Source organism: Paenibacillus sp. J22R98 (assembly GCF_059383835.1).
Genome location: NZ_JBXENW010000006.1, coordinates 173,015 through 230,685 on the forward strand (window position 1 = coordinate 173,015; position 57,671 = coordinate 230,685).

Below are 57,671 nucleotides of genomic sequence, written 5' to 3' on the forward strand. Positions count from 1 at the left end.
GTAAGCCACGGTTTATACGTTGAACCCCGTCCTTGACCGCGTCCTTGTTTTTGTAATCTCGTAATCTTCGAAGCAGTAGGGTAGGTAGATCGAGACACGTATTCACCCTCCAAATCGTCCTTATGTTGAGCTTACTCATTGCGTCCATTTTCATGGCTCACAATTGATAATTCCCAAGAATAGATCATTTCAACAGGCGAAGTTGGAATAATAAATTTCGCACAAAGTTGATATAAACCTTATGTCGCCTATCATGCCATAAATATCAATTGTTTTTCGTTATTCGTAAATTAACATATTTTTGAAAAATAAAAGAAAAGAAGTGCCCCATTGGCACTTCTTTTCTTGGAAAATCCACTAATCGTGGACATCATGCAAGTTAAGAATTTTGTTTGTCACTCCTGGAGGTTGCTTTGCTCTGTCTTTGCGCCTTTAAAATAGCCGGGAGATTAAAAATTAGATCTTCCAGTTCGTTTTCGTCTTTTATATGACTATGTAGCTTTGCAAGTAGTGACTTAACATCCAAGGGGTCGAATTTTTTACTTAGAGCATCCAGATTACCAACCATATCTGCCGTTGCTTTAATGTCGTGATTTTTTATTATGCGACGTATTGATGAATCAAGTCTATTCTTAGCATGTCGTATCTCGTCAAACGTCTGTTCCATATCTTCAACTTCACTGCTTGTTAATTCATTAAAGTACACGTCGGCAATTTTATCGGTACCTTTTAATAAGTCTTGGGCGTTGACTTTAAGTTTTGCCTTTAAATACGGAATTGATTCTAATGGGATCGATCCTTTTCCGGTTTTAATCTTCGAAATTTGTTGTTTACTGAAGCCTAATCGAACTCCAGCCTCTGCATCTGTAATACCTAGTCTGTCAATTGTGTCAGATAAATTTTGTCCAATTTTTTTCTGCAGTAAATTTTTAAGAGCTTTATGCTCTTTTGGAATCATCTCCATGATCGTTAATTTTCGATCATATTTATTTTCAATCAGATCTCCATTTATAGAATTCTTATCCATATCAATAAATATTCTGCGATTATCTTCACCATGATTTGCATTAAAAACATGGTCAAAATGATCATCGATTTCTATATAAACATTTACACGTCTCGGCGGGAACTCGTCAGATACAACTACACCTGGTAGAAGCATCCTGTTTTTTTTGTTCATATTCACTCCCCCTCTACCACCATTATTGAGAAAAGATATTAGATTTAATCAGAACAACGATTTACAAACCAGAATTATTTTACATTCCCCAAGTAATCCTCGCTTCCTGTTGTCATAAATATAAGCGATCGCTTATATAATAGAAATGAGGTGATTGCTATAAAGACAGCGCAAGTTATTCCCTTCGTCGCAAAGGGAACTACAACTCAGCTTGGCGTTTTTGCGATATTGAATCTGGTTAATAAGAAAGTGTTTATCGGATCAGGAGACTTATACTTTCGGAAAGCATCCAATTGGAGTCTACTACGTGCTGGAAAGCACTCGAATAAAAAGCTCCAGAATGAATGGAATATGTTTGGTGAAGACAATTTTAGGTTTGTATCGCTTTTTGAATGCAAAGATTCCGATGACGCGAATTTCTTACACAAATCCGAGCTTCATTGGCTAAGCCTCACAAAAGCAACGCAAAGCCAGTATGGCTATAACACCAATAGACATGCAAATAACCAATCAAATTTTGTCTTACGCATCGAAGTAACTGAAGCGTTTGCAAATGATGAGTAAAAAAATGAGGCATCCAAACAGGATGCCTCATTTTTTTTAGTTCTATTGCCGTGAGTTTGTATTTTTCGCATCAAAGTGACACTGAAGGGCAAAGGTTTAAGCAGCGTTCCCGACTTAGGTGTATCGTCAGTTCTTGGTGTATTTTCTTACTGGCGTTAAACAGGTTTAAGATTAATATTAATTAAAAAAGAGATTTGAACACCACACAATCGGACGAGGCTACAAAGCTGACAAAGTGTTTCAGAGATTGATACCGCAATTGCATTGATGAAGTTATTATTTTACGGTCTCCAAAAATTTTAAAAATAACTTCAAAAAGCCACTGTAATTCGTCATATATATAAGTGTATGATTATATACTTATATTGAGGTGATCGTTATAGTCACAAAAACAACCCCCTTAATCCTAAAAGGGAAGAATGGAACAATAAAAGCTGAAGCACTCGGTGTATTTGCGATATTGAATACTGTTAATAACAAGGTTTATGTCGGAGCCGGGAATTTGAACTACCGAATGGTAAACAATTGGAACCTGTTACGATCAGGCACACATCCAAATGTGTACCTGCAAACAGAATGGGATAAGTTTGGTGAAGACAGATTTAAATTCATTCCGTTATTTGAATGTGATAATGGCGATGATGTGAGCTTCTTGTCTTCATGTAAGTGGTATTGGATCAGCCTACTGAAATCGACACACAAACAGTACGGCTACAATACTTTTAAACGAGCACTGAGCCGAAAAAGCCTTAAGATACGCAATAAATTCACTGCAGGAGTTCAAGAATTAGTAAATGGCACTCTCCCGTTACAGGGGAGTGCCATTTTCTTCCCCGATTAACTGCTTTTAATTCACTCATGAAAATAATTATAGAATGAGTAGAAGCGGTTTAAAGTCACCATATCGAGTCTGAGAGGCAACATAAAACTCATCAGTTCCGACAATGACCATTACTAAAAAACCAATGTCCATTTTCGTATCTCGCATCATATTCGCAAGTAACTTTCGATCTGCTAAAGATGGCTTTGGTATCGACTCTGGATGCGTGTGCCATTCTCCAAGGTAGACAACTTCGCCACCTGATTCCTTCCACTTCTCGTCTACGAGTCTTTGTGCCCTTTTTACGTTACGGTGAAAAAAATAGCGACCAGACCGATCTTCGCAATTAGGAATACTAATGCTTTCGATTACCACTCTATCAGTGAAAATTCTACCGAAAAGTATGCCGCCCGACTCATTCTGATGAACCAACCGCTGCCGGTAAAAATCAAATGTGTCGATAACCTCATGCACAAAGATCAGCTCTCTAAGATCTAAAGTATATTTCATTGATGTAGACAGACCTCGCGTCCCGTGAAATCGGTAATAGGAACTTTTCGCACACTATAATCATCAGCATTATCCCACTGGGAGACGATCTTTCGCCCACTTGCCCGCTGTATTGTCAAGTTACCCAACCAGGTGAACAAGACGTTTCCCGTAATACTCCCAGTAAGAATTTCTTGAATGAAAAACATAAGATCATTTATAAACCGTTTAACCTCCAGAATGCCATATGGAAAATATGCACTTTGGCATCCCGCTTCACGAATCGCATATTGACCTGGATTATCAACTACACTCTGTATGAACATATGATCTTCGTTAAAGAGGCATTGTAGGCATCCGGCATAAGCTGAATCCACAAATACAGCATGTGCACCTGCTAGATACGGCTCCGCCCATACGTATAATATTGGTTTGTCGATGATTCCCTTACGTTGCAGATTATTTAGACGTAATTCAGTAGTCAAGTTACCAATGGCAACCACAGTAAAAGCACAGCCATTTAGTATTGATTCATAATCTCGCAGTATCGTAAGTATATCGCTATTATATAAAGTATTCTGGCTGTGCGGAAAATGAGAAGTGAGCCGAGCATTCAAAGCATCAACCTTATTCTCACCGACATTGGATGCTCCACAAACATGCCTAGCGATGTTCTCAAATGTAAGCTTGTCTTTATCGACCAAAAGCAGTTTATGCACTCCTGCATCGCTTAATGAACTCGCAATATGACTTCCAATTGATCCACAACCTATCATACCTACTCGCAAATCGGAGCCAGTTGTTCCATCACCACCGCGCCGTAATAGTCGCTCTTTATCTACTCGCGTAATAACATATTTGTTGATGGTTACATGTTGAAAATAATTTAGCTCCATTTTGGCATTTTTATTATTTTCACGAAAGCCATTAATCGTTTTTTGAATTTTACGTTTACTCGGATGGATAGCACTTTTAATTTGCTGCGGTTTTTGATGTTCCCATGCTCCTAATATGTGACCGTTAGGAGTAGCAATCGAAAATAATATCATCGTCGGTCGTGGCTGCTTGTCCAAAAAAGCAATTAACGGCTTTATTGAATCAGGACTTTCTGCTCGGAGACGTCTCATCAGTGCACCGTTAGTACCGGGAAACGGAGGCATACCTATCCCTTTTAAAGGCAAGTACAACGCTTTTCTATGATGTTGTTGAGCATTGCCATTTGTATGACTCAACCATTTTACCCCATCAATTACTGAATCACATGCAATCATCTCCTCTCGCCATTGGGGATGGCGAAATGAGATAAGATCGATCTCCTTTACTGTATCAGTAAGCTCGATAAGCGACAAAATTTTACTACTTGCGTGTTGCTGCCAATACGAAGCAAACTCATCGAAGTAATCAGTCTCGTTAGCTCTGCTCTTTCCTGCTTTAATTAATTCAAAAGCGCGTTCAATAACGGCATCAATTACATCAAGCGGAATTTCTGGATTTGGATGCGCCTCAACCGAATCGAACGTACACAGCACATGATTAATACCCAAATGAGGAATTGGATAAAGTCTCGAGAAATATGGTTCTGGAACATGTACAGTCGGGAACTCATCGGGGAAATGATATGGCAGAGACAACGTGATTGCTTGACCATCCCGACGTATCCTAAAAGAACGTTCATATTCTTTAATTTCTAATGATGGAACTTCTTCTGCACCGTGGTTGTCGACTAGATGGAGTGCTGCATCATGTAGCACTCCATCATAATAGTTTACCAAACTAAGCCGATCTTCCATGGTTACCTAATATCGCAGGAGCATTGGATTTGTATACCGAACTCGTTTCCTTCACAGTTGAATTGGTCGACTGATATTCTGGGAAACGATCACCAAACACTTCGATCCATTTCTTCGAAGCTTTAGTTTTATCACCCTCTGCTATTGCCTGTTCGCCTTTCTTGACCAAATTGTCGAGCTTTGTAAGAAAGTTATCACGTCTTGAATCGGACCAATCCGAGAGCAATTCCTCACTTGGAAAAACAGGTCGCTTAAGTGAATAGGAATCGGTTAGCGCCTTATGGATAGCTTTTGCTGTAGCGATAAGCGCTGCATCGTCGTCATCTGGATGATCCGATACAAAATGCTCAGCTGCCAATATTGTGAGGATCATTCCACTTGGTAACTTTGGGTCACCGTCCTTTAAATCTTTCCACGCTTTTAAGTAGCGAACAACTCGTTTGAGCTGCTCACCTTTGTCGGTGACCTTCCCATTGAACCACTTCGTCAGTTCCTTGGGATCACTGTCGATCCAACCCTTTGACTTATGAGCTAGCTTTGGATGATCACCGGTCTTTACATAAATGGGAAGATCGACATGATACTGCTTTTTATAAATCACACGTACGCATGTGTTTTTATCCACAGGAGCAGTGTCCGTATGCCCTTCTACAGCTTTGACAATCCAGCGATGAACTGTAGCAGGTGTCTCCCAATCTTTGTCCTCTTTATCTGTTAAATGTTGAAGATAAATACCATCGTCGATGTCATATTCACCGTCAATTGGAGTGACAGTCGTGTTCATCATGTACGAGCCCTGCCCGTAAAACTTTGGCTCAGCAAGATTAAGCTCATCTTTGAAATACTTCTTGATCTTGCTTCGGACGGCGTTACGAGATGCTCGTAAGCTTTTCTTTTTGTCTGGATGGAGATAAATTTTCTCATGGAAAGTAGTGAATAGATCATGACAGTTTGACATTTTTTAAATTGCCTCCTTGGCTTCGGCTTCGTTTTTCAAAAAAAACATTTTCAAATTATCTGATGCAATCCATTCCGCAGCTGATTGCTTTCCGTGTTTCACCATTATTTGAAGCGATTCCGGACATGCCCGATCAAGTGCGATAAAATCTCGCTCATCCGACGAAAGATTTGCGCTATTTATACGCACATATTTGTCTTGAGCAGAAGACTTCAGTAAATAACTGATAAAATTATCGATAGCAGCACTCTGTGAATCGATCATCAATGAAAGCAGTTTATCGCCCCATTTGATAAACGGCATGCGCTTATTAATGTCCCAAGGATACGGGAGCTTAACATGCTCGTGTAGCGTGGGTACCGACAGTAAGCTGTAGCCTTCATAGCGATTATCGTTTTTATAATTCGCTAAAAACTCAGTAATGCCCAGTAACGCAGGATTGTTAGCCCATATTCCACCATCGACGAATTGTTCTATCCCTTCTTGGGTTTCCAATTCAACTATTGGGAAATACGTCGGAGCTGCTGATGTTGCAAGCGCAACTTCTGTAAGTAGTCGATTCTTATCTCGAGAGAGCCTTGGCGTGTGATCGGATTTGAAAACGTAAGGCTTACCCGTCGTTATGTTCGTCGTAGGGATAAGTACCGTTGTCAAACAGTCTTTGACTCGCCTATCTCCCAGCACCTCTTCAAGAGCAGATTTAATATCATTCTGCTTGTATTTTGAACGTAGCAGTACGGATTTCAACCAATGATATTTCAGCTTCCATTTGCTGTGGTACGGAAAAATTAACGGTCCTTTCTCGATGTAAAATTTCACGACATCGGAAGCTGGAATCCCGGCTGCTAATGCTAATGCAATGATGCCGCCCGTTGAAGTTCCACATATCAGGTTGAAGTGCCGATGAATGGGACCGTATTCTTTTTCAAACTGTTCGAGGATAACCGCTGTGTACAGCCCTTTCATCCCCCCGCCATCGATTGCCAAAATCTTGTAACTAGTCTTCAAATGAAGCCCCCCTATATTTTTAAGTATGACCTCGCCCAAATGTAGCCCTCCACAAATAAGTCCAGTAACTTAAATTGTGATCTTTTACGTCAATCTTCTCTTCATCGTTTGACCCGGTCTGATGCATAATTCCTGATGTCGTAACAGCAATATCAAACGTGTCGCCAATTCTGACGAGACGATATTTTTCAATGTTGATTGTTGCTTGGTGTATTGAATAGGAGCTGTGATCAAAGGACATATGATCTTCCCACTGAATCACTGCATTATCACCTGTAATTTTTGTTACTTCTGCTTCATGTTTAACCGTAACATTTGTGCCAAACATGCGATTAAAGCTAGACTCCAGCATCGGTACTAAAACCAAGGTAAACATACACCCCCCTACAATTGATACGAAAAACAACTTCATAAGCCCGCCTCTTAAATCGATATACACATACTCACCTCCTTTCACGGCTTCATCTTGTTTTTCTGATTCATATTTTCAGATGAATCAGACTGTAAAAAAAATTAAATTATTGATTTATAGATAAACAGCTTGCCGCCGGTTGGAGCTGTTTGCTCTTCTCTACCGACTACACCGAGTGTAACAAGCGTTTTTAAGCGGTTATTGCAACTTGTTACAGCTATGTTCAATGCTGCAGCTAAAGTCGGTGTATCAGCTTGTCCCATTTCGATGACTTTTTCAAGGGTTTGAACTAATGTATCGCTGAATTTCCCGATCATCTTCCAGGAACCGTTCTCCAATACAACTAAGCTACACAGCTCTACTTTATAAAGAGCAGCATCTATGTTCTCTTCTACGAACTCGCTCAGCCCTGACAAAATAACATGTCTGCCTTTTAATTCACCTGGCAGTCGAAGAATGAGAATAGATACAATCTCACTTGCGCATGAAAAATCAATACGGTTTACACCTGTAAAATTGAGCAGTAGAACTTTCTTCAATTGTTTCGTAAACGCATCGATTATCGTATCACGTATTAGTTTACCTTGCTCTCTACCCCAAAGCTGCTCACCGAAACTCTGAGCTATTTTAAATTCAAAAAAATCCATACCGCATTCTCCTTCATCTACTTCCGTGAAGCTGCTTACAACTAGACTATACACAACCGTCTATAGGCTTGTCAAGTACGTCCATGCAGGTGGAAGCCAATATTCGTTCCTGAGACTAATGGAACTTTAACTTCCAACTTCTTTGGTTTATTTCTGTCCAAGTTTAGACCGAATAAACCTGAATGTGAATGAACGAATAATACAGCTCCACGCTTGTCCGCTCCACGGTAAAGGCGAGATAGCCCATTTCCACGGGTTGGGTCGTCCTGGAATCGAGATATACCTTTCATAATCACATCACGAATTACTCGTTCTTCCGATACTCCATTCATCTCTTGCATACCTGACTCAATTAAACTCTGGCGAATTCCAATTCCAGAATCACCAATAGCCCAAGATAAAAAATCTTCACCTTTTTTCGTTTTATAAGCTTGAATGCAGGCAACACCTTGTTGTGGGGTCGCGCTATGTTGGCACACATTTTGAACCATTTCCGAAACGAAAGTCGTAAGACTGTGAATTTCAGACTCGGAAAAAGAATTGCTTTCCATCCAACTCTCAAACTCCGCATTAATGGACTTAATATCTGATTCGGCAGAAAAAAACCTCAGAACGCCCATATTATGATTCTTCTTAAAATATTCGCTCATCTTCTTTTTACGTTCAACTTTAATAAACTGATCTGGAAGTGAATTAAATCCACCACGCTCCATGTAGGCACCAGCATCACCATCTGGCAGAATAATATTCGAATGAATACGATGAACATTATACAAATGACGACTTAAACCAATTAATGTAACCATACCAAATGGATCAACAAATGTCGTTCCACTTAAATCAAACACAATTGATCCAGTTCTTATTGCGTATTTTTTTTGCTTCTCTATCTGCTCGCAAATATCAATAAAATGTCGGAGCGTATAAGAATCAGAAAACTTCACTTCAACCATAGTTCTCCCCCAGAAGCATGACTTTAGTACCAATATAGCAAGTCATGTAAGAAAATAAAAGGAAAATTACGGTAGATGAATTTGCTTCGTGGATCGGCTTTTTCTGCCGCATTGCAAAAAATGGGACAACTCTATTGAGTTGTCCCATGGTTGGTTAATGCTGTTAGTCTAAATATTTTGTGTACACACTATCACTTTGTCCAGAAACTTTATTCTTATTGCCACGCATCACACACATGCTGCATTCACCAGCCGCATAGGATGTGTACTTGCCTGCCGGATGACGATAACCCTCACGATGAAGCCACGCATGTTGTAGTGCGCCTACCTTATTAGAAGTTGCAATGGTTGTTTTGGAAATCGTTGTTGGATTCACGGTTACGGTTAACGAACTTGTTTCAGGATCAGAAGCATTAACTCCTTTAGCAATCGAATTCGTTGATGATTTTGCGTACATTATATAGGCTTTGGCAGCTTGCCCAAACCCGTTCGCTCGAATCTGCGTTGTAAAACCATCCATTTGCACAGCTGCCGCTGCACTGCCAGTTGCAAGTTTCTCCTCAAACCAAACAGGGGCTAGGTTAAATTTGGCGTACTTATTTACGCAGGATTGATACCTTGAATGCCCAGTTTCATCTACCTCTTGAAAATGATCTCTCCAAAAGGCTAGAACATTACCGATCATTGTACGAATTGTATTAACTTGAGCTGTTGTGAACCTCGTATCCACGTAAAACGACATTGAAGCCGGTAAGTTCTCACCGGTAGGTGCGTCCGGTACCGAAACAGTTATTTTTTTATACGTCGCAGATACATGTGCTTTAGGCTTACCTTGACAGCGTCTTTTCTTCTTCAACGGAAATCATCTCCTTTCCCACATACTAACTTATGCTTTAGCCAGTATTGGATGAGATTAGATCACAGGCTAATATGGATTTTATTTAGAAAAATTTCAACTTGATCATTCCTTACATAAAATATGGTGTGAGAGGGGGAAACGACAATCTATGCGAAATAAAACACGCCGTCCAGGCGTGCCTAACCATGCAACCAAATTGCTCAAATATGCCAGCAGCTTTGTTGGCATTCAGTTTAGACGTAATCCACCTCCACTTGAGATAGACTGCTCCCAGTATACGCAGATGGTTTTTGCTAAGGTTGGCGTTAAACTACCCCGCACCTCTCAAGAGCAAGCCAAACAGGGCATAGAAGTAAGCAAGGCGGATCTACGTCCTAGCGATTTAATTTTTTATCATGTCCCGGATCGAAATCCCGTAAGAAGCAGCGTCGGTCACGTAGCCATTTATGCTGGCAAACAGAAGATCGTACATTGTCTGCCTACATCAAATGTATTTTTGACGGATATGAATAAACCGTACTGGAAAGAGAAGTATCTCTTTGCAAGGAGAGTTCTAAAATAAACAAATCACCTTGGATACTCGGTTGCATCGTTATTTGTTAATTAATCGACCCCAGGTATCGCTAAAAAATCAAAACAAGCGCTGCCTCCACTAATTCTTGGAGGCAGCGCTTGTGGCAAGAAAAAACGAGGCTCCTGGTGAGCCTCGTTTTTTTCAGTTAAACTACACGAAAATTGGATGAAGGCAGCCGTTCCTTTTGGGACGGCTGCCTTCGTTCTTTTGATACTAACGTTTACCGGTATTTAATCAACGTTAGCTATATGATGAATTCTACAAAGCTAGGTGTTCTAAGCAGGTTCTGCTTCGTATAGCATTGAAACTTCACCTTGCAATTAATGTGGGGATGAAGGTAAATCCAGTTCTTATCTTCGCCACGGACGAGCTGTTGCGCGATTTTCGAAAAAGTTCTGCGTTCGCCAGGAGGAACAAACTCTGTAACCCCTACATGGCGACCGTCCTTCATGAGCGACCAACCGAATTCGGATTTTCGGATCGCGCCGATTTGAACTACATCGAACAGGTAGTTCTTTACCTTAATCCAATGGGGACTACGCAAATCTGGATAATAACGTGAGTTTTTAGACTTCGACACTATTCCCTCAAGTCCCAGCTGCTTGGTGGCGTTGAACAACTGTACCCCATCCTCAAACGAATCGCATACCGTTATCACTTTAGATGGTTCAATCACCTTTTTCACAATATCGAGCCTGTCTGTAAGCTTCAGCTTGGTTAGATCCCTACCGTTCAAATAGAGAATATCGAATGCTGCGAACGATACCGGCTTTGAAGCGGTAAGACGGTCGATGGACTTCGATGTATGGAACCGTTCCATCAGTGTTTCAAAGCAAGGCTTTCCGTCCACGATGGCGACCATTTCACCATCTAAGACAACTTCGTCAGCATCTAGATTGGCGCTGCTCAGTTCAGGATATTGCCTAGTGCAATCATTTTGATGCCTGGTAAAAAGACGAAATCCCTTGGATTTACTGAAAGAAAGAATGCAACGATGACCATCGAGCTTAAGCTGATGAATATAGCTGTCACCTGTAGGAACAGATTCTAACTTATGAAGCAACATTGGTTTAATTGGTTTGTGTATCATGAAGTATCACCATTTTCAGCATACCATCCATGTTGATTCCATGATATAAACAGATGCTGGTAAGATTAATCTGTTTCCAGGGATCCCTGTGTCCTTTGAGTCAAAGCGGGCAAAGTAATTCTTTGGCTATTTCTCGGTATTAGCTTCAATAATGTCCTCGATATCAAACCATTCACCATCAACTAAGAACAACCTTGAATACGGATTGATTTTATCTATAACTCCAATAACACTGCAATCTTCAAACTCATGATATAGGCGTAAATGGACAGTACAACGCAACCCTAATGACTCCACCAACACGTCGATTATTTTATCTCGATCTGCCTGTTCTAAGCTTGGTTTGGGTCGCCTATATCGGTTTCGAAAATTGAGACTGACTTGGTGTGCTTGCTGTTCAATCAATTCCAGTTGAACGTTGTCCATAATCATCACCCTTTATGAAGTGGTACTTTTATTATACCAGAACAAACGTTCCTATATCTACATCTACTTGTTTTTGGAACTAACCAATTTTTATTGAGATAAAACAAAAAGGATGGCAAACAGCCATCCTTTTCTGCTTAATTAATTGAATAAAGTTTTACGAGTGCCTCCCGTTGTGGAGGTTTAATGTTTATTATGGAACGAATACTTTTTGCTTTTTGTTCAGCCTCGTCCAATGAAGTGGATTCACCTAAAGCGAGAAGCGTACCAGCTGCAACGGTTCCTGTTCTGCTTTTGCCACCTCCGCAATGAAAGCCCACCTTTTTGCCGCCTTTATAAGCTTCCAGGACGTAATTAATGGCTTGTTCGAACAGTTCCACCTCTAGATCCTCGGTGTTATCTTCGAGCGGTACTTGAATCCACTTCACACCGGCTTCCGGATAAGCGCACGCTGTTGCTTCGGCTCGTAGGTCGACGATTACTTCAACGCCTTCGTTTTTCACCATAGCTTCAACGTCGGCAGCCCCGCCCATGAAGATCTTGTTTTCGTGTAGAGCGTGATAATTCTTTTCCTGCGACATCGATTTATTTACCTTCTTTCACAAATTGCTCAATGCGATCTTTTATCGACTCACGAACTTCACGGAATTTTGCTGTGATTTCTTCCTCTGTTCCTGTTGCTTTAGCAGGATCGTCGAAGCCCCAATGCCATCTTTCGGCTTTGTCATTACGTACAACAGGGCAATTATCATTTGCATGACCGCAAAGCGTAATAATGTAATCAGCTTCCTTTAAAACTTCAGGATCAATGACATCAGATGTGTGGTTGGAAATATCGATGCCCGCTTCCTTCATTGTTTGTACAGCGCGTGGGTTTAAACCATGAGCTTCAAGCCCTGCGCTTTTCACCTCATATTTATCGCCGCCGAGCGCTTTTAAAAACCCATCGGCAATTTGGCTTCTGCATGAGTTTCCTGTAAATAGAAAGTAAACGAGTGGCTTGTTCATTATGGTCGATCTCCCTTGTTGTGTATTTGTTTTATTTGAACAACTTCATCAAGACGTTCTTTTTTAGGACCGAATATTGCTTTAACTAGCAAGGCAACTGCAATTGTAATTACCATGATTACAGCAATCAAAACCCAAACGTTTATGCTTGTCGAGTTGATTAAGTGCAGCCACAGATAAAGTCCAGAAAGCGTAATAAAGAGCGTCGGAACTGTCAATATAATGCCCGTCTTAAAGTAGTTGCCCCATGTGATTTTCACGTCCTTACGCGATAGCACATGTAGCCATAATAGAGTTGCCAAAGAACCAATCGGCGTAATCTTCGGACCTAGATCGCTACCGATCACATTGGCGTACACAAGTGACTCCCGAATAACGCCTCCCGTTGCCGTCCCTTTAATAGCAAGGGCATCAATCATAACCGTTGGCATGTTGTTCATGATCGAAGACAATATCGCTGCAAGGAAACCCATGCCTAACGTGGAGACAAAGAGTCCTTTATCAGCCATGGCTTGAATGACATCTCCGAGTTCGTCAGTAAGTCCAACATTACGAAGCCCATATACAACGACATACATACCAATGGAGAAGATCACAACCGCCCATGGAGCGCCTTTTACTAGCTTCCATGTATGAATGGCTGGGCTACGTCTTGCTGCAATTATAAACCACACTGCAACTACACCTGCAATGACAGAAACCGGAACATGGATGAACTGGCTTACAAGATAGGCAACGAGAAGAACCGCTAAGATGATCCATGACAGTTTAAACATCTTCATATCCTTAATGGCATCGGCAGGCTTTTTTAGCTGTTTCAAATCATAGTTGCCGGGGATGCTCTTACGGAAGAACAGGAATAAGACCAGAAGGCTTGCCAGTAGAGAGAACAGATTCGGAATAATCATCCGGCTGGCATATTCCACAAACCCGATACCAAAATAATCAGCGGATACAATGTTAACAAGGTTGCTGACCACAAGCGGCAACGACGTCGTATCCGCAATAAATCCACTTGCCATGATAAACGGTAATATCATCCGCTGGTCAAATTTAAGCGCACGTACCATCGCCAGAACAATCGGTGTCAATATAAGTGCTGCACCATCATTAGCAAAGAATGCTGCTACGGCTGCGCCCAGGAGTACAACGTACACAAACATCAGCTTACCGTTGCCTCTTGCAAGTCGTGCCATATGCAAGGCAGCCCATTCAAAGAAACCAATCTCATCTAAAATAAGTGAGATCAAAATGATTGCAACAAAGGCGAGTGTTGCATTCCACACAATGCCGGTTACGGTACCGACATCTGCAAAACTAACGACCCCGAATATTAAAGCAAGAATCGCACCACCGCTTGCTGACCAGCCGATATTAAGCCCCTTTGGTTGCCAAATTACAAACGTTAAAGTGATCAAAAAAATTAGAAAAGCTATTATCGTCATGTCGAACCCCCAAATCACTCGCAGCAATCATTCTTTAATTTATCGATCTTTTCTTTCAAGGACGGGATGTGGCTTAAAATGGTGCTGATATAAGGTTTGTCTTCGATATTAAGCGAGTAATAAATCCATTGCCCTTTTCTTGCTTCGTTAACGAGCCCCGCATCTTTTAGCTTTCGTAGATGCTGGCTGACGTTTGGTTGCGATGTCTCGAGAAACTCGACAAGGTCGCATACGCAGAGTGCCCGCTCCTTCAGCATCGCTAACATCGTAAGACGAGTCTTGTCGCCAAGCAATTTAATCTGATCTGCCAACACTTGAATTTGTTCCATTGAAAATCTCCTTATGCACCAATCACCCGCTGTTCATTCAGCAGCTGAAGCACTTTTTCTTTGATTTCATCCCGTACAACCCGAAACTCGTCAATGTTACCATGTTCGTCAGCCTTTGGAGTCGGATCTGTTATTTCCCATTGAACATTCAGTATTTCAAATGGAACGACCGGACAGCGTTCATTCGCCTTTTCGCATAGCTTTACGACGATGTTTGCACTCGTGAAGAACTTCATATCGATCCGTTTGGGCTGGTAGGAAGAAATATCGATTCCAACCTCTTGCATGACTTCAATTGCCAAGGGATGAATTTCACTTTCTTCCAAACCTGCACTCTCAACGATAATCTGATCGCCCGCAAAGTGCTTAGCGAATGCTTCCGCCATTTGGGTTCGACACCGGCTATAAATCGATAAAAAATAAATGCGCAATGGCTTTCTCATATCATCACCTCATCTTATCGAAATCATGTCATAATCATATAATGATCTCCTTATATAATCAACGGATTATATATTAATCTATTGTAAATAATGAATTTCATAAAAAAGCCCACCAGTATCCAGCGGGCATGAATTAGTAATTAGCAGCATTTATTTTTCACGCGCATTTCTGTTAGCTCCACTTTTTGAGGTGCAGGTGTGACACAGCAAACATCTTGTTGTGCACTCACGTGTTCTTCTGCGGCTTCAAACTCACTATCCTCTTTGGTGTAGAAAACTTCCCACGGATTACCTTCCGGATCCGATACCCAAATCTTATCCTGCACCGCGTAGCAACATGTTGTATTCATTTCATCGAACGAAACCAGTCCAGCTTCTTGCAAACGTTCTTTTGTAGCCAGCACTTCTTCCGTGTTTTGTACTTGGAAGCCGAAATGATTCAAAACACCACGGTTTTCGTACGGGCGAACGTTCAACGAAAAATGCAAGGCAGGATTATCAAGCTCGAATTTGGCGTAGTTTTCTTTGACTTTAGTCGGCTCTGCATTAAACAACTTTTTGTAAAACTCCAGCGATTGCTCCAAATTCCTTACATTAATGGCTACGTGCATTTTCATACGTAAACACTCCTTCATCAATTTTTTTTGATTATATGGTTAAAAAAAATTAGCAACAACCGGATGATTTATCGCTTGGTCTAAAAATACAGCACAGCTGCTCGGAGAGTAACGATCCAATTTCATCCGAATTTAGCTCGTAATAACTCCAGGTGCCTTTGGTTTCTTTTTTAATTAAGTTGGCATCGAGTAAAATCTTTAAATGGTAAGAGAGCTTGGATTGTGGCATATCCACGATTTCGGTTAGATCACAAACACATGTATTTCCACGCTGACAAAGCTCATACATAATTTGTAGACGCTTTTGGTCCGCCAACGCTTTAAATTTCTGTTCATATGCTTCAAATGAAACAGCTGAAGCTGTTGTAATGTTAACTGGTATTTCTATTTTCACCTTGATCACCTACTTTATGAAGTAACGACGCAGCAGCCACAGCATACCTCGTTTACTGCTTCTGAAACGACAGCTTTCTTCCGTGTCCAACTTCCGGTAAGCTGCTGTACAATACCTAGCTTATTGTCTCGTTCAATCCACATCCAAGCCGTGCGTGATTTTTGATCGAGTTCAACTTGATGTTGTGGCAATGACTGCCAGTCAATGGTTTAATCAAAAAAAGTTGATATATTTATTTTTTTGCTAAAATAGCTCTAATTCAATCTCCATATTCGTTCTTCATTTTCAATGAAAAATGTTTTCCCTTCAAGTTGCTGCTACTTTCGAAAGATAGCTAGTTTGACAAAAAACTTTTTCCGTTTGTATGCTTATAAACGCCGGCAATACAAGTGAAAAGGAAAAATGATATGGATAACAATTTGTTAATGCCTGTAGAAGACTATTATAAGATACTGCGGATTTTTGAAGATTACTGTGAAAACACCTGTGCGTTATTTCCTCACTCATGCCTTGGAAAAGAATGTCCGATTTACAAAGTCGAATCAATCCTGACCATGAGTGAAATAGAAGTCTCTACCGATCCGAAGTGTTGGCATGTCATATATCAATACGATATAGAAAAGACCTTCACAATTTTCGTAACAGCAAATGAGGCTGAAGAAATTGCGGATGGTTTGGGACAAGTGTACCAGTTACATTCGTTTCATACTGAAGAAGAGGCGCGTGCATTTGTTTCCTCCTTGAAGAAGGGGGCGAGTTAGGTATGTTCTCAATTACCTATACTCAAGAGTTTAACCGGGTCCGTATTCTAGGTTACAATCCATTGAATCCTGATGATAAATTATACGATTTAATTGAATTTAAAACAGAAATAGAAGCAGAAGGTTTCTGTTTAGTCATCCAAGCTATTGAAGCAGCCATTCGCTCTAGGTATACAGGTAAATTCGCATTGATGTTCCATAATAGCATTGTCGATGTTATTACAGAGATGAAGTTAGATCACATCATGAGAAGACAAGTTATGCTTCGAATTAGGAAAGTGATTGATGTTGGAGTTATACCTGGAATAAGGAGGATAAGTATAAGCTCATTAGCTTAATTTGTCCGAGCGAGATGCGGACAGGACCGCAGTTTGGTCACTTTTTCCCCAAGTAAACGTTGCATTGCGCTCGTACGTAATAACCATCTGCGGTTTTTATCGACCATTCATCAAAACTTATAATCGGTCCTTCATACTCACATGATTTTTCGCCGAAAAAATGAATTTGAATGTTCTTTTGATTAAGCAAGCAAAGCGTTAACTGCGCATCGCTTAAAGCCTTATTAAGTTTCATATTAATACATCTCCTTTAGGAAAAAAGAAAAGCACCTTTAGCCCACACATTGTGAAGGCTAACGGTGCTTCCGTTTATATGAATGAATCATGCGGGTTCACTTCAAGCAAACATAAATTAGTGCTGTTTTGGTTTTCTTGCTTCGGCTCCACCTTAAGGCTTCCGTCCTCTAACAGCTCCATATTATAAACGCCCCAATTATAAACGGGCACCGGCGTTTACCAGATCTGTTTGCCGGTAAGATCATAGGCGATGTTTTGATCCTCGCCAATTATAAAATCGGCAGGCTTTGTGACACCCATTGCGAGGGTCCTTTTTTTCTTTCCGCTCGTATCTATCATAAAGAAGCTTTTCTTTTTGCAACTGTCAGAGCCGAGCGTATAGATGTTGCCAAAGGTATTGGAACTGGTGTATTTGGGTGTAAATCCTTTGACAAGGTATAAGTAAATTCGTTGCCGGCGGCAAAAGTGCTCCTGGCTGGCACAGCAAAGAGCAAAGCCATCAAACCAGTTCGCGTTCGAGTCCTTACCGCGCTCTGGAGAAGGTGAAACAATGCAAAATAGTCGATGAAATCATGAAAATTATTGGTCTCAGTTTAAACACGGCTTGGAAGCATCTGTAAACCAACCACAGCCACTGAATCGTGTGTTTAGTCCGCAGAACTGGATCAAAGCTAAAACTTGCCTTGCAGGAATAAATTTTGCAATAAGAAACTATTTTAACATGTTGCCGATGATTCCCGGTGGTCAAGAAATTAAAAATCGATTAAATCAGGCTCTAGTCCTTCCAGTGGATGATTTCGAAAACCTTTGTGCAGCCGACTAATTTATCGATGATATAATCATACCGTATATGCCGCCTATAGCTACAAAACACGAATCGACATGGATCCGTGTTTTGTTACGATATGTTTGTTTAACTAATTTTACACACAAACAATATAAAACATGTTTCAGGCTACCGACACTCTTTCCTCATGTTCTGATATGTATATGTTTTATTTGAAATCAAATATAGTGGTTTTGTTGATCTACGCATTAACATCTCCAGTGCTGCTTCTGGGCTTTCGACGCTATAAATTTCGCACTCTAATCCACGCGTATACTCATCAGCCAAATCCTCTACTTGCAAGGTGTCCGCCTGGGGGGTTAGCTCTTCTTCCGGACCACCGGTCACTAAAAACCATTTCTTAGCTAATCGAATCCCCCGCTTCCGGGCGATGTTGGATCCATGGTAGTTGGCGATTTTATTTTCAGTCAAGCCGGCAAAAGCGCTGATCTGGGCAGAAAAAACAAATTCTGCTTCAAATTGCAGCTGCAGATTGGTTAATTTGGCTCGCTAGATGAAAACATTTATTAAAACAATTACGATAAAGACAATAAAAAAGATAAGACGTCAGATTGTGACGTCTTATCTTGACTTTATTTTTCTAAGAGGATATCTTCTTTTGATTGCGGCAAAATCTCAAGTTCACCATTATAAACGTCTACTTTCCCTTTAATAACAAGGGTGTCCCCTTTCATTAATTTACTCGATTCAAATCCCACATTTCCAAATATAACGATTTTAATAAGTCCATTATCATCTTTCACCTCTAAAAAGGCATTATTATTTTTTATATTAATTTCACTAATAGAAGCTTTTATCTGAACGCTCTTTCCCTTCCACTCTTCTTTTATATCAATTATTGAAGTGAATTCCCTTTTAGCGGTATCTATCGCGGTTTCCTTTACTACCGACTCAGGTGAACTGATCGACTTGTTATCTTTTTGATTTTCCAAATACAAGTATAGCTCCTTGGCAAAATCGTAGTCTCCCTTTTCTGATGTAGTTAGTCCTGATTCTTCGTTAAACTGCTGATACGCCTCTGATACTACTTTCATAAAGTCTTTTAAAAAATCATTATCTTGATAAATTTCCTTTTTTAATAAATGTGGATTATTAGTTAATGGCTGAATGCCTAAAAGATAGAGAGGCTTTAAATTATCATCAAAATACTTATCAAGTTTTTCCTGAGTATCAATACCGGCAACACTATAAGGCAGTGATTTATTTGTTAAATAATATTGAAAATCCTTGAATGTGTTTGTTTCTATCACAAAGTTACCGACAAAACCCACGTCAGCATACCCTTTTGCCACAACGAGCGGGATTTCATTATGCTCAAAATAATCAGTTTTACTTTCCGGATCGATTTCTTTTTTACTAACTATTATACAATCTTTATCAATATCAATACCATATTCGTGCAGAAGGTAATACTTTTGAATTGAATATCCTGAAGCTGAGGACGGCTTGTTCAATACAATTCTTTTACCTTTAATATCATTTGGGGTTATTATTTGTGAATTTTTATTTGAGATGAAGATTCCTGTATATTCGCTGGAGTTATTCGCCTTAGTTATAATTTTCCCAAAAGGTAAGTAAAAATCATTTATTAAATTAGCTGCAATATATTCAAGTGGTGGAGTTTCAACGGCATCATAATATCCACTTTGCATTTTATCAACAACATCTTTACGAGGCGCGCTTTCAACAGATACACCGTCATATCCTTTTTGTATCAATCGATTTCCAAGCTTAGACCATATTTCATTTTGTAATACTTTCGCAAAATTGTAATCATAAAACAAATTCCCATATCGGAACGGTTTAGTTGGGTTCTCCGGTAAGTCAACGAAAACATATTTATCATCAGTTTTACCAATATATTTGCTTCGAAGATAAAGATCACTTTTATTTAATTCTCCATCTTCAATATATTTTTCATTAATATAACAAACAACCTCTCCCTTCTTTGTCGTAAATTGAATAAGTTTATTCCCATCCAGCTTATCCGTTCTCACTAATTTTTTTAAATTAATTTGAATCTTATACCAATCTGGGTTGGATACATCCCTTACATCAATTATCGCGTTTTGAACAAAATAACCTACCGGATCATAGTTGGTACTTGGATCTTTCCTTATATTTAATGCACTTGGGATAACTAGTCCCATACCTAATTGACTCGAGCTCTGTTTCTTTAATTGCTCATTTCTGTTTTCCTCTGCTACTTTGAGTTTTTGATAACGAGTTTCAAGAATTTTATATTCGTTTTTCTCCACATAATTATCGATTTCGTCTTTTTGTAATACTTCTGCATTTGCATTAACTTCTGCGTTAAATTTGTAATACCACCAACCTGAATTAATGCTAGCTGCCAAGATGAATAGAATCATTACTGCGGTGAGTACCTTTTTCATTAAGAAAACACCCCTGAATTAATTAAATTGGTTGCCGATTCAGATGTATCCCAAAGCAATCTGAAATCATCTAAATGTTTCTGATTGATCTCTTTATCTTTAAATACATAAAGTCGTTCTATGTTGAAATTAAAAGCATTTACAGAATAATTAGCTGAACCAGATAACGTAATTTCCTCGTCTACAATGATTTCTTTTCTATGCATTATTCCTCGACCCTCGGTACTCCATAATTTTATTTCGACATGCTCCATATCATTTAATTCTTTTAGTTTTTTTGCAACTTTTCGGTTTTTATAGCTAGATGAGTTTTTATTTGAATGCTGATTTTCCTTCCTACCAAATAAATTATCATGTAGTGCCTGCTTATCCAGAAGGATACAAATTGAAATATCTTGTTTTTGCCGGAGTAAATCTATCGTTTTCTCCTCGACTAAATTATAGACAGTTAATGTTACACTTGATTGAGCATTTTCAATGGCATTTGCTATCCTTTCACCTATTACATTGTTTTCTGAGATGATTTCGAAAGCAGTTTTGTCTTTTTTATTAATCTCCACAGCCTCTTTATGTAAATCCGACAAGATTCTAATGACGCTGTAGAAGTCATTTGCTTGGCTTGATAACAATTGCTCACTATGCTTTATCTGTTCTATGCCACTTAGATTGATATGCTCAACTCTATCTTCCACTTCGCTTATTTTATCAATGATACATTTTTGAATATCACCTTTATATTCTGATAGTTGTTTCAATGTGTTTTCATAGAAGATTTGTTGTTGCTCCATTGAAAGATTATTTTGATTTTTGATTGTAGAAATTTGTTCTGCAATATTTTTAAAGCTTGTTACGAACCCATCCATAGAACCATTCAACTCATTAAAGTAATATTGCAAGCGTGTATTGATAATTTTGGAAACCTTTGTATCAAGAAGCTCACTAATCCCGGCAAAAATTTGATTCATTGTTTCAAATGGAAGATCGAATTTATACGTAATATTGCTTTGACTCATTACAAAATTCGAATTTTTACTTAAAAGTATATATCTTATTTGGGTAGCTTCCCCCCTCAATTCATCCAATTTCTTTTGCATTTTAAAACAGTCCACTGCCATATTCGATACTTTTCTACAGATACTAATAATGTCAAGTATTGTCAGTTCTTCTACTGTGGTCTCCAAAGCTACCTTTTTCATTTCATTAACATAGCTGTCGATTGAATTGCGATCATATCCAATTCTTGAAATTTCTCTGGTATTGATTGAATGTTTATTACGTAAATCACTAATCATTGAGGATGTTTCAAAGTCATTTTTATCACAAAACTTATTACAATCATCAATTTGTCGATTTAATTCATCTACCGTTATATCACTAAGTCTATGTAACGTTCTCTTATTTTCTTCAAGGTAATTCATTATGTGAGCAAGTACGATACGTCTAGTTTTTATTTCATGTAAAAGTCCATGACTATATCCGAAATTCCCAATAACAATTACATCATCTTCTTCTATTATTACTGCTGCCTCCTCATAAGGGATTGGGGTTTCAATTATTGCAGGTTCCGGAGTGTTGCCCGTATGTTCGTCCAATTCCCCAATAATCTTCTTATTAGGTTTAAACAACCAAAACAAAAAGCTTACAATCAGAATCCCTACCACCACATAAAGCCATGGAGGAATGAAATTTTGCTTAATAGCTAGTTTTTCTTTAAATAAAATCAAGTAATCCCTGTTCTGATAATCAGTCATCCAAATCATCTGATAGTCCTTCATTTTTTGACGAATGTCAGAGCTGTTCTCTATTTGCTGCCTTGTCAGATTACGATTAAAAATATCGGTACGTACATCACCAACTTTTTCTGAAGAAATAAATGTTGGTGCACTCTGCGAATGGTCGGTAACACCAATAAAATAGACCTCATCATCTTCAACTGAAGACAAAAATTCGTTGATATCCGCTCTTGAATATGAGTTAACGTTTGCATTTTGGACAAATACATTAATTCTATCTTTAATTGATGTTTCTTTCCCATATGCGATCCCATAAGAAAATACAAAAAAGATCAATACCATTAACGATATTATTCGATTCAACTTTTGTATGTTTGTTTTGATATTCATTTGAACACCCTTTTTCACAGAATAATTGTGAACCCTAAATTCCGATGTTATGCGTTAAATATAAACAATAATCGATAGAATACGCCTATTGAATACTTTACCACATTAGGTATTATAAATCTTTTGTACTACAAAAAAAGAATAGATCATAATTCCCCCATACTCGACTCCGCGGAAGACTTGTGCTTGAGCGATATGTTTGAAGTTTGCAATGTCTACACCTACCACGATAAGTCTCTCTTCACCAGTTTTATTACGGTATCCGCTGTAACCGTAACTAAAGAAAGTGGACCGGAGATCCGGTCCACTTTCTTGATCGTTATCTGCACCGTTTATGGGACGGTGTAGTGTTTTTTATCTTTGCTTCAATTGTAACCGCGTCTCTTCATCCACCGCATCCAACAGTAAATCTTTAAGCACTAGCTTGTCCGCTCCAGTTATATGATCGACTCTCTTATCTACTCAATCCTACCCTATTCCCCATTTAGTTGCGTATCTTCTAGGCATGCCTTCCTCACGAAGCTTTCTGACTGTAGCTTTTACTTGATTTATCTCACCTTGAGTACATCCCAATACTGCTCAAAGCAAACTGCATCTTCAACGGATATAGCACTTATAGATTCACCCAGTAAAAGGACCTTTCAACCCTGAAATGATCCCTTTGCTCATTTGTTTCCCTCCAATGATTAAGATAATTGTTTGATGGATTGATAGATTGCAGACGGATAATCAGCCGATCGAACCCATTCCATGTCTTCCGACTCAAGGTTAAACCACTCTCCATTGACTCGTTTGGACTGAAAATGCTGATGAAAAAGATGTTCCGTCTTATAAGGATTGTGCGTGCGTATCAGAAAAAGAAGCTCTAGCTGAACGTGGATTTTAACGCCGAAGCCTTTGACAATACGTTTTAACGGATCATCAGCTTTACCGATTTTGATCCCATCCGTGCCATGCGCTTTGACGAAGTAAACGTACCCTACTCCGTTTTCCTCCATCAGTTGCGTAAAATCTTGCATCAGCTGTCGTTTTTGTATCTTTTCGGCAGCGGTCAGTTGTTTTTCAAAGAGCAGCAGCTTATTGATGCTCTCGATCATCAGAGCCGTACTGATGCTTTGTGTGCCGTATTTATCTTTGAGCTGCTGCCGGTATTTTTCGTTTCTTTTATCGGCTTGCTTACGCTCCCAAATGTACAAAGGGACGAAACAAAAAAGGAATATCACTACTGGAATCCAGAATCTTGTGATGATAATGAAAATGATGCTCAAGATAACGAGCAATGTGACAACGCCACCACCGCTACTTCTTCTACGCGAGTATCGCATTGTTTGCACCTCCTTATAGACATCATGGTCAAAATAATTTGAATCAATAACAAAAATACGGAGTGACATTTAGCTCGCTTCGTATTTTACTGATTATTGTTCTCTTACAATCTTGACGGACAAGTTTAACTATGATCCGCTAGGCGGCTTTTCTGCAATTCTCAATTTACGAATAAAAGAGTATAACCGCGCAATCGCAAATCTTATGTAAACAAAAACACGGATCTTTTAAGGACCCGTGTTTTTGTTGATCGTTAACCAATCTTTACTTTTTCACTTTCCAAAAGTTTATTTGGTTCCAAAAAACCATTTACGCTCCAAATCTGGTTTCGGTCGGAGTATACCCCTTTTACATCCATCTCATCTGAATGATCATCTGCCCCGTTTTTTTCCCTATCCATCCGCTTACGATCGCTATTGCTACGTCCAGTGGATCGTCTTTTAAACATTATTGACTCATCGAAAAATAAGGAGTCATCTTCATCTTCATCTTCTTCTTCTTCCTCCTCTTCCCACATCGATACTTCCTTCATCATCTTTTTTGGGTCCAGCCGATCTTCCAGGAGGATAAGAAGGTTCCACAACTCATCTGGGGTAATCCACTTCATTTCGTCTTCTCTGAATTGATTAATTCCCCAATCCATCAGTTGCACGAGATGAATCCGATCATCTTCTATGAGCTGTGTCTGGTCTTTTTTTTGTATTTTTGCTAGGAGTTTGTAAGCTGCTTGATTGAGTGGAAGTTGATTTAGTTCATTAATTTGCAATACGTTGCTTATTTATAATCTTTTGATACTACCTCCTGTATTGATCACACTGTAAACCTGTAGAAAATTCGCGTAAATCCGGAAGCACCGGTCGACAAAGCCCTGGGATGCTTTCCCTGGGCTTTGTCGTTAATAATAGCCTAGGATATGCTTGTTTCTGTTTAACTTAGCTCAATGAATATTTTCAGATGCTCCCATATCTTGACCATGGCGAGCGTATCAAGCCGGCAGTAGTCCAATAGATCCTGGCGGATCTGAGCTGCTTCTTGTGCCGTTAGGCGATGCAGCCCTTCATAGGCGGTCATCGCCATGGCGCCGTTTCGGATATTGAGGTTTTGATAATTAAGATCCGGGTCATCCGGAAACAGCGCGGGAAGCACGTATTTAATCGAACTTTTCCCCTGCATTTCCGGCGTTAAATACGCTTTGTCGCGAAACGGCACAATCAAATCGACGAATCTGTCCATGATCGCCTGCAAATGATCCGCGTACTCCGGCAACTGCGCCATCAGCGTTTTTAACATCATATTTTCAAAATGGCTGTACACAAACACCGTGGCGCCGCGGGGGATGTCTCTTGTAAGCGAATCTGCAAACGCGCGGCGCGGATCCGTACCCTCCTTCGCTAGAAATTCTTTGTGGATCAGCGATGCCCCGGGGTGCTCGAGGATGTGCAGCGAATATTGAAACGTCATTTGCTGATACGGTTTTACCCCGTCATAATGCGGAATTCGCATTTGAAAGGTTTCGAAATCAAGAAAGTATACCGGGTACTTAATTGCGCCAACAAAGTCAGCGATCCGGGTGCGATCGATTGCGCTTCTTTGTTCTTTGTACACGCTCACTTCTTCGGCTTGCGCCGCTGATAGCGCAACGTCATCCATAATATCGCTGACGCTGATGATCCCCTTGTGATATAGCTCAAACGCTTTGTCGCCGATCCTAGAGAGGTTGAACACCGAGTAGTCCGGGATATGCGACCAGCAGTGGTCTTTCGCCGGGCATTCATGTTCGTCTTTGCCGTATTTGTTGCAATAGCGACCAATGTCGCACTTGATACTGTTACGCAGCATCAGTTCTTTCATATGTACCAGTGACTGATCCACTTGGCTTTGCCTCGACTCGACTTCGTCGATGACGTCTTCGATATTAAACAATGCCTCGAGGTCCAGTTCGCCTTGACGCACGTATGTGTTGTTGAGTGTAATCCCAAATACGCCGGTAATATTCAAATGCTGGCGCGAAATGAACGACTGATACGCCATCCGGTCGATCGTACGGGGTTTGAGCGAGGTTGAAGGACTGATCGCGTAAATAAACCAGCCATCGTCGGTTTGGCACAGAACATCAACCACGGCAATCGCACTCTCGTGTTCAAAAGTCGCTTGAAAAATCGCCTCCGTGCTCGCTTGCAACAGCCGCTTGGTTTCTTGAATCATCTTCGTTTTGTCGTTGTCGTAAGCGACAAGCACGCCGTCAGAAAATAAACCTCTTGCCGTTTCGATGACCTCTTCAAACGATTCTGGCGTTCTAATCTCTGTCGCTTTGGAGACCATTTTTTCCGGCTCGTTTTGGTGAAACCAAAACGCTTTGGGGCATTGTTTATACCATAAGTAATCGGACGCGTTCAAGAACATGAAGCTTCACCCCCTTTGTATTTTATAAAAAAGGAAGAGTACACGAATAATATTCGAGCTCTTCCTTTTTCTTACTTATGTTTCTCTCACTCGGTAATCCTCGCTGCGGTGTTGATGTCAAACATCAGCTTATTTTGACTCGAGCACCTTCTTTTAGCGTTTGAACAACATTCACGATATCATCGACTGTGTTTTCATCGAATAATCCGTATACGCCTTCATGATGAAGCGAAACAAACGGCTGGTCGAGGAGTTTTCCCGGTTCCAAAATACCGTTTACCGTCAAGTAATCGATGATCATATTAATGAAATTGATTTGATTGGAGTTCAAGTTTGCTCGTTGCAGCAGTGCAGCAAAAGCATCCTGAGCCGCAGATCGCTCTAGTCCAAGTAGGCTTCGCACGAAGATACCAAACGAGTTTTCACTGTTCGATACAAAGAGCTTATTAAATTGCTCTTTGGTGCCAACTTGCTCCTTTTCGAGCATATCCGCAAATGCATCAACATCCATCGGCGTAATTTCCTTATTCCGCCGGATTCTTTGAACAGCGACGTGATCTTGATGTTTTCGGATATAATCACTGACATGGCTCTTATAATCCGTAAAGTCACCGAATGAAGGGAGTTCACCATCAAAGACGATATCCTTCACCAACTTATCCTCAAAATCAGTGTGCACGATCACCTTCTGCTCTTTATCGAGCAGTCGAATCAGTTCTCGGATCACCTTACGACACTCATTAAGCTCGATTGCAGAAGTTCTTTCAAAAAAGCGAATATCCATGATCCCTTTCAGCATTTCAACATGCTGGGCTACTTGCGGAATCATTCGTTTTTGATAAATATTTTTGGCTATCTCCTGCAGCTGCTTTTTCTTGGAATCCGTTCCGGATATCAGCGTAACCCCTAGCAGAACGCGCTGTAATCGAACATGCAGCAGGTCAACCCGTTTTTTATCCTCAGGCTCCATATCATACACTAGTTTGGCAAACTCGCTTGTTAGCTGGTGCACATCAATATCTTCAAGCCACTCCCAGCTTTCGGCTTTACGGAACTTCAACAACGTCGGAATATGGGGGCGAATAGCGAAATGATGTTCATCCATAATGCTAAGCTGCTGCACCAAGGTCTTAATCACTTCATGCCGGATAGCATCGTAGGCATCTCCTGATGCAAACAGCTCTCTGACTAAATGGACACGCTCCTGAAATAGTTGCCCTGTAATATGAAGTGGAATTGGCTTGGGCTCTTCCTTATGACCAAATTTGAAATACTCCACATTGCCGCAAAAATCAAACAGCAGCGCATGAGTTTTATGCTGACCCGGTCCAAACAAGTTCTCACAAAGGCGTGTGCCGCGTCCAATCATTTGCCAAAATTTAGCTAACGAAAGAACCGGCTTAAATAGAACAAGATTCACAACTTCCGGAACGTCAATCCCAGTGTCGAGCATATCGACGGATACCGCAATGTGCGGGTCTTTATCGCTTTGCTTAAAGTTGGAGATAAGCGTTCTTGCGTAAGTAATTCCGTCGTGAATCTCAGCAGCAAACTTTCCTTTGAGATGAGGTACCATGGAATCAAAAACCTCTACGATCAGTTCCGCATGAGCCTTATTTCGGGCAAAAATAATCGTTTTCCCGAACCTGTCGCCACCTTCTACTTTAATTCCGTGCTCGAGGAGCGTCTCCAATGCTTTTCGAATCGTATCCCGATTATAAAGAAACTGATTGAGTTCTTCGGCTTTCACCTTGTTTTGCTTTTTGAGCGGTAAAATCTTAGCATCGTATTCTTCCTGTTCTTCCGGAGATAACTCGTTACGGTCGACTCCATTATGTAAGAACTTGAAGAACACTGATACTGGTTTAACCGGGACTAAATTTTTGTCTTCTAGTGCTTGTGTATACTCATACGCAAAGGTTGGCACATTCTGCGTTAAGCCAAAGAATTTGTATGTATCATGATCTACGTCACTCTTTGGCGTTGCAGTAAGCCCAAGTAAAAGGGAATCAAAGTATTGAAATAGAAGCCCGAATTTATTGTAAATGGAACGGTGTGCTTCATCGATAATGATCAGATCAAAATGTCCAGGGGAATATTTCGGTCTTTTACCTGGTTCAATAAACCCCATCATCGTATGGTACGTTGAAAAATAAATCCGTGCCGATGGATCATCCTTATCCTCAAGAAGATTGCAGGTTGTTCCACTCGGGAGATGTTTTTTGAATTCTCCCTGTGCTTGCCCTACCAATTCCGTACGATCAGCAAGGAATAACACGTTTTTTGCCCATCCTGTCCGTTTAAGGAAGTCTACAAAAGCAATTGCTGTCCTTGTTTTTCCCGTCCCCGTAGCCATTACCAGAAGTGCACGCCGGTGACCCTCTTCATACCTTTCTGCTACCCTTGTTATTGCTTCGATTTGGTACACACGACCTGCAATCAATGCGTTCGGCTTATATTCGGCTGTGTTTTTGCGCTCCGTCCGCTTTTGAATCGCCCACTCAAGATCTGCTTTGGAGAAGAACGACGATACCTGGCGCTCAGGATAGAACGTATCATCCCACATCCACGTTTGATATCCGTTGGTATAAAACATAATGGGGCGCTGACCATACTTTTTCTGCAGCAGATCCGCGTACTTCACCGCCTGATCTTTCCCCTCTTTTGCGCTGCGGGTCGTCTTTTTTACTTCAATGACCGCCAGTGGAAGTCCACTGTCAGACCACAGCACATAATCGCAAAAGCCAAGCCCCGTACGATTCGGCATACCTTCTACTTCAAATTCACGTACATGTTCGCCATGCGGATTCCAACCTGCATCACGAAGCATCACATCAATAATAAGCTGCCGAGTACGGGCTTCATTTTCCGGCGTCAATTCAAATCGTGGATTACTGCTTCTGGCTGAAAGTTCGTCGATTTTTTTCTTCAGTTTGGCGTTTTCCTCTTCAATCTCTCGAATCCGCGCATCCTTCTCTTCGACCTGTTTCTCTATGCGCCGCAAATCACCCGTCGATTCCGCTAGTTTTTTAGTGGTTACTGGGATAAGATCTCGATTAAACGTTATATTCTTTAATGGCTTATCTAGGTAATAGTCTTGCAGCCAGTTGAGGAACAAAAAGAGATGCTCAAAGATTAGCAATGCATTTTCATTCGTAACCGGCGCATCATCATGAACCGCCATGTTGCCAAGCTTAATTATGAGCTTAATCGGCTGAAACAGACTCAGTTGAAGCGTCTCCTGAAACGACTTTGTATGGACCAGATCGCTTAACGTGAATTTTTCTTTTTCCGGATACTCCAAGTATCCGTCTTGGCTATACATCCACCGAACCGCGCGCTCCAGCGACGCGCGGCTGTAAAACAAAGATGTACGGGGATTGACGAAGACGTTCGTTTCCGCTTCCGATGCGTATTCATATAGCGTTTGCCACTGCGGATCGTTTTTTAGAAAATCAACGTTTAAGGGCATAGTCATCCACCTTCGATTCACGGAATTGTAGTCGTCCGGTAAACGCTTGGTGTAAGAGGGATTGGAAGTTTTCATTGAGTTTTGCGAGTTGATTAAGCATTTGTTGTTTTTGATTCTCTACTTCATTACAGAATGAAGTAAACTTGATCTGTTTTTCTATAGGTGGTAAAGGAACTTGTATCGGCTTTAAAGTCTCCAAGTTAATATTAGCCCGTGCAGTCGCTGGTGCAAGTGATAAAAATATTGGTTTCCAGTATCTAAGTACATATTCAATATATTCGGATGTAATTTTGTTGTAATTTGGAAAAATCCCAATAACACTATCTGGGGCATAGCAATTAATTTCAAGTATTGCGGTTGCGCCAATTGTTGCACCTACTATCGCAATGACTACTGTTCCTTTAGTAAATTCCCTGCTTACTTTGATACCCTTTGCATTGAGAGTCTGTGTCCATTCTTTTAAACGATGATTGCTCCGGTTAATATCGCCTGTTTGAATAAACGGGTATCTCCCATTATAGTACGATGGGTCATTTCTAGGTCGTGGGGTAAATCTACCCCTATTCAATTCGGCAATATCTTCTAACTTAGCCATCTTCCATTCCATCGAATTCTTAATGGGATCCCCAAACATATCCCAAAATACTGACTCAACGAGTTCATCCAACTTGACAATCGTTTCTTTTCGTTTATTTATTAAAGTTTCTGCTTCTGACAAAGCGGAAGCAATCTTCCATTGCATGTTGATGTCTGGAACAGGTATTCTTATTTGTTTTGCATCAGAATCATTAATTGCTTTTTGAGTTGCCCCTTTAGATAACTTATTCTTTTCATTTTGGAATAAACTGGAGTTAATGACATAGGTCAGATATTCAGGAATTATCTTTTTTTTATCCGAACGTAGCACACTAAATCCGGTTGATACAATAACATCTTGGTATTTCTCATTAATAAGTAATACCTTCTTTGTATCTTTCATTTTCGCGAAAATTACATCGCCAACAGCAACATTTTGATTAGCCCGTGAGGGCTTTTCATCAAAGGAATATTCCTCAAACGTAAGTTCGTTTTCCAGTAGGTTTCCCGTTGGCAGATATCTTCTTATTCCTTCATATTTTTTGACGCTATCTGAAGTGAACCTACAAATCTCACCCAAAGCAAAATGCTTAATATTCATCCCAGCATATCCTCCAGTTTTTGCAAGCCTACTGTGATCTCTTCTTCCAAGTTAGCAATTTCTTGAAGGATTTGTTTTGGCGGAGCATAGCTCACTTCTTCGCGAATCTGCTCTTGGTAACGTTTGATGCTTAGATCATATTTATTAGCTCGAATATCATCGACGGATACAAAGAAGGACTGTTCCGTCCTTGAACGCGATTTCTCCGATTCAAGGTTATTAAATCGAGTTATAATATCCGGAATGTTATTTTCCTCATGCTTGCTCAAATCTAGTTCACGGCGGTTGTCATCAAGCGAATATCCGTCAGCCTGCATGTCATAAAACCAAACTTGATCTGTGCCACCAATGCTCGTTTTACGGAAAATCATAATTCCCGTCGATACCCCGGCATAAGGCTTAAATACGCCAGAAGGCATAGAGATAATGGCTTCGAGTTTATGATTATCAATGATCTCTCTACGAATATCAGTATGCGCATTTGAAGATCCAAACAAAACGCCGTCTGGCACAATTACCGCGCAGCGTCCACCGTTTTTCAGCAACCGAAGCATCAGCGCCAAGAACAATAGCTCTGTTTTCTTTGTCCGTACCTTATTCAGTAGATTTTCTGCTACATCACTGTAATCAAGCGAGCCTTTAAACGGCGGATTTGCCAGAACCATCGTATACTGCTCAGATTCTGTATTTCCCTTCGAAAGCGAATCTTTATATTCCATGTTCGGATCCTCGATGCCGTGAAGCATGAGGTTCATGCTAGCAATACGCAGCATGGTTTGATCTGTGTCAAAGCCATGAAACATTTCGTTCTTGAAGTGATCTTGCAGTTGCTCATTGCCGGATTTAACGAATAACTCATCGCGGTAATGTTTAAGCACATACTCCGCCGCGGCAACGAGGAAACCCGCCGTTCCCGTTGCCGGGTCCACAATGGTGTCTCCTGGCGTAGGCTGCATGAGATCAACCATCATTTTGATAATGTGACGAGGCGTTCGGAATTGTCCGTTGGTTCCAGAAGTTGCAATTTTAGATAGTAGATACTCGTACAGATCTCCCATCGTATCCTTTTGACTTTCATCTTTGCCCGCATTTTTCTCATCCATCGTGGTGAGGAGATCATCAATTCCAGCTACCACACGCTGCAACAGCGATGCGGTCGGAATAATGAATACGGCGTTCTCAAGATGCCTTGCAAACTTGGATTCTTCACCACCGAGATTTTTCATATGCATGAACGATTTGTCTTTTACAATCATGAACATCTCTTCGGGATTCGTTTTATTTTTAAATTGTGACCACCGAATATCGTTTTCTTCTTTAGAAAAGAATGATTTTGCGATAACGGTGCCAAGTCTTGCTTGCCGATCAATTTTCTTCTGCTGCTCATCAAGCTGCCGCATGAACAACAAGTATGTAAACTGCTCGATAACGGAAAGAGGATTTGAAACACCTGCACTGTAAAAATTGTCCCATATTGCATCTACTTTATTTCGAATTTCGCCTGTAATCATTGTGTAGCCTCCAAAAATTAGTAGTAGTAGCGTTTTTGATTGATCTTAAGAAAACGGGGACTGCTCGTTTATTAGTCGATCTCTTCGATCGCATATGCAATCCCCATTTGATCGTAGATCTCCATATACTCTTCATACTGTCTCGCGAATGCTTCCTTGATTGCTCGTTCATACTTTTCGTCAGCTTCTATCATCTGCTTCGCGATCTTCCGCTGCTGTTCTAATGGCAATTCTGGAATCGGAATGCCTTCAATATCTTTAGGGCTTAGTACCGTCATCATAGATCCGCGCTGGTTCATTTCGAGATAAAGCTGGGCGATAGGGCTTGTTAAAAATGCTTTCAGAAAGTACGGATCATATTTTTCGCGATTCCGGACTCGAATCCACATCAGGTTATTGGATAACACCAATCGTTCCTGGTTTTCAGGTACAATGGCGATTTTAACCGCAGATCCCCGACTTGAAATCAGAATATCACCGGGATGCACCTCATACCGCATAGCAGACCGCGTCGCATAGGCATTAAGGTTCAAAGGAGTTAGATTATCAAGTAAAATTACCCCATCCTGGATATCACTTAGGTTGATCATCCTATGGGTGTAAAACGTTTCTTCTGCTGCAGCGGCGTCTTTGCTACTATTCAATAGATTACCTCTAACGACTTCAGCCACATCTTTAATGGTTATATCAGAGGTATACCTTTTTCGATTAATGCTTACTAACCCAAACCTCGTGTTCACTTCATTCCTCTCAAAGTAGCGATTCGAGTCCAAGTTCCACTCATTTTTTTGGAGTTCATCTAAAGAAACAATTCGGCAGTATTGATCCACTTCTTGTTTATTTGAGTAAGCATCCGTGATTCTTTGGATATCTTTATCGCGGAGAATGTTTTGCTTGCGCCCCTTCTCATAGTCTGCTCCAGCATTGATAAGCATCACTTTGCCCTTCATGTTATCATCCTTGTTTTTATTAAGGATTAAAACGGCTGTAGCGATCCCAGTTCCGGCAAAAAGGTTTGGAGGTAAATTGATAACCGTATCGATTAAATCATCGTTTAACAGACCCTCTCGAATCCTTTGTTCCGCCGCCCCTCTAAATAAAGCGCCAGAAGGAACTATAATGGCTGCTTTACCATTCTTATTTAAAGAAGCAACCGCATGAAGAACAAAAGCCATATCGCCATAAGATTTCGATGGGATACCATACCGGAACCGTCCATACAAATCGTTTTCAGCTTCTGTATGCCCCCAATTTGGTAAACCAAATGGCGGATTCATAATGACATAGTCAAATTGCTTCAAACGATTATCTTCTATAAACTGAGGATCTCGAATGGTATCCCCTTGTTTGACGTGGGCTTCTGAGTCAGGATCCACACCATGAATAATCAAATTCATGACCCCAAGAGCATAAACGGATTTGTTTAGTTCTTGACCATATAAATGGACATTACGATCAGAAAACTCAAATGCTTCTATGAGGAACTTGTTTAATCCAGCTGTTCCGTCATACACTGAACCAGTTTTAATATTAAGCAGTCGTACAAGCAAATGCGCTATTTGATTGGGACTGCTAAACTCCCCTGCACGAGCCCCCTCTTTCTCAATGATGTAATCAACGAATTGACCGGCTATGTTACTGGAACTCAGTGTGTATTTATTTAAAATCGAAGTAATTTTAAAAACAGTCGTATCAGATAGCATTGAAAAATTATTTATGGTCAGCACACCCTTTAAGAGAGGGTTTACTTCTTCTATTTCTTTCAAAGCTTGATTCAATCGAATTCCAATTTCAAAACCGACCGAAGTAACATCCTGCCATTTAGCTGATGAAGGAATATGATAATCATGATTTTTTTCACTAAGCAATTTATAGGTAACTAGAGTGATTATATATTCCTTATATTGGGACGAGTCCGTTTCCCCGCGTAAAACGTTAGCGCTATCAACCAGATCGAGCGTTAAATTCACTAAACTTTTTTCCACAATCAAACCCCCATTGTAATTTCGATACTTTATATTTAATAAATTTACTACACTTTTATAGTATGGTCAATACTTTAATTTTATACACCAAAGAATGAGCTTGCTTTTGCCAATGCTGCACTTGCTCCAATTCCGTTTTGGTAAAATACCGGTTTGTTGTACTGTTTCGATAATGACTTCGCATCCCACATTCCTTGATGAGAGCACGCATCTTTCATCAGAATAACAAAATCGGATCGCTTAACGATATTCTCCAGTTTTTTAACCCCTTGCTTACTTTTCATTTTACCATCATGGAACATAAGTTGTATTACACCTCCCTTTTTTGCTGCCATCATTTCGATCGTCTCAATTTTAAACCCTCCAATCACAGCAACCGTCTTCATTGCGGATCATCCTCCTCAATGTCATGTTCGACCATCTCTTGGTAATATCATACATCCGCCCAATATCATTGTCAAGTATGAGCCATACTTAAAATTAGTTTTTTAATTACGACATTTTTATCAATACTATACATTATAATAAAGAGAAGAAAATTAACCCAATGTACGATTCTACTGTATCCGATATGGCGGGTATTGTAGTATCACACATTAAATGAAAGGAGAAATAAAAAATGAATTCAAAAACTCACCCAATCAAACAGACGGCTACTGATGTTCGTCGTTCCGTCCAACGCTTAGAGGGCTTTAAGGAAATGTTCCCTAAGGACACGAACGTTTTAGACGGTTCGGTAGGCGCGTTGCTTGCACTGCTTAATGACGTATGGCGTGTAATTCCAGCCGAATTTAGAGATTCTTAATATAGAAGCTGCCGCAATTTGGCTATGAAACGTTATACTTTTTCTGTAAATGGACGGAGACAGGAATATCGGTGAAGCATAAATAGATACGGGAGAGCTGAGAAAGGAGATCCTCAGCCCCTAGAGGCAGTAGAATCGATACGTGCTGCAGCTTACGAAGATGAAAAGAAAGTTCGTACGCAAGGATTAATTTCTGATTTCCGTAGTGGGTTTTCATTAACCAACTCGTCCTATAGTATGAACTGAAAGCCACCGAGGTGGGAGAGACCCATTTGGCGGCTTTCCGCTCCCGCGATGCTTCACCTTCGGATACTTCTATTTGCGAGAACTTGTTCGGTCCTGGTACCTGGACGACAGCGCCGTTTTTGCTGATGCGTAAACCTCTTCTCTCGAGCCATTCTGGGGAAGAACACATGCCTATAGAGTGGTGGGAACAAGAACTGACAGAACTTACCAAATGGCTTCCGATACCAGTCATACTGATGCAGCAGAACCAGCATTTCGCGGACGATCACCAGGAAAATCAACTCCTAAATCGCCTTCTTCCGATCCGTGATGTGGTGGTAAATGCGGCGGGATGGATTCTTCCGACGCTGGATCTTCTTGAGTCAGACGCGGACGTATTCACGCGGGAATGGATGATGACGTTCAATCCTAATACGGAAATGCCAATCTGGTGGGCAAAATCGAAAACGGAGTTTCTGGATCAGTTTTGGGTGGCACTTCGTGAGGTCGAAGCGATGGACAAGACGGAGTATCTGACATGGGTGGAAGTTAGTCCAGACGTTGCGCTGAAACTGACTTACAAAGCGGTATGGGTTATGTTTGTCAAAATCGCTTTGTAACAGTAGAGCCCACCTTCATATACCCGGTTTTGCAGAAACGAAAAAAAACCGGAACTGTTGTCCGGTTTTTTTCGTTTCTTTTTAGCTAGATGTCCCACTCCATTGGGTATTCACACTACGATAGTACCAACATCCCCATCATTGTCAGATGTGCACCTGGAACCTCTCGAAATCGAGAAAATACAGCGGGCACTTGACTTTTAAACTGTATAATATCGTCTTTTATTTTGAAGAAAAACATGTTCAATTACCGTCTTTGGTTGAATTGAGACAGGTGTAACAAGCTTAGGGTTACAGGTGAAACACTTACGTACTCCATGTGTCAACCCTCAGTTTGGTTCCACCCATTTTAATAAAGTTACCATGTAAGGAATTCCGTTTCGTTTCGAGGTCTTTATAAATTTTCCGTCTCGAATTATTTTTTCAAACTCATTTTTTATTTGGTAATCCCATTCTTCTTTGCTTCCAGTTTCGTATGTATATATGCCTGTGAAGATTCGGCTAAGTTTTTGAATATCTTCATAATCTAGATGGTGGGAGTATTCGTATTTCGAACTCGGATGGTCAGATCTTAGTCTTAGACGCAAACCTTCGACGTCAATCTGCTTACTATTTCTATAGAATGAAATAATGTTAACTTTACCTGATTTAATTGTATCTACTTCAATAATTTTCTTGATAATTTCTCGTTTTTCCATTCAGTTGTCCCCCCAAGTCTCGGTTTCGTGGTCCCGCTGTATGGTACTCAAAATTTTGGAAGGTTATATTCGGAAAGATTTATTTTTAATTTATTTACCACTCGAATGAAGTATGTTGCTTGTGTTGGAGTCTTTTCCCGGTCCTTATTTCTCATCAAGCAATATATTTTGCTATTATATTTCTCGAGCAGTGGTTTGTATTGCATAGAGGCAACTTTCCCTTTTTCACCCCAACCAACGATTACTGAATGCCCTAATTGAAGGGCTTTTAAAATGTACCTATTATTTTTTTTATAATCAAAATTATGAACGTCAGGATTAATATTTGAAGATTTGCTTTCAATTGACGGAATGACATTCACAAGGATAAGAGTGCCAAAATTTTTAGCCTTTGCAAGCTTTACCATGAAGTCAGAGGTGTGATCACGTCTTATCTGATTGGCGATGCTTGGATTCAGTAATACAGCTGTTAATATTGGTTTTGAGCGGTCCCATGTAATTCGTAGATAGTATCGCTTTTTTGACGAAATATTTTTGGGAAAGCACACACGTTTCATGGCGCACAACCTTAAATTTATTGACGAGTCTATTATAATTCTTAGTCTCTAAGGCTAGTATATCAATAAACGATTGTCGATTTCAGTCAAAAGTCGGTATCAGGCGAACGAAGAACGAAGTAAAAAACGAGACTTTGCCACTCTGTCCGAGAGGGGTTAACGGCGCCCTGGGCGGCGTTAACGGGATATGTACGGCAAGCTAAGGTCGCATAACCGGCTAATGCTCTCGACTGTGCAGCCACGGCAAGGGTGCGACCCAGTTCAGCAGCCTGACAGTCGTGTAAAGCATTATCATTTTATGGGCAGTTTTCGCTACCCTTTTTATTACGATATCCGCCCTCGGATTATTAGGTGGATACCATTAACGAGTTGGTATTCCGCCAACCGATTTTGTGTAAGCCATGAACAAAGCTGGTAACCCGGGGGCGCACCGTCCTGTTTGACGATTGCCGGTACAGCTGATATGTCAAGCACCCACGACGGAACCGAACCAATCTTCGAAACAAAGCTGCATTTAGCGCGGCAACGCAATCAATTTTGGAAGACAGTCTTAGTCTTTTACACCGGCTGTGTAGAGCCAGAAAAGCAATTTAGTGTACTTCAAGCGAAAATGGGAATAAAGCATCCATTGTTGTTATTCTAATCTCCGTTCCCAATTTCTCCTTTGCCAACAACATAAACCTTAATCTATCAGGCTTTTCAAAACGTCTTGCTCTCTTCACATCTACAAAAAATATCTCATCTTTGTTGTATACCAACATATCGAGTTTTGGTGAAACTGAATACCCCATTCGATTCCACTCTCTAGCTGTGTAAATAAAATTCTCTACATTTATATCTCCAATCAAACAGCGAATGAGATCATTGTTTTCGATATACTTTGATTTTCTTGCCACTAAATTGTAGTTTTTTACTATACCGTATCCTTCACTAATAAAATATTGGGAGGTCCAATACTCCTCCCAATCGTTATAATTGGATAAATTAGGACCTTTCCAATTCAGGGCTTCTTTTGGAATTGATTGTCTGTGAATTTTCCAAAGGAATTCTCGATAATGCGGAATTCTCATATCCGTTATCATAAGATTGCTAGTAGCCGTACCTGGAGGGAAGAAATCACTTAACTCATTCATACCTCTCTTTAACCCCCACATATATAATCATTCCTTTCTAACGGTTACAATGTTATTAATAACAATATTGTTTTCAACTACTTGAATTTTCTCTTATTTTCCAAAATCCAATTTACAAGTTCCCCACTGTTTTCTTCGATTTCGATTCGCTTTTGTATTTTTTTTTGCTGGGCATACTCTGTAAATAAATTAATAAAATCAAACATGCTTTGATTTGATCTCCATTGTGATTTGTATACCGCACCAGCATACTTATTCATATATTCAAAAATCTTCTCCGTATCGAATTCTATAAGAGTAGCACCTTTTAATTTTTTTCTTTTTTCGTGTTCTCCGGCGCTTAATGGTATAATTCTATAAACAAAATCAGATCCTCCTGCTTTAACAAATCGATATGCATCAAAATCGATATCTCCCAAACTTTTTATTAGCTTTGGAACAGTTTTTATCTTTTCTATAACCGGACCAACATTCTCATGTAACCGTTTATTAAAAGTTTCTTCATTTCCAATATGCCTTACTTTCCCAGCACTTTCATTGGACTTTATTACTAATCCATTAGCACAGATAAGACGATAGACATAGTATGAAGCAGTAATATAACCTTGACCGACCATACTGTTGCACAATTGAATACCTATTTGAGATTTATCGGTCCCATTTCCTCCACTCCCACGAATAATTCCTACCTCTAAGTTCTTAGATAGTAATCTGATATATATATTCGTATTAATACTGTAGCTCTCCACAAGATCGTAATCATTCTTTAATCTTGAGAATGTTTGAAATACATCATCAAGAAATCTTTTATTACTGTAAGGATAATAAGCATTACTGACAACACCGATCACAGTCATTGTAGATTCATCAAGAACAAAGTTATATTTCTGCAAATCCAAGTTTTTGAATTTTGATGAAAAATAGTCATTTATCACCAATGTTGTAAGACCTACCTCGTTGATACTGTTAATGAACCCAAAAGGTAATTTGCAAATGTAACAAAACTGCCTGAATCCTTCTTCATTAAAGTTCACATAATCACTACCAGAACCAAATAACTGATCATCTATAAATTTGGATTTCTTTTCTATGAATGCCAAAATCGGAACAAGGACTATTCTCTTCGATTCTGCTTCGATATAATCCGTCAAGCTATGTATATCCTCGAATTTTATTTCTCTTATACTCGATACTTGAAACCCCATAAACTCTTATCACCTCTCGAATGATCATAATTATTTATTTTCACCGATAGCAATTAAGATCTAGTAATATTTTCCCACTCCCAATTATATAGGATTAAATCTTTGTATTTTGTCGAAACGACGCTCATACAAACAAAAAAACGAACTATTTTTATTGTTGAAAAAACAAAACATGATCCAACATAAATTATTCGGGGTATACTTGTCTTCCATAGTTCAATTTTACGACAGCGACTGAGGACCTCCCGTCTCAAATTGCCATAAAAATAAGCCCGGCAGCAAACACCTGCCAGGCTAATTTCTAGTGCTACCATCAATCAAAGCTGTTACAATTACCCCGTTTTGACCTTAGCCGTTTCTTCGATTGAGTTCACGATCTTTACGATATTAAAAGCAGTCGACTCATCGAAGAGTCCCAGGACCCCGTCCTTATGCATTCGAACAAATGGTTCCTGTAGTAACTTCGCCGGCTCAAGCCCACCATTTTCGCAGAGATGATCGATAATCATATCGATAAACGTAATTTGATTTTCATTTAAATCGGTTTTTTGAAGCAGATCGGCGAATAGCTCAAGTGACGACTCTCGTTCTAACCCAAGCAGACTCCGTACAAATAGCCCAAACGAGCTTTCGCTTTCTGAGACGAACAGCTCGTTAAACTGTTCTTTTGTGCCTGGTTTTTCTGCTTCAAGCATCTCGGTAAAGGCTTCAATGTCCATCATGGTGATGGGCTTGTTCCGCCTGAGACGCTGGATCGCGACATGATCTTAGTGATCGCGGACGAACTTTCCAATGAACTCCCGATAATCCGTAAAATCAGCCGACACCGGTAAATCATCCTCGAAGGATACGGTACCGAGTTGATCTTGAAAATTGGTATGTACGATATCCTTTTCTTCATAATCAAGAAGCCGAATGAGTTCACGAATGATTTTACGGATTTCATTCAACTCAATTGCTGACGTACGCTCGAAGAAACGCAGGTCACGAATCGATCGAAGCATGTCGACGTGCTGAGCAACCTGTTGAACATTCCCAAGGCAACTATGCTGCAAATGCACGTGTAACAAGTCGATTCGCTTTTTATCTTCGGGTTCCTGATCGTACATAAGCGGCGCCATCGTTTTCGTTAAATCAAGCACCGCACGATCATCGAGAAACTCCCATTGCGAGGAATCACGATATCGCAACAGAATTGGCAAGTGAGGACCAACCGCGAAATAGTGTTCATCAATGTATGCAAGCTGGCTGACAAGTCCTGCAACGAGTTCCTTATGTATTCCTTGATACGGTGTCAGCTGATCCGGATCGATACCATCGCGTGTAAACTTGGTTGGCATTTTGACTGGTTTCACCGGTACCAGGTTTTTATCTTTTATCGCCCGTTCATACTCGTAAGCAAACGTTGGATTATGAGCTCAGGCAGCACCACAATTCCCTTCGCATTCTCATACCATCATTGAAAATAACGAATGTCTTCCCGCTACAGTAAATGCTTTCCTCTTAGCGTTTCACATGGTCAAATTATCAGTAAAGTTAAATATTCCACAGTTCAGATAATTATTAAATTATCTGAACTGGTAAAGATAAATATTCATCAGTTGGTTAATTATTAAACCTATACATTTCAATGACTCGCCTCGAACGATCGCGTAAGCGAGAGAGGTGCACGATAATATCAATGGCCGAGCCAATTTGCTGCCTAATTACGGCAATCGGCAATTCGGCGCCGCTCAGCACCATCGTTTCCAGACGAGCGATCATATCTCGGGCGCTGTTGCTGTGTCCGGTGGATAAGCTTCCATCATGTCCGGTGTTCATAGCAGCCAGCATATCGATTGCTTCGCCGCCCCGAACCTCGCCCACAACGATCCGATTTGGCCTCATTCGCAGCGAAGCTCGAATCAGCTCCTTCATGGCAATGGCACCCTTCCCTTCGGTGTTCGCGTTACGCGTCTCCAGCGAGACCAAGTTCGGAACCGAGCGAATTTGCAGTTCTGCTGCATCTTCTATGGTTACGATCCGCTCATCCTTCGGAATGAATTGGGTTAGCGCATTAAGAAAGGTTGTTTTGCCCGAGCCTGTCCCCCCGCTGATGAAAATGTTGTACTTCGCCTTCACAAGCTTGCCAAGCATCGCAGCGGCCTCCGAAGTAAGCGCCCCACGCGCGATCAGATCATCCATCAGCATCGGACGCTCGGGAAACTTTCGGATCGTCATGGTCGGTCCTTTCAAAGCAACCGGCGGCAGCACGATGTGTACCCTGGACCCATCTTTCAACCTGGCATCTACAATCGGTGTAGATTCATTCACTACGCGATTGACGCCCGCTACTACGGATTGAATCAAATCCTCCAGCCGTTCTTTACTTTCAAAAAAAATCGGTACCCTCAGCAGTTGTCCCCCACGCTCCACAAACATTTCCTTATGAGAGTTAATCATGATCTCCGTAACGGATGGATCGTCCATCAACGGTTGTATGAGATCCAAACCGCGAAAGGAATGAAACAGCCTTCGGACAAGTTGAATTTTCTCGCCCGCAGTAATCGGATGATCCACACACCACCGAAAAACTTCTCGTTCAATTCGCGAGCTGAACTCCTCGTCTGACATCGCGATTCCAAGCTCAAGCTGATTGCGAATTCGTTCCTTGAGCAGCTGGACTGTTTCTTCGTTCAGAGGCGACACTGGAATCACCTCCCGGCTTCAGCTCGCCAAGTTTGCCGAGCAGCGATTCAATAGCTCCGCGATACTGCGGAGCATCGAACCACCCGGTCCCACCCTGTTGTCCGAAAGCTGCCCATTCCTTTACAAAAGGCACAGAGGCTGTAATCGATAGTGAAGCCATCTTGCCGCTTTGCCATTCCGCTTCCGGACTGCCGAATGGCTTCAGCTGGATAAATCGAAATTTAGTCTTCGACGCCATAAAGGAAAGGCCAATCTTCTGTTCGCCATACTGCATAGCTAACTCTGTCTTGCGCAAGCTGCTCGGATCATTCGACAAGAGCCAGAGCACATGGCGGCTTGCATGGAACGCACCGTCGTGTACGGCATCCAATCGGCTGTCCAAATCAACCACAATCATGTCGTATTCCGCAGTTCCCTTAATGGCAGCGAGCAATCTCTCCGCTTGCTCAGCCGTAAGGGAGAGTCGTTCCTCCGCATTCTCGCATGGCACGATAAAATCAATGCCAAGCCAAGGATGACGTTTGCGCAGCGCAATAATTTGCGCAGCTGCTTTATCAGGAGCAGCTTGCAGCGCATACAACAAATTCGAGAAATCTTCCCGTCCATCTTTGCCATCCCAGAGCGGCGCTGCATTCCACTGCTCCAGGTTCAAATAAAAGACGCGAGCACCGCAAGCGGATGCCTGCCTTGCAAGCTGCAACGCAAGCGTCGTCTTCCCGATTCCACCTGCAGGGGAATACACCGAAATGATGCTTGTCCCGCCGGCCGCCCTATCCTCGCCACCCTCATCCACCAGCTTCACTGCATGCTGCTCAGACGAAGCATAAATGGCCGCGAACGATTGCAACAGCTGAGGCAGCGGCTGGTATTGCAGCACCTGATGCTTATGCTGCGAATATCCGATCTGCCCCACAAGCGCTGCCGATAACACGTTCTCCGTCAACTCGCCCAGCTCATCCAATAAGCTCGGCTGTGCCACGAGTAGATCTACGGCATATCCTCCGCGCAAATAGCTGCGAAGTGCTGCCGGATTCGTAAAGGCTGTTAATTGCCAGCCTGCTCCGAAGGAGCCCAGTCGAATAAAGTCGCCAAGTCGTTCAAGATAACTCGATTCTTGCACGGCTACAATGAGATTGCGCTTGCTCATGGATCAATCTCACACTCCTTTCTGCATCCTGAAGAATAAAAAGGACGCAAAAAAGCACCATAACTACGCAGATCATCTGCGCGTTACGGTGCTTCCGTAGCGTCCTTGTACAATTGACCATAATTTAACACATTTTTCTCATTGGAGTCAACCCGCGCTCGCACATTTTAAGAAGTTGACTTCCTAAATTTCGTAGTTGCTTATCTTTTGTAAGTGTACTATACTATTGTAAGTTAGATCTGATAAGTAAGTTACTTATTTTTACATTCATTCCATTTGGAGAGGGAGATACCTAAAATGAACCAACACAATACTGTAGCGGCACCATCCGCTGAGCAAGTTATGCGCGAGCGTCATTCCGTACGCCAATACAAAAGAGATGTAGTTATTCCTGAAACAACGTTGAACGAAATCCTTGAGCTGGCTGCAACTGCACCATCTTCCTGGAACCTGCAGCAATGGCGTTTCCTCGTTATCCAAGACCAAGCACAGAAAGATCTTGTTCGTCCGATCGCTTACGGCCAACAACAAGTATCCGACGCTTCCGCTGTTATCGTTATTCTTGGCGACTTGCAAGCGCAAATCACAGGCCGTGAAATCTTTGACGGCATGCTTGCAGCAGGTCATGTTTCGCAAGAAATCCGTGACAATATGGTTAGTCAAATCGAAGGCGCTTATTCGTTCGAGCAAGTTGCACGCGACGAAGCGAACAAGAATGCAGGTCTTGGCGCTATGCAGCTCATGCTGGCAGCTAAAGCTAAAGGGTACGACACGGTAGCAATGGGCGGTTTTGACAAAGCGAAGCTCGTTGAAGCATTGAACATCCCGGAACGCTTCATTCCGGTTATGATGATCGCAATCGGAGAAGCAGCTGCACCGGGCCGTCCAACTCCTCGTTTGCCGCTTAGCAAACTGGTTATCAACGAATCGTTCTAATTTTCTACCCACACAAACAAACAACTAATCGAGCACGTAATAACGAAAGCCCTCCTATCTCTCTAGACGAGATAAGCGAGGGCTTTCTTGTGTAGGACACAATTAATGAATCGAATGTTCATCCTGTGCCACAGCCGTTCCGCCAAATAATGGAGTCGGAGGCAGCGCAGCATGCTCACGGTCGAAGAACAATCCGATTTCGCGTGCAGCACTTGCATCCGAATCCGATCCGTGAACAATATTGCCCGAGATATCCATCCCAAAGTCGCCACGAATCGTCCCCGGCCCCGCTTCCACCGGATTCGTCTTGCCAATGATCGCACGTGCATTCTCAACGGCATGAGGACCTTGCCAGATCATGGCGCACACCGGTCCGGACGTTAAATAATCGACCAATTCGCCGAAGAACGGCTTTGACTTAAGCTCGCCATAATGCGTCTCAGCAAGCTTTCGGTCAATTCTGCGGAGCGATATCGCGGCCAGCTCGAAGCCCTTCTGCTCGAAACGTGTAATTATTGGGCCGATCAGCCCTCGCTTCACACCATCCGGCTTCACCATCACAAATGTCTGCTCTACTTGCATTCTCTCAAACCCCTTCCATAAGCGGACCTACCCATATCCTGATCCAGTGACAGAAAAACGGCGCCGTCACCCTTAAGGCCGCACCGTTCTCTATCCATCAGTATTCCACATTATGTCAGGTTTTATGCCTATCTCTCAATCAAACCTTATACTTCTTCGGTCAGAGCCAGGAACTCTTCTACGTCCGCCAAAGCTAGCTTGACCGCTTCACGCCAGAAGTCCGGTTCATCCAAACGTACGCCAAGATGCTTCTGCGCCAAATCCTCAACCGCCATCAAACCGGTATCGCGAAGCAGCGCGACATAGCGGTCCGCAAAGGACTCGCCTTCTTTCTTCGCTTGCGCATAGATACCGCAGCTAAATAAATACCCAAATGTATACGGAAAGTTGTAGAAAGGTACATCCGTCAAATAGAAATGCAATTTCGACGCCCAGAAATGCGGATGCAGCTTGCCCAGCGCACCGCTGAACCCTTCCTGCTGCGCTTCTTCCATGAGTTTGCACAGCTCGTCTTTGGTCAGCATCCTCTGCTTACGCTGTTCATAGAAGCTCTTCTCAAACAAGAAACGAGAGTGAATATCCATAAAATAAGAAACCGCATTATTCAGCTTATCATCGAGCAGCGCCAGCTTCTCTTCTCGGCTGACAGCAGCCTTCAGTGCGGAATCAGATACGAGCATCTCTGCAAAAGTTGACGCCGTTTCTGCTACATTGCTCGCATACTCCTGTGCCAGTGGCGGCAAATCATTCATGACATGCTGATGATACGCATGTCCCAGCTCATGAGCAAGCGTCGAAATGTTCGACGGTGTGCCGGAGTAGGTCATGAAAATCCGCGTTTCTTCACTCTTCGGGAACGAAGTGCAGAACCCGCCCGGACGTTTGCCCGGACGATCCTCCGCTTCGATCCACGCTTCGCGGAACGCCAAATCCGTAAACGATGCCAAATCCGGACTGAACGCACGGAACTGCTCCGTAATAAACGCCGCTGCCTCACTGTACGGCACTGTCTTGCTTGCAGAACCAAGCGGTGCGCTAACATCATGCCAGTCCAGTTGGGGGAGACCTAGCAGCTTTGCTTTGCGCTCCATATAGCGTACAAGGCGCGGCTTGCCTTCGGTTACGGCCGACCACATCGCATTCAGCGTAGCCTCGCTCATTCGGTTTATCGCAAGCGGCTCTTTGAGCGCCGAAACCCAGCCCCGCTTCTCGTACAGCTTCAAACGGAAGCCTGAGATGCGATTAATCGTATCTGCGCACAGATCTCCTTGCTCGGACCATTCACGTTCCCACTCTGCAAAAGCACTCTCGCGTACGCTCCGATCACTGTGACTAAGCCTATTATGCATTTGGCCGGCAGATAGCTGCTTCACGGCCCCGTCATTCTCGGTAACCTCGAATCGAATACGTGAAACGATCGTGTTATAGAAATCGCCCCAGCCGTGGTAACCGTCTACCGCCAGCTCCGCAGCCAGTGCTTCTTCTTTAGGAGGCAGCTTCTCTTTACCTGCTTCACGTCGCTCATTCAGTACGAAAGCAACCGGTGCAGCATCGGCCGAACGCAGCCAATTCCCCCAGCTCTCGTCGTCAGTCCGCAGCAGCAGCTCATCAAAATTTGTCAGTGCCCCGTTGAATTTAGCCGACAGGGTTTTGACCCGATCATTAAGCCCATTAGCCGCAGTATCCTTCATTTGCTGGGCTTGCAAGCAGCCTACGAACGAGTCTGACTGCCGAATCCGGAGCAGTATCGATTGAACCGCTTTCGTCCAGCCTGACAGCTGTTCCGATGAAGAAGGAGCACCGCTTGCAGACGCCGTAGACAGTTCTCGTGTCAGGACATCTATGTCTCGCTCCATCCCGCTTAATTCCTCGCTAAATGCGGCAGAGCCGGAACCTCCCGCATAGATATTTTCTAAATTCCATGTTGTGGGTAATGTTGATTGCATAGGAGCCTCCTATTTCTGCGCGTTGCGAATTCTATCGTCGCAGTGTATAACTGAATTATAACGTGATCATTGTCCCTTTTTCCATCCTATGCAGATCTGGGCGCTGCATATGCAGACAAGCCCCAAACGATAAGGAGTGTTTACGATGTCTCAACCACTGCAGCTTTCAGCGGAGACCGCGATTAAGCTGGCTAAGGAGTTGAATGTTCCGCTGGAGCATTTGATGCATATGCCAAAGCATATTTTGCTGCAAAAGATTGCCGAGCTCGCGAAGAATGCCGCTAACGACACAGAGGATAAAGGAGCTTCAACGCCGTGATTCCTTTTGAGCGTGCCTGGCCTTATGACATCATTATGAAAGACGTATATGTGCCGAGCTGCCCGTTCTGCAAGAAAGACAACGTCCTGCTGCCAATCAGACCCAAAGAGCTTGGCGATATTCGCACAGGCAAAAAAAGGCTTCTCGTCTTCCCCTGCTGCCATAACCGGGTAACCGTTATCGATGCGGATCAGGACTATCTCCTTACGGACACGACGCTTCGCCACGCTTGATCTCGGTTAACCAGAACATAAATAAGCCGCCCGAGCACCAAGGCTCGGACGGCTTTTTTTGATCCCTACGCGTTCATCGCGGCTGGCTCTTCCTCATAATTGTCACCAAACTGCTGCTGCTCGCGAAGCAGCTGCCATTGATCGCGGCATGCCCGGATCATGGAAGCATCCTCAATCCGCTTGTCATTGACAACACGCGAGAACCACTTTACTGCTGTATTCGGCTCGCCGATCCGCCGATTCAGCTCCCCAATCAGGTACATCAGCTTCGCATTGTTGAGTGAACCGCTCTCTGTCTCAAATACAGCGACGTAAGCATCCAGTGCATGGCGCAGAAACCGCAGCTCCTGCTCCTTCATATTCTCGTACCGATACAGCCATGCAATATGATGAAGGATACCCGCTATGACTCGCTCCTTCTCGTTGATAATGCCAGCGCAGAGGAGCGCAAGCTTGTAGCATTCCAGCGCCTGCTCCTTCGTACGCGTGCCGCCGTAATCGCGATAGCTCCAGCGGCTTCCCACCGTCTCCTGATAGAGACGTTTCTGCGCTTCCGTCATGGCTGTTTTGCCGTTCTCGGTTGAAGAGAATCCGCAGCGCGGACAAACACGCACGACATAGAAATCAGGATTACATTCCGTCTTGTAGTGGGAACAGAAATCGGTGTCCCGGCCGGATGGTTTCTTAAAGCTTGGGCGTACACGTGACGTCTTGTAGGTGGACTCACAGCAAATACATGTAATTGAAGTTAAATAAAGTGGATCCATTTCGTCACGTCTCCCTATTGTTATGGTTGTTGATTAACAAAGTGATGAGCCGGTCCTGATAAACGGTCAAGCATGGCTTCCTGCAGCCGGGCAGGCAAGTCTGTTTCTGCAAGGGCTTCCCGCATGCAACCAAGCCAAGCCTCCGCATGTTCTGGTGTTATAGGAAATGGCATATGCCTTGCGCGCATCATGGGATGTCCAAATTCATCGGAGTACAAAGAAGGACCGCCGAAGAACTGAGTCAGAAACATCGTCTGTTTCTCCATGACAGGTTGAATATTCGCCGGAAATAGAGGGCCAATCAATGGGTTCTTCAGAACCTTAGGATAGAAGGATTCTACGATGCCTTTAATTCCGGCAACGCCTCCGACAGCTTCATATATAGTACTATAGTTATTCATCGTCATTACTCACTCCGTTTTGTAGGTCTTTTGTAGCACTTCCCTTAATTATTTTAACATAAAATATGAACCTATAGGCGCACAAAAAAATGCCCTCTAGGAAGAGGGCATTACGGCAGTAGGTGTTGGTACGAATAAGAGTCGGGAAATTCAGCTTTCGTAATCCTCTTCTCCGGGAGCCATCAGGGACTCACGGATGACGTAGATGAATGCGCAGACGAGGATGCCAGCAATTATACTCATTAGTCATCACCTCAAGGCGTTCGATTGATGTAAGACAATTGTAGCATACCCAGAATAAAAATAACATCTAGTTTTGCAAGCGTTTTCTAAACTTTTTTACCCTATTTCCGGGCTTTTTAAGCCCCCTTTACACCCGCTATACAAAAAGCATTCTTTCGGACAAGTGATGTTTGTCCGCTCCCGCACATATAGCAGTAGTAGTAGGCATTTACGATTTCAAGGAGGGCCTCTGCGTGCATGTCGTTCGCTACTTGCTTCGCCCGTCAATTATCCCGGCTTGGTCAGCCGTTCTGCTCGTTCTGCTGATGATTGGCTTTCCCGCTGAGGCGCTGGGAGCTTCCATTCGGGGGCTATCCATCTGGTGGGAAGTGCTGTTTCCGGCCCTATTCCCCTTCTTCGTGATTTCGGAGCTGCTGCTTGGACTTGGCATCGTACATTTCTTCGGTAAAATCTTGGATCCGCTCATGCGGCCACTCTTTCGAATACCCGGGATAGGGGGGTTTGTTGTGACGATGGGGTACGCATCCGGTTACCCTGTCGGGGCAAGACTTACGGCCCAGCTCTGGGAACAAAAGCTCATCAACCGGTCGGAGGGCGAGCGGCTTGTGGCGTTTACGACAACCTCGGACCCCATTTTCCTCATCGGCGCTGTTTCCGTCGGTTTCTTCCACAATGTCGCGCTTGCACCGGTCCTGGCTGCAGCTCATTATGGCGGAGGCCTCATTATCGGGCTGCTGATGCGATTTCACGACCGTAAGGCGGAGTCGACGCTCCCCGCAGCGCCTAGCAGCACCGGGGGCAAGGGCAGCAGCATCGCAGCTGGAAAGCGAAAAAGCCGCCTCTCTGAGGCCATACACGCGATGCATTTCGCCCGCTTAATGGATGGACGCACATTCGGCGTTCTCCTTCAAGACGCCATACAGGCTGCGCTGCGGCTCATGATCGTAGTTGGCGGTCTCGTCGTTGTCTTCTCCGTGATCATGGAGCTGCTCCGGCAGGCCGGGGGCATCAATGTGTTGGCGCAAGGCGTCCAGTCCTTGCTCAGCCTGATTCATGTTCCGCCTGCTCTCTCTGATGCCGTAGTGAACGGCATCTTCGAGGTTACGCTCGGCGCGCGTTCCGCAGGCGCGGCAGTCAGCAGCGGCCTCGTCCACCAAGCGGCGATCGCCGCATTCATCCTCTCCTGGGGCGGCTTGTCCGTGCATGCCCAAATCGCCAGTCTCCTCAGCCATACGGATCTGCGCTATAAGCCTTTTCTACTCGCGCGATTATTACACGGCTGTATCGCCACTTGCTTAATCTATCTGCTTTGGGGTGCGCTCGGTCCGGCGCTTTGACATTGAATTCGCCACAGATATCCGCTATGATTCAAGTATTAACTGCGCGGAAGGGGCGCCTAGATTTGAATTATGTCGTAATTGACAGAGGTGATAAGTTATCGAAAGAGCTTGTCACTCGTTTTCATGAGCTTGCAGCAGCACGAGGATTAACGCGCAATGACGAGAGTCCGGAAATGGTCATCTCCATTGGCGGCGACGGAACGCTCTTGAAGGCATTTCACACCTATGTCGACAGAATCGATGACCTCGCTTTTATCGGTGTACATACCGGTCATCTCGGATTCTTCGCCGATTGGAAAGCCGACGAACTGGAAGAGCTGGTCCGCATGATGGCGGAAAGTGAGCCGCGCATCGTACGATACCCGCTTGCCCAGATCGAATTGGACACAGACGCAGGCAAAGTGACCCATACGGCACTGAACGAATTTACGCTTAAAGGCCTAGACAATATGCTAGTCGCTCAAATTAACGTCAATGATGAGATGTTTGAAATGTTCCGCGGTGACGGCATTGTCGTCTCGACGCCATCAGGGAGTACGGCGTATAACAAAAGCTTAGGCGGCGCGATCATTCATCCGTCGATCGAATCGCTGCAGCTGGCTGAAATTGCATCCATTAATAACCGGGTTTACCGGACGCTAGGTTCTTCACTCGTTCTGCCGCAGCACCATCACTGCGACATTATTCCACGCAAAGATCAGCGGCTGCAGCTAACTGTTGACCAGCTTACCATTAAACGGGACGATATCCGCGCCATTCGGTGCAGCGTGGCTTCACGCAAGGTTAGCTTCGCACGCTACCGTCCATTCCCGTTCTGGAACCGGGTGCGCGAAGCGTTTCTTGGTTACGACGTGAAATAGATGAACCATTTTCGCGCCTATCTGCAAATTGTTAAACCCTATCGCTGGCTGATTGCGATTACGCTGGCGATTGGCATCATTAAATTCGCGATTCCGCTGACGCTTCCCTTGTTTCTCAAATATGTCGTCGACGATGTGCTGCTTGCTACTCTCTCGGTTGAAGACAAAACCTCAAAGCTGTTTAAAGCTGTGGGGCTGGCCTTCTTACTTTTCGTTGTGGTTCGATATCCGGTTGAATATTACCGTCAATATTTCGCGCAGCTGACAACGAGCCGCGTGCTTTTTGACTTGCGCAATAAGCTCTACGCTCATTTGCAGCGGTTATCCATCCGGTTCTACCAGAATCGCAAATCCGGCGAGATTATCTCGCGGATGATGAATGACGCCGAACAGACCAAGTCGCTCGTCGAGACCGGTCTGATGAACATCTGGCTGGATATGTTCACGCTCGTCATTGCGCTCGTCATCATGTTCAATATGAACATCACGCTAACCTTTGTGGCTATAGCCATCCTTCCGTTCTACGGCTATGCGGTGAAGAAGCTGTACAAACGGCTGCGAGGTTACTCGCGCTCGAGATCGCAAGCGATGGCGGAGATGCAGGGCTATCTCAATGAACATGTGAACGGCATTCCTGTGGTGAAGAGCTTTACTTTGGAAGCCTATGAGCAGCAGCAATTCGGCAATCGGAACCAAACGTTTCTGGAGCGCGCCTTTGCTTTGACTCGGTGGAATGCGCTCACGCAATCCATCATTAATACGCTGACTGAAATTGCACCCCTGCTGGTGCTGGCGTGCGGCGGTTATTTTGTCGTGCAGGGATCGCTTACGTTAGGCGAATTTGTCGCCTTTTACGGCTATCTCGACAGGTTGTATGCGCCGCTACGCCGGCTCGTCAACTCGTCCACTGAGCTCACTCAAGCATCTGCATCGCTGGAACGCGTAATGGAGCTGCTCGGCGAGCAGGCTGAAATCACGGATGCGCCGGATGCCGTCCCTCTACGTACGGTGCAAGGGGATATTCAATTCCGCAACGTATCGTTCCGCTATCAGAATGAATCCGACTGGGTGCTGCGCAATATCAACCTGCACATTCCAAAAGGCCACACCGTTGCGTTAGTCGGTATGAGCGGAGGCGGAAAATCTTCACTGGTCAGCTTGCTGGCACGCTTCTACGACACGCAAGAGGGCGAAATCACGATTAACGGACAGCCCATTCGCAGCGTGACGCAGCATAGCCTTCGTTCGCAGATCGGGATGGTGCTGCAGGATAACATCTTGTTCAGCGGCTCGGCTCGCGAGAATATTCTGCTTGGCAATCCGGAAAGCACGGAAGAGCAGATTTATGACGCGGCCAGACGAGCCAATGCGCATGAGTTCATCATGTCGCTGCCCAAAGGCTATGACACGGAAATCGGCGAACGAGGCGTCAAGCTCTCAGGCGGTCAGAAGCAGCGGATCGCGATTGCCCGCGTGTTCCTGAAGGATCCCGCTATCCTCGTGCTCGATGAGGCCACCTCGGCGCTTGACTTGGAATCCGAGCACGCCATCCAGGAGTCGCTCGCGGAGCTCTCGCAGAACCGAACAACGCTTGTCGTGGCGCACCGACTCTCCACGATCACGCACGCTGACCTCATCGTCGTGATCGAGCATGGCCAGATTGTGGAGCAAGGCCGCCATGAGGAGCTGATGCGTAACGGAGGAGCTTACGCCAGGCTGTATAATGTGCAGTATTTATAGCTGTTACTTGGATACCCTGCCCTCTTATACACGGGCAGGGTATTATTTTAACTACATTGGAGCACCGTCACATTCATCCTGCATAACTAAAAAAAGGCCAGCCTCAAAAGTGTAATCACTTTTGAGGCTGGCCTTTTATTTAATGTTTAGGGCCCTGATCCTTGCCGCCACGCCCTTGAGGCGGATGGGAAGGGTTCTCCGATGCGGCCGCAACGGGAGCCTTCTGGTTAAAATGAGGGCGCTTGTTGCGATTCCGTTCCGGCCGGTCCGGACGTTCATTGCGGTCTGAACGCTGCTCGCCGCCGCGATCAGGGCGCTCATTGTTGTTGCGCTCCCCACGTTCGCCACGCTCGCTGCGTTCTCCGCGTTCATTGCGCTCGCCGCGTTCATGACGCTCGCCACGCTCCGGACGCTCATTCTGGTTGTTACGCGCAGCCGGCTTGCCATGCTCACGATCCTTATTAAACGGCTTACGTCCCTCGCGAGGCGTTTCCTTCTCCGGATCCTTCGCCGCATCCTTACGGTTGCTGTTGCGCTGCTGCTCTCTGCGTTGATCGCGCTCATGCCGCGGCATGAACTTCACCTGTTGGTGCTCCGAAACCGGGGCATCTGCGGCCTGACCGGCAGCGACGGCACGGGAGGCGGTTACATAAGCTTCCACGCCATCAGCCGTTTCGTAGCTTTCGCCATCTTGATCTTCGGTCAGATCGCCGTCTTCACCGGATTTCGCACCACCGGGCTGCTTCTCCAGCACGAAGTAGGCGCATCCAAAATTACAGTACTCATTAATATAATCCGTCATCGAGGAGAACGCGCTCTCGCGCGTCACCTTCGGATGATTATCACGAAAGAATCCCTTGAGCCGAAGCTGATTATATCCCCAATCACCGATTACGTAATCGTATCGTTCCAGTACTTCACTGAATCGCTCTCGAAAGGCTTCGAAATTCCAGCCGTTTCTGTTCTCATGTATTAATTCGTAGGTTCTGCCGCTGATATGGATCAAGTCTGCTTCTCACTCCTTCTCACAGGGATGCAGGCTCGGCCTGTGCTGCGGATTTCACTTGCTCATGCGCGTGATACGAGCTGCGTACGAGCGGTGCCGATTCCACATGGCTAAAGCCGCGTTTGAGTCCTTCTTCTTTAAGCTTCGCGAATTCGTCTGGATGCACATATCGCTCAATCGGCAAGTGGTTTGGTGAAGGCTGCAAATATTGTCCCAGGGTCAATATATTGCAATCCACCGCACGCAGATCATCCATTGCCTGCAAAATTTCGTCCCATTCCTCGCCAACGCCAAGCATAATGCTGGACTTTGTCGGAATATTCGGCTTCATTTCCTTGGCGCGCTTCAGCAGCTCCATCGAACGAGCATACTTTGCCTTCGCACGCACACGGTTTGAAAGCCGGGCAACGGTTTCAATATTATGGTTGAGAATATCCGGATTCGCATCCATAACCGCTTGCAGCGCGTCCCAATTGCCCATAAAATCCGGAATCAGTACTTCTACGCTGCAGAAAGGCAGTCGCTTACGGATGGCTTTAATCGTCTCAACGAAAATCATTGCGCCGCCGTCGGCCAGATCATCGCGTGCAACCGAAGTCACAACGCAGTGTTTCAAGCCCATCTGCTCAGCAGCTTCCGCTACGCGTTCCGGCTCTTGCAAATCGAGCTCGGTCGGTAAGCCTGTCTTCACTGCGCAGAATCGGCATGCACGCGTACATATATCGCCTAGAATCATGAACGTGGCCGTCCGATTCGCCCAACATTCATAAATATTTGGACAACGCGCTTCTTCACATACAGTATGCAAAGTTTTGGTGCGCATCATCTCTTTAATTTCGGCATAATTGCCGCCTGTCGCTAATTTGATACGAAGCCAATCCGGCTTCGGCGCTCTTTCGGTGAGCTTTGTCTTCATGGAAGGTGTACCTGCTTTCTGTAATCTCTGCGTCTTATTATAGCACGTTTCGGATAAAAACCAATGATTTGCAAATCATAACAGCAGGGCAGTTCAAACCAATTGCACCCATTTCAGACATTCGACCGAAACCTTAAATGAAAGTTTTGCTAGTTGGCGCGTGTGGAGGCTGATACATCTGAGATCATTTGTAATACGCCTATTCTTGGTGATGTTGGTGATGGCAGGGCTTCTGCAAGGCACCGCGGCTTACGCGGGTGCGAAAAGCGCGGCGCCGAAAGACGATGCTTACGCCAAAAGAAGAGAGCTTTACGATGAAATCAGCATCGTTACGCGTATTCCCTGGTACCGTCTGGCTGCCGTTGATCAGTACGAGCGGACAATAACCAGAGCCCGCCCCAAGACAAGGGAGCAGCTGGGACAATACATCGGGATCTTTATGACCGAGAGTGCTTGGGCCGGTGTACTTAACCCTGATATGACCGATGAGTCACCCGCTTCAATTCGGTGGTTCAGCGGGCTTGGCGTAGATGGAGACGGAGACGGGCGTGCGATGCGCACGAATGACACAGATTTACTGTATTCTGTAGCCAATCATTTCATGCAATTCGGCACAGAAGAGGATGATTTTTCCATTGGTTTGTGGCAATATTACCACAATACCAGGGCGGTGCAGCGTATCCGCCAGTTCGCTCGCATTTATGCAACCTACGGTACGCTGGATTTGTTCGAGCATGCTTTTCCCGTCCCAATCGGAACCAATTATTCCTACAAGGGAACATGGGGAACTCGCCGCAGCTGGGGAGGCTATCGGATTCATGAAGGAACCGATATTTTTGCAAACCATGGTGTTCCGGTTCGCAGCACCTGCTACGGCATTATTGAGATAAAGGGCTGGAACCCTTATGGAGGCTGGCGTCTTGGCATCCGAGACCTCAATAATTACTATCATTATTATGCGCATCTGTCCGGCTATGACAAGACATTAGCCGTTGGCAGCGTCGTAAAGCCCGGCCAAGTTGTAGGTTGGGTCGGCAGCTCCGGATATGGCAAGCCCGGGACGCAAGGGAAATTCCCTCCTCACTTGCATTATGGTGTATACCGCGATCGCGGGCTTGTGGAGTGGTCATTCGATCCCTACCCGATGCTGAAGCAATGGGAGCGAGAAGAGCGGCGTAAAATGCGTAAGAAGTAACGAAAGAGCGCTAATCAAAGGCCCTTAGCCTTGATTAGCGCTCTTTCGTTAGGGTTCGTTTGTCGGCGCAAGCGTCGGCACATCATCAGTACCGCCGCTATTTGCCTCTCCGTCATGCGTCTGCGTTGTAGTAGACACACCATCCCCGCTTTTCTCCATCGGCAATGAAATATTCGGCGCGCCGGGAGCAGAATCACCGACCGGATTGCCTTTGTTATCATAATAGTACATTGGCACATCGCCTACTACGAGCAGATATGAAATCGGGATTTCGGTTTCCACGAGCTCCGGCTTCGTATCAAACGGGATAATAATCGATACCTCCGCCACAATGTGCATATAGACCTCAACCAGAATCATATTGATCCCGGCATCCTTCTGCCGCGTATTCAAATCAACCTTTACCGCTCCGATCGGTTCGAATTTCACCGGGATCCTCGGACCAAACGAAGCGATAATGGCGCTGCCGAGCGCCTGGCCAAGCGGAATCCGCTCCGGAATTTCGCCCATCTTGTTCAGCGTCGATTGCACCGTATCAATGGTCTCGGACGTGATCCGCATATGCTCGGCATAGTTGAGCATGAAGCCGGATATCTTGCCGCTGGCATTCGTTTTCCAATCAATCAGCTTATCCGCATTGGAGTTCCCGGCGACCTGTTCCGTAATGGCTTTGTTGATCGATTGCGTAGCCACCTGCTTCACGCGCACGGTAGCGACGGTCATAAGCGGGCCTTGCAAGTTGCGTTCAATGAAGATAAACGTCTGAGCGAAGAACAATATAAACAGCAGCATCAAGAAGATCAGCAGCTTACGTCTGCTTATCTTCTTCCCAGGTTTACCAGACGATCGGCGCCGCCTGCCGCTGCTTCGCCAGCCCCGTCTTCCCCATTTGCGCATGCGACGGCCTCCTTCGTTAGCACGCTCTTCCGCATTCCCATTCCAAGCTAGCTTATGCGGAGACCGTCCAAAAAAGAAGACAACTACTACAGCTCAAGCAATCCCATTTCAAGACAAGCGGAAACCGACAATTTACGGACGCCGGTCGTAAATCTGATTTCAATAAACTCCGATCCGACTGCGATCAGCTCGCCGCTGCCAAACACGCGATGCTTCAGCTGCTGGCCCTTCTTCAAAGAAGCAACGCTCTTCAGCGCATTCGGATTTGGCGGCACAAACGACTGCGCCGAGCTGGTAACCGTCACCGTACCGGAAGATTTGCGGGCAGTTGAAAACCTTTTCTGTCCGGCAGCGCCGCCAATCGTGCTGGTTGCCGCGACTTCCGCCGATGCCGCCCTTGCCTGTTCAGCACCCGGAGGCGTCTGAAGATTACGAACAGCCGTCACGAATTGGGATTCCTTGACCTCTTCCCCGTCCCGCTGACCGTAGGTCAGCAGCACAAGTTGCTGCTTCGCCCGCGTCATGCCGACATAGAACAGCCGAACCGCTTCTTCCATTTCCGGCGAAATTTCGCCTTCCACCTTCTTCATATCATCATTAGACGGGAGAATACCGTCGATCAAATCAATG

At 43.5% G+C, this 57,671-nt stretch carries 58 protein-coding genes (2 of these 58 running past the window's edge); 12 read left to right on the top strand and 46 right to left on the bottom strand.

Going from position 1 to position 57,671, the window contains the following annotated elements:
• The 10 genes from AC50Y3_RS18365 to AC50Y3_RS18410 all read right to left on the bottom strand — a co-directional run.
• Positions 1-98: the 5' end (the start) of a TnsA endonuclease C-terminal domain-containing protein gene (locus AC50Y3_RS18365; RefSeq protein WP_494820176.1), read on the bottom strand. The gene continues 766 nt to the left of window position 1, outside the view; 98 of the gene's 864 nt are visible here — the first part of the coding sequence; its start codon is at positions 96-98; its stop codon lies beyond the left edge, outside the window.
• A 281-nt stretch (positions 99-379) separates the two neighbouring features.
• Entirely contained in the window at positions 380-1,180 is an 801-nt protein-coding gene (locus AC50Y3_RS18370) for a helix-turn-helix domain-containing protein (protein ID WP_494820177.1), read from the bottom strand.
• A 1,432-nt stretch (positions 1,181-2,612) separates the two neighbouring features.
• Positions 2,613-3,074, bottom strand: a complete 462-nt coding sequence (locus AC50Y3_RS18375; RefSeq protein ID WP_494820178.1) for a Mov34/MPN/PAD-1 family protein — start codon at positions 3,072-3,074, stop codon at positions 2,613-2,615.
• The gene (locus tag AC50Y3_RS18380; RefSeq protein ID WP_494820179.1) at positions 3,071-4,825 is read right to left on the bottom strand and encodes a ThiF family adenylyltransferase; all 1,755 of its coding nucleotides are present in this window, start codon (positions 4,823-4,825) and stop codon (positions 3,071-3,073) included. Before AC50Y3_RS18380 ends, AC50Y3_RS18375 begins: the two co-directional genes overlap by 4 nt.
• A 1-nt stretch (position 4,826) precedes the next feature.
• Positions 4,827-5,801: a CBASS cGAMP synthase gene (locus tag AC50Y3_RS18385; RefSeq protein WP_494820180.1), complete on the bottom strand. Its 975-nt coding sequence runs from the start codon at positions 5,799-5,801 to the stop codon at positions 4,827-4,829.
• A 3-nt stretch (positions 5,802-5,804) separates the two neighbouring features.
• Positions 5,805-6,809 carry a CBASS cGAMP-activated phospholipase gene (locus tag AC50Y3_RS18390; protein ID WP_494820181.1) on the bottom strand — a complete coding sequence of 335 codons (1,005 nt, stop codon included), beginning with the start codon at positions 6,807-6,809 and terminating at the stop codon, positions 5,805-5,807.
• Positions 6,810-6,828: 19 nt separating this feature from the next.
• Positions 6,829-7,248, bottom strand: coding sequence for a hypothetical protein (locus tag AC50Y3_RS18395; protein WP_494820182.1), 420 nt, complete (start codon positions 7,246-7,248; stop codon positions 6,829-6,831).
• A 74-nt stretch (positions 7,249-7,322) separates the two neighbouring features.
• Complete coding sequence (locus AC50Y3_RS18400) at positions 7,323-7,868, bottom strand: hypothetical protein (RefSeq protein ID WP_494820183.1); 546 nt, start codon at positions 7,866-7,868, stop codon at positions 7,323-7,325.
• A 71-nt stretch (positions 7,869-7,939) separates the two neighbouring features.
• On the bottom strand, positions 7,940-8,821 hold the full coding sequence (locus AC50Y3_RS18405) for a hypothetical protein (protein WP_494820184.1): 882 nt from the start codon (positions 8,819-8,821) through the stop codon (positions 7,940-7,942).
• 163 nt (positions 8,822-8,984) lie between these two features.
• Positions 8,985-9,677: a hypothetical protein gene (locus tag AC50Y3_RS18410; protein WP_494820185.1), complete on the bottom strand. Its 693-nt coding sequence runs from the start codon at positions 9,675-9,677 to the stop codon at positions 8,985-8,987.
• Between the two features lie 151 nt (positions 9,678-9,828).
• On the opposite strand from AC50Y3_RS18410, the gene AC50Y3_RS18415 reads away from it, so the two are divergent.
• Positions 9,829-10,242: a C40 family peptidase gene (locus AC50Y3_RS18415; protein WP_494820186.1), complete on the top strand. Its 414-nt coding sequence runs from the start codon at positions 9,829-9,831 to the stop codon at positions 10,240-10,242.
• A gap of 256 nt (positions 10,243-10,498) precedes the next feature.
• Here AC50Y3_RS18415 and AC50Y3_RS18420 read toward each other — a convergent pair whose 3' ends face one another.
• The 9 genes from AC50Y3_RS18420 to AC50Y3_RS18460 form a co-directional block, all read right to left on the bottom strand.
• Positions 10,499-11,344: an ATP-dependent DNA ligase gene (locus AC50Y3_RS18420; RefSeq protein ID WP_494820187.1), complete on the bottom strand. Its 846-nt coding sequence runs from the start codon at positions 11,342-11,344 to the stop codon at positions 10,499-10,501.
• Positions 11,345-11,470: 126 nt separating this feature from the next.
• Positions 11,471-11,770: a YolD-like family protein gene (locus AC50Y3_RS18425; protein WP_494820188.1), complete on the bottom strand. Its 300-nt coding sequence runs from the start codon at positions 11,768-11,770 to the stop codon at positions 11,471-11,473.
• A 137-nt stretch (positions 11,771-11,907) separates the two neighbouring features.
• Complete coding sequence (locus AC50Y3_RS18430; protein ID WP_494820189.1) at positions 11,908-12,351, bottom strand: protein-tyrosine phosphatase family protein; 444 nt, start codon at positions 12,349-12,351, stop codon at positions 11,908-11,910.
• A 4-nt stretch (positions 12,352-12,355) separates the two neighbouring features.
• Positions 12,356-12,778 carry an arsenate reductase (thioredoxin) gene (arsC, locus tag AC50Y3_RS18435; protein ID WP_494820190.1) on the bottom strand — a complete coding sequence of 141 codons (423 nt, stop codon included), beginning with the start codon at positions 12,776-12,778 and terminating at the stop codon, positions 12,356-12,358.
• Positions 12,778-14,223 carry an arsenic transporter gene (locus tag AC50Y3_RS18440; protein WP_494820191.1) on the bottom strand — a complete coding sequence of 482 codons (1,446 nt, stop codon included), beginning with the start codon at positions 14,221-14,223 and terminating at the stop codon, positions 12,778-12,780. The genes arsC and AC50Y3_RS18440 overlap by 1 nt, the downstream gene beginning before the upstream one ends.
• Before the next feature lie 14 nt (positions 14,224-14,237).
• A complete protein-coding gene (locus AC50Y3_RS18445; protein ID WP_494820192.1) occupies positions 14,238-14,552 on the bottom strand; it encodes an ArsR/SmtB family transcription factor in 315 nt (104 codons plus the stop codon).
• An 11-nt stretch (positions 14,553-14,563) separates the two neighbouring features.
• Entirely contained in the window at positions 14,564-14,995 is a 432-nt protein-coding gene (locus AC50Y3_RS18450) for an arsenate reductase ArsC (RefSeq protein WP_494820193.1), read from the bottom strand.
• 140 nt (positions 14,996-15,135) lie between these two features.
• Positions 15,136-15,612, bottom strand: a complete 477-nt coding sequence (locus AC50Y3_RS18455) for an ArsI/CadI family heavy metal resistance metalloenzyme (protein ID WP_494820194.1) — start codon at positions 15,610-15,612, stop codon at positions 15,136-15,138.
• Positions 15,613-15,661: 49 nt separating this feature from the next.
• The gene (locus tag AC50Y3_RS18460; RefSeq protein ID WP_494820377.1) at positions 15,662-16,000 is read right to left on the bottom strand and encodes an ArsR/SmtB family transcription factor; all 339 of its coding nucleotides are present in this window, start codon (positions 15,998-16,000) and stop codon (positions 15,662-15,664) included.
• Between the two features lie 413 nt (positions 16,001-16,413).
• On the opposite strand from AC50Y3_RS18460, the gene AC50Y3_RS18465 reads away from it, so the two are divergent.
• Both AC50Y3_RS18465 and AC50Y3_RS18470 read left to right on the top strand, forming a co-directional pair.
• Positions 16,414-16,767: a hypothetical protein gene (locus AC50Y3_RS18465; RefSeq protein ID WP_494820195.1), complete on the top strand. Its 354-nt coding sequence runs from the start codon at positions 16,414-16,416 to the stop codon at positions 16,765-16,767.
• A 2-nt stretch (positions 16,768-16,769) separates the two neighbouring features.
• Complete coding sequence (locus AC50Y3_RS18470; protein WP_494820196.1) at positions 16,770-17,105, top strand: hypothetical protein; 336 nt, start codon at positions 16,770-16,772, stop codon at positions 17,103-17,105.
• Between the two features lie 37 nt (positions 17,106-17,142).
• On the opposite strand, the gene AC50Y3_RS18475 is transcribed toward AC50Y3_RS18470, so the two are convergent.
• From AC50Y3_RS18475 to AC50Y3_RS18525, 11 genes are all read right to left on the bottom strand, one after another.
• Positions 17,143-17,340 (bottom strand): hypothetical protein, encoded by a 198-nt coding sequence (locus AC50Y3_RS18475; RefSeq protein ID WP_494820197.1) that lies wholly within the window; start codon positions 17,338-17,340, stop codon positions 17,143-17,145.
• A 1,421-nt stretch (positions 17,341-18,761) separates the two neighbouring features.
• Positions 18,762-20,585 (bottom strand): PhnD/SsuA/transferrin family substrate-binding protein, encoded by a 1,824-nt coding sequence (locus tag AC50Y3_RS18480; protein ID WP_494820198.1) that lies wholly within the window; start codon positions 20,583-20,585, stop codon positions 18,762-18,764.
• Positions 20,585-22,708 (bottom strand): phospholipase D-like domain-containing protein, encoded by a 2,124-nt coding sequence (locus tag AC50Y3_RS18485; protein WP_494820199.1) that lies wholly within the window; start codon positions 22,706-22,708, stop codon positions 20,585-20,587. Before AC50Y3_RS18485 ends, AC50Y3_RS18480 begins: the two co-directional genes overlap by 1 nt.
• Before the next feature lie 686 nt (positions 22,709-23,394).
• Complete coding sequence (locus AC50Y3_RS18490) at positions 23,395-24,033, bottom strand: GIY-YIG nuclease family protein (RefSeq protein WP_494820200.1); 639 nt, start codon at positions 24,031-24,033, stop codon at positions 23,395-23,397.
• 254 nt (positions 24,034-24,287) lie between these two features.
• On the bottom strand, positions 24,288-24,800 hold the full coding sequence (locus AC50Y3_RS18495) for a hypothetical protein (RefSeq protein WP_494820201.1): 513 nt from the start codon (positions 24,798-24,800) through the stop codon (positions 24,288-24,290).
• A 161-nt stretch (positions 24,801-24,961) separates the two neighbouring features.
• Entirely contained in the window at positions 24,962-26,437 is a 1,476-nt protein-coding gene (locus tag AC50Y3_RS18500; RefSeq protein ID WP_494820202.1) for a DUF2779 domain-containing protein, read from the bottom strand.
• 124 nt (positions 26,438-26,561) lie between these two features.
• Complete coding sequence (locus AC50Y3_RS18505; RefSeq protein WP_494820203.1) at positions 26,562-29,909, bottom strand: DEAD/DEAH box helicase family protein; 3,348 nt, start codon at positions 29,907-29,909, stop codon at positions 26,562-26,564.
• Positions 29,893-31,086 carry a restriction endonuclease subunit S gene (locus AC50Y3_RS18510; RefSeq protein ID WP_494820204.1) on the bottom strand — a complete coding sequence of 398 codons (1,194 nt, stop codon included), beginning with the start codon at positions 31,084-31,086 and terminating at the stop codon, positions 29,893-29,895. Before AC50Y3_RS18510 ends, AC50Y3_RS18505 begins: the two co-directional genes overlap by 17 nt.
• Positions 31,083-32,597, bottom strand: a complete 1,515-nt coding sequence (locus AC50Y3_RS18515; RefSeq protein ID WP_494820205.1) for a class I SAM-dependent DNA methyltransferase — start codon at positions 32,595-32,597, stop codon at positions 31,083-31,085. The genes AC50Y3_RS18510 and AC50Y3_RS18515 overlap by 4 nt, the downstream gene beginning before the upstream one ends.
• 71 nt (positions 32,598-32,668) lie before the next feature.
• Positions 32,669-34,582, bottom strand: coding sequence for an N-6 DNA methylase (locus AC50Y3_RS18520; RefSeq protein WP_494820206.1), 1,914 nt, complete (start codon positions 34,580-34,582; stop codon positions 32,669-32,671).
• Positions 34,583-34,662: 80 nt separating this feature from the next.
• Positions 34,663-34,968 carry a DUF2325 domain-containing protein gene (locus tag AC50Y3_RS18525; RefSeq protein WP_494820207.1) on the bottom strand — a complete coding sequence of 102 codons (306 nt, stop codon included), beginning with the start codon at positions 34,966-34,968 and terminating at the stop codon, positions 34,663-34,665.
• 233 nt (positions 34,969-35,201) lie between these two features.
• On the opposite strand from AC50Y3_RS18525, the gene AC50Y3_RS18530 reads away from it, so the two are divergent.
• Both AC50Y3_RS18530 and AC50Y3_RS18535 read left to right on the top strand, forming a co-directional pair.
• Entirely contained in the window at positions 35,202-35,387 is a 186-nt protein-coding gene (locus AC50Y3_RS18530) for a hypothetical protein (protein WP_494820208.1), read from the top strand.
• Positions 35,388-35,800: 413 nt separating this feature from the next.
• Positions 35,801-36,232: a hypothetical protein gene (locus AC50Y3_RS18535; protein WP_494820209.1), complete on the top strand. Its 432-nt coding sequence runs from the start codon at positions 35,801-35,803 to the stop codon at positions 36,230-36,232.
• Positions 36,233-36,561: 329 nt separating this feature from the next.
• On the opposite strand, the gene AC50Y3_RS18540 is transcribed toward AC50Y3_RS18535, so the two are convergent.
• The 8 genes from AC50Y3_RS18540 to AC50Y3_RS18575 form a co-directional block, all read right to left on the bottom strand.
• Positions 36,562-36,930, bottom strand: a complete 369-nt coding sequence (locus AC50Y3_RS18540) for a hypothetical protein (protein ID WP_494820210.1) — start codon at positions 36,928-36,930, stop codon at positions 36,562-36,564.
• Positions 36,931-36,977: 47 nt separating this feature from the next.
• The gene (locus tag AC50Y3_RS18545; protein WP_494820211.1) at positions 36,978-37,487 is read right to left on the bottom strand and encodes a DUF1643 domain-containing protein; all 510 of its coding nucleotides are present in this window, start codon (positions 37,485-37,487) and stop codon (positions 36,978-36,980) included.
• Between the two features lie 590 nt (positions 37,488-38,077).
• Positions 38,078-38,620: a hypothetical protein gene (locus AC50Y3_RS18550; RefSeq protein WP_494820212.1), complete on the bottom strand. Its 543-nt coding sequence runs from the start codon at positions 38,618-38,620 to the stop codon at positions 38,078-38,080.
• 77 nt (positions 38,621-38,697) lie between these two features.
• A complete protein-coding gene (locus AC50Y3_RS18555) occupies positions 38,698-39,825 on the bottom strand; it encodes a DUF932 domain-containing protein (protein WP_494820213.1) in 1,128 nt (375 codons plus the stop codon).
• Positions 39,826-40,157: 332 nt separating this feature from the next.
• A complete protein-coding gene (locus AC50Y3_RS18560) occupies positions 40,158-40,580 on the bottom strand; it encodes a type I restriction-modification enzyme R subunit C-terminal domain-containing protein (protein WP_494820378.1) in 423 nt (140 codons plus the stop codon).
• Between the two features lie 12 nt (positions 40,581-40,592).
• Entirely contained in the window at positions 40,593-41,165 is a 573-nt protein-coding gene (locus tag AC50Y3_RS18565) for a hypothetical protein (RefSeq protein ID WP_494820214.1), read from the bottom strand.
• A 265-nt stretch (positions 41,166-41,430) separates the two neighbouring features.
• On the bottom strand, positions 41,431-42,504 hold the full coding sequence (locus AC50Y3_RS18570; RefSeq protein ID WP_494820379.1) for a TadA family conjugal transfer-associated ATPase: 1,074 nt from the start codon (positions 42,502-42,504) through the stop codon (positions 41,431-41,433).
• Positions 42,452-43,660 carry an AAA family ATPase gene (locus tag AC50Y3_RS18575; protein WP_494820215.1) on the bottom strand — a complete coding sequence of 403 codons (1,209 nt, stop codon included), beginning with the start codon at positions 43,658-43,660 and terminating at the stop codon, positions 42,452-42,454. The genes AC50Y3_RS18570 and AC50Y3_RS18575 overlap by 53 nt, the downstream gene beginning before the upstream one ends.
• 297 nt (positions 43,661-43,957) lie before the next feature.
• Here AC50Y3_RS18575 and AC50Y3_RS18580 point away from each other — a divergent pair, with 297 nt between their 5' ends.
• Positions 43,958-44,596 (top strand): nitroreductase family protein, encoded by a 639-nt coding sequence (locus tag AC50Y3_RS18580; protein ID WP_494820216.1) that lies wholly within the window; start codon positions 43,958-43,960, stop codon positions 44,594-44,596.
• A 102-nt stretch (positions 44,597-44,698) separates the two neighbouring features.
• Here the strand turns inward: AC50Y3_RS18580 and ndk are convergent, their stop codons facing one another.
• Together ndk and AC50Y3_RS18590 are read right to left on the bottom strand one after the other, a co-directional pair.
• The gene (gene ndk / locus AC50Y3_RS18585; protein WP_494820217.1) at positions 44,699-45,178 is read right to left on the bottom strand and encodes a nucleoside-diphosphate kinase; all 480 of its coding nucleotides are present in this window, start codon (positions 45,176-45,178) and stop codon (positions 44,699-44,701) included.
• 146 nt (positions 45,179-45,324) lie between these two features.
• The gene (locus AC50Y3_RS18590; protein ID WP_494820218.1) at positions 45,325-47,124 is read right to left on the bottom strand and encodes a M3 family oligoendopeptidase; all 1,800 of its coding nucleotides are present in this window, start codon (positions 47,122-47,124) and stop codon (positions 45,325-45,327) included.
• Positions 47,125-47,269: 145 nt separating this feature from the next.
• On the opposite strand from AC50Y3_RS18590, the gene AC50Y3_RS18595 reads away from it, so the two are divergent.
• Together AC50Y3_RS18595 and AC50Y3_RS18600 are read left to right on the top strand one after the other, a co-directional pair.
• Positions 47,270-47,443, top strand: coding sequence for a YycC family protein (locus AC50Y3_RS18595; protein ID WP_494820219.1), 174 nt, complete (start codon positions 47,270-47,272; stop codon positions 47,441-47,443).
• Entirely contained in the window at positions 47,440-47,676 is a 237-nt protein-coding gene (locus AC50Y3_RS18600; RefSeq protein WP_475781146.1) for a hypothetical protein, read from the top strand. The genes AC50Y3_RS18595 and AC50Y3_RS18600 overlap by 4 nt, the downstream gene beginning before the upstream one ends.
• 65 nt (positions 47,677-47,741) lie before the next feature.
• Here the strand turns inward: AC50Y3_RS18600 and AC50Y3_RS18605 are convergent, their stop codons facing one another.
• Together AC50Y3_RS18605 and AC50Y3_RS18610 are read right to left on the bottom strand one after the other, a co-directional pair.
• Positions 47,742-48,443 carry a DUF2225 domain-containing protein gene (locus AC50Y3_RS18605; RefSeq protein ID WP_494820220.1) on the bottom strand — a complete coding sequence of 234 codons (702 nt, stop codon included), beginning with the start codon at positions 48,441-48,443 and terminating at the stop codon, positions 47,742-47,744.
• 20 nt (positions 48,444-48,463) lie between these two features.
• Positions 48,464-48,844 carry a globin domain-containing protein gene (locus AC50Y3_RS18610; RefSeq protein WP_494820380.1) on the bottom strand — a complete coding sequence of 127 codons (381 nt, stop codon included), beginning with the start codon at positions 48,842-48,844 and terminating at the stop codon, positions 48,464-48,466.
• A gap of 476 nt (positions 48,845-49,320) precedes the next feature.
• On the opposite strand from AC50Y3_RS18610, the gene ylbJ reads away from it, so the two are divergent.
• The 3 genes from ylbJ (at position 49,321) to AC50Y3_RS18625 (ending at position 53,027) form a co-directional block, all read left to right on the top strand.
• Positions 49,321-50,424, top strand: coding sequence for a sporulation integral membrane protein YlbJ (gene ylbJ, locus AC50Y3_RS18615; protein ID WP_494820221.1), 1,104 nt, complete (start codon positions 49,321-49,323; stop codon positions 50,422-50,424).
• Between the two features lie 65 nt (positions 50,425-50,489).
• Positions 50,490-51,287 (top strand): NAD kinase, encoded by a 798-nt coding sequence (locus AC50Y3_RS18620; RefSeq protein ID WP_494820222.1) that lies wholly within the window; start codon positions 50,490-50,492, stop codon positions 51,285-51,287.
• Positions 51,288-53,027 (top strand): ABC transporter ATP-binding protein, encoded by a 1,740-nt coding sequence (locus tag AC50Y3_RS18625; RefSeq protein WP_494820223.1) that lies wholly within the window; start codon positions 51,288-51,290, stop codon positions 53,025-53,027.
• A gap of 139 nt (positions 53,028-53,166) precedes the next feature.
• Here the strand turns inward: AC50Y3_RS18625 and AC50Y3_RS18630 are convergent, their stop codons facing one another.
• Together AC50Y3_RS18630 and lipA are read right to left on the bottom strand one after the other, a co-directional pair.
• Positions 53,167-54,033 carry a YutD family protein gene (locus AC50Y3_RS18630; protein ID WP_494820224.1) on the bottom strand — a complete coding sequence of 289 codons (867 nt, stop codon included), beginning with the start codon at positions 54,031-54,033 and terminating at the stop codon, positions 53,167-53,169.
• 19 nt (positions 54,034-54,052) lie between these two features.
• Complete coding sequence (gene lipA / locus AC50Y3_RS18635) at positions 54,053-54,949, bottom strand: lipoyl synthase (protein WP_210662457.1); 897 nt, start codon at positions 54,947-54,949, stop codon at positions 54,053-54,055.
• Between the two features lie 211 nt (positions 54,950-55,160).
• On the opposite strand from lipA, the gene AC50Y3_RS18640 reads away from it, so the two are divergent.
• Positions 55,161-56,144: a M23 family metallopeptidase gene (locus tag AC50Y3_RS18640; protein WP_494820381.1), complete on the top strand. Its 984-nt coding sequence runs from the start codon at positions 55,161-55,163 to the stop codon at positions 56,142-56,144.
• A 48-nt stretch (positions 56,145-56,192) separates the two neighbouring features.
• On the opposite strand, the gene yunB is transcribed toward AC50Y3_RS18640, so the two are convergent.
• Both yunB and AC50Y3_RS18650 read right to left on the bottom strand, forming a co-directional pair.
• Positions 56,193-57,041 carry a sporulation protein YunB gene (yunB, locus tag AC50Y3_RS18645; protein WP_494820225.1) on the bottom strand — a complete coding sequence of 283 codons (849 nt, stop codon included), beginning with the start codon at positions 57,039-57,041 and terminating at the stop codon, positions 56,193-56,195.
• A gap of 86 nt (positions 57,042-57,127) precedes the next feature.
• Positions 57,128-57,671 carry the 3' end of an ATP-dependent helicase gene (locus tag AC50Y3_RS18650; RefSeq protein WP_494820226.1) on the bottom strand. 1,772 nt of this gene lie beyond the right edge of the window, so the window shows 544 of its 2,316 coding nt (coding positions 1,773-2,316); its start codon lies off the right edge, out of view — the gene reads right to left on this strand; it ends in the stop codon at positions 57,128-57,130.

Coding starts and splice junctions, on each gene's coding strand:
- AC50Y3_RS18370 (WP_494820177.1), bottom strand. CDS start 1,180: ATGAACAAAAAAAACAGGATGCTTCTACCAGGTGTAGTTGTATCTGAC.
- AC50Y3_RS18375 (WP_494820178.1), bottom strand. CDS start 3,074: ATGAAATATACTTTAGATCTTAGAGAGCTGATCTTTGTGCATGAGGTT.
- AC50Y3_RS18385 (WP_494820180.1), bottom strand. CDS start 5,801: ATGTCAAACTGTCATGATCTATTCACTACTTTCCATGAGAAAATTTAT.
- AC50Y3_RS18400 (WP_494820183.1), bottom strand. CDS start 7,868: ATGGATTTTTTTGAATTTAAAATAGCTCAGAGTTTCGGTGAGCAGCTT.
- AC50Y3_RS18405 (WP_494820184.1), bottom strand. CDS start 8,821: ATGGTTGAAGTGAAGTTTTCTGATTCTTATACGCTCCGACATTTTATT.
- AC50Y3_RS18415 (WP_494820186.1), top strand. CDS start 9,829: ATGCGAAATAAAACACGCCGTCCAGGCGTGCCTAACCATGCAACCAAA.
- AC50Y3_RS18420 (WP_494820187.1), bottom strand. CDS start 11,344: ATGATACACAAACCAATTAAACCAATGTTGCTTCATAAGTTAGAATCT.
- AC50Y3_RS18425 (WP_494820188.1), bottom strand. CDS start 11,770: ATGGACAACGTTCAACTGGAATTGATTGAACAGCAAGCACACCAAGTC.
- AC50Y3_RS18430 (WP_494820189.1), bottom strand. CDS start 12,351: ATGTCGCAGGAAAAGAATTATCACGCTCTACACGAAAACAAGATCTTC.
- arsC (WP_494820190.1), bottom strand. CDS start 12,778: ATGAACAAGCCACTCGTTTACTTTCTATTTACAGGAAACTCATGCAGA.
- AC50Y3_RS18440 (WP_494820191.1), bottom strand. CDS start 14,223: ATGACGATAATAGCTTTTCTAATTTTTTTGATCACTTTAACGTTTGTA.
- AC50Y3_RS18445 (WP_494820192.1), bottom strand. CDS start 14,552: ATGGAACAAATTCAAGTGTTGGCAGATCAGATTAAATTGCTTGGCGAC.
- AC50Y3_RS18450 (WP_494820193.1), bottom strand. CDS start 14,995: ATGAGAAAGCCATTGCGCATTTATTTTTTATCGATTTATAGCCGGTGT.
- AC50Y3_RS18455 (WP_494820194.1), bottom strand. CDS start 15,612: ATGAAAATGCACGTAGCCATTAATGTAAGGAATTTGGAGCAATCGCTG.
- AC50Y3_RS18465 (WP_494820195.1), top strand. CDS start 16,414: ATGGATAACAATTTGTTAATGCCTGTAGAAGACTATTATAAGATACTG.
- AC50Y3_RS18470 (WP_494820196.1), top strand. CDS start 16,770: ATGTTCTCAATTACCTATACTCAAGAGTTTAACCGGGTCCGTATTCTA.
- AC50Y3_RS18475 (WP_494820197.1), bottom strand. CDS start 17,340: ATGAAACTTAATAAGGCTTTAAGCGATGCGCAGTTAACGCTTTGCTTG.
- AC50Y3_RS18480 (WP_494820198.1), bottom strand. CDS start 20,585: ATGAAAAAGGTACTCACCGCAGTAATGATTCTATTCATCTTGGCAGCT.
- AC50Y3_RS18485 (WP_494820199.1), bottom strand. CDS start 22,708: ATGAATATCAAAACAAACATACAAAAGTTGAATCGAATAATATCGTTA.
- AC50Y3_RS18490 (WP_494820200.1), bottom strand. CDS start 24,033: ATGCGATACTCGCGTAGAAGAAGTAGCGGTGGTGGCGTTGTCACATTG.
- AC50Y3_RS18500 (WP_494820202.1), bottom strand. CDS start 26,437: ATGTTCTTGAACGCGTCCGATTACTTATGGTATAAACAATGCCCCAAA.
- AC50Y3_RS18505 (WP_494820203.1), bottom strand. CDS start 29,909: ATGCCCTTAAACGTTGATTTTCTAAAAAACGATCCGCAGTGGCAAACG.
- AC50Y3_RS18510 (WP_494820204.1), bottom strand. CDS start 31,086: ATGAATATTAAGCATTTTGCTTTGGGTGAGATTTGTAGGTTCACTTCA.
- AC50Y3_RS18515 (WP_494820205.1), bottom strand. CDS start 32,597: ATGATTACAGGCGAAATTCGAAATAAAGTAGATGCAATATGGGACAAT.
- AC50Y3_RS18525 (WP_494820207.1), bottom strand. CDS start 34,968: ATGAAGACGGTTGCTGTGATTGGAGGGTTTAAAATTGAGACGATCGAA.
- AC50Y3_RS18530 (WP_494820208.1), top strand. CDS start 35,202: ATGAATTCAAAAACTCACCCAATCAAACAGACGGCTACTGATGTTCGT.
- AC50Y3_RS18535 (WP_494820209.1), top strand. CDS start 35,801: ATGCCTATAGAGTGGTGGGAACAAGAACTGACAGAACTTACCAAATGG.
- AC50Y3_RS18540 (WP_494820210.1), bottom strand. CDS start 36,930: ATGGAAAAACGAGAAATTATCAAGAAAATTATTGAAGTAGATACAATT.
- AC50Y3_RS18545 (WP_494820211.1), bottom strand. CDS start 37,487: ATGAAACGTGTGTGCTTTCCCAAAAATATTTCGTCAAAAAAGCGATAC.
- AC50Y3_RS18550 (WP_494820212.1), bottom strand. CDS start 38,620: ATGAATGAGTTAAGTGATTTCTTCCCTCCAGGTACGGCTACTAGCAAT.
- AC50Y3_RS18555 (WP_494820213.1), bottom strand. CDS start 39,825: ATGGGGTTTCAAGTATCGAGTATAAGAGAAATAAAATTCGAGGATATA.
- AC50Y3_RS18565 (WP_494820214.1), bottom strand. CDS start 41,165: ATGCCAACCAAGTTTACACGCGATGGTATCGATCCGGATCAGCTGACA.
- AC50Y3_RS18575 (WP_494820215.1), bottom strand. CDS start 43,660: ATGAGCAAGCGCAATCTCATTGTAGCCGTGCAAGAATCGAGTTATCTT.
- AC50Y3_RS18580 (WP_494820216.1), top strand. CDS start 43,958: ATGAACCAACACAATACTGTAGCGGCACCATCCGCTGAGCAAGTTATG.
- ndk (WP_494820217.1), bottom strand. CDS start 45,178: ATGCAAGTAGAGCAGACATTTGTGATGGTGAAGCCGGATGGTGTGAAG.
- AC50Y3_RS18590 (WP_494820218.1), bottom strand. CDS start 47,124: ATGCAATCAACATTACCCACAACATGGAATTTAGAAAATATCTATGCG.
- AC50Y3_RS18595 (WP_494820219.1), top strand. CDS start 47,270: ATGTCTCAACCACTGCAGCTTTCAGCGGAGACCGCGATTAAGCTGGCT.
- AC50Y3_RS18605 (WP_494820220.1), bottom strand. CDS start 48,443: ATGGATCCACTTTATTTAACTTCAATTACATGTATTTGCTGTGAGTCC.
- AC50Y3_RS18610 (WP_494820380.1), bottom strand. CDS start 48,844: ATGAATAACTATAGTACTATATATGAAGCTGTCGGAGGCGTTGCCGGA.
- AC50Y3_RS18625 (WP_494820223.1), top strand. CDS start 51,288: ATGAACCATTTTCGCGCCTATCTGCAAATTGTTAAACCCTATCGCTGG.
- lipA (WP_210662457.1), bottom strand. CDS start 54,949: ATGAAGACAAAGCTCACCGAAAGAGCGCCGAAGCCGGATTGGCTTCGT.
- AC50Y3_RS18640 (WP_494820381.1), top strand. CDS start 55,161: ATGTTGGTGATGGCAGGGCTTCTGCAAGGCACCGCGGCTTACGCGGGT.
- yunB (WP_494820225.1), bottom strand. CDS start 57,041: ATGCGCAAATGGGGAAGACGGGGCTGGCGAAGCAGCGGCAGGCGGCGC.